Source organism: Nostoc sp. UIC 10607 (assembly GCF_047228265.1).
GTDB classification, from domain to species: domain Bacteria; phylum Cyanobacteriota; class Cyanobacteriia; order Cyanobacteriales; family Nostocaceae; genus Nostoc; species Nostoc foliaceum_A.
This window is the reverse complement of sequence record NZ_JBIQNW010000012.1, coordinates 102282-159952: the sequence shown is the minus strand read 5'-3', so window position 1 is coordinate 159952 and position 57671 is coordinate 102282. Positions and strand designations below refer to the sequence as shown.

The 57671-nt window shown below is 42.1% G+C and carries 45 protein-coding genes and 1 pseudogene (2 of these 46 cut by a window edge); 18 read left to right on the top strand and 28 right to left on the bottom strand.

From position 1 onward, the window contains the following. The 4 genes from ACEYW6_RS14225 to ACEYW6_RS14210 form a co-directional block, all read right to left on the bottom strand. Nucleotides 1-62, bottom strand: partial view of a pentapeptide repeat-containing protein gene (locus ACEYW6_RS14225; protein WP_412980193.1) — the beginning only. Its footprint begins 2158 nt before the window's first position; only the first 62 of its 2220 coding nucleotides appear in the window; the start codon lies at nt 60-62; the stop codon falls past the left edge of the window. Nucleotides 63-146: 84 nt separating this feature from the next. Beyond that, the gene (locus ACEYW6_RS14220; protein ID WP_412980192.1) at nt 147-1154 is read right to left on the bottom strand and encodes a zinc-dependent alcohol dehydrogenase family protein; all 1008 of its coding nucleotides are present in this window, start codon (nt 1152-1154) and stop codon (nt 147-149) included. A 289-nt stretch (nt 1155-1443) separates the two neighbouring features. Beyond that, on the bottom strand, nt 1444-3729 hold the full coding sequence (locus tag ACEYW6_RS14215) for a PhoD-like phosphatase (protein ID WP_412980191.1): 2286 nt from the start codon (nt 3727-3729) through the stop codon (nt 1444-1446). Nucleotides 3730-3924: 195 nt separating this feature from the next. Then, a complete protein-coding gene (locus ACEYW6_RS14210) occupies nt 3925-5316 on the bottom strand; it encodes a malic enzyme-like NAD(P)-binding protein (protein WP_412980190.1) in 1392 nt (463 codons plus the stop codon). A gap of 302 nt (nt 5317-5618) precedes the next feature. Between ACEYW6_RS14210 and ACEYW6_RS14205 the strand changes: the two genes are divergently transcribed. After that, nucleotides 5619-7040 carry a protein kinase domain-containing protein gene (locus tag ACEYW6_RS14205; RefSeq protein WP_412980189.1) on the top strand — a complete coding sequence of 474 codons (1422 nt, stop codon included), beginning with the start codon at nt 5619-5621 and terminating at the stop codon, nt 7038-7040. A 119-nt stretch (nt 7041-7159) separates the two neighbouring features. Here ACEYW6_RS14205 and ACEYW6_RS14200 read toward each other — a convergent pair whose 3' ends face one another. The 8 genes from ACEYW6_RS14200 to ACEYW6_RS14165 form a co-directional block, all read right to left on the bottom strand. Then, complete coding sequence (locus ACEYW6_RS14200; RefSeq protein ID WP_412980188.1) at nt 7160-9844, bottom strand: tetratricopeptide repeat protein; 2685 nt, start codon at nt 9842-9844, stop codon at nt 7160-7162. Further along, nucleotides 9841-10668 (bottom strand): S1 family peptidase, encoded by an 828-nt coding sequence (locus ACEYW6_RS14195; RefSeq protein WP_412980187.1) that lies wholly within the window; start codon nt 10666-10668, stop codon nt 9841-9843. Before ACEYW6_RS14195 ends, ACEYW6_RS14200 begins: the two co-directional genes overlap by 4 nt. A gap of 22 nt (nt 10669-10690) precedes the next feature. Continuing rightward, complete coding sequence (locus ACEYW6_RS14190; protein ID WP_196512057.1) at nt 10691-11278, bottom strand: COP23 domain-containing protein; 588 nt, start codon at nt 11276-11278, stop codon at nt 10691-10693. Between the two features lie 311 nt (nt 11279-11589). Beyond that, nucleotides 11590-12672, bottom strand: coding sequence for a photosystem II q(b) protein (gene psbA / locus ACEYW6_RS14185; protein WP_412980186.1), 1083 nt, complete (start codon nt 12670-12672; stop codon nt 11590-11592). Between the two features lie 255 nt (nt 12673-12927). After that, on the bottom strand, nt 12928-13617 hold the full coding sequence (locus ACEYW6_RS14180) for a Uma2 family endonuclease (protein ID WP_412980185.1): 690 nt from the start codon (nt 13615-13617) through the stop codon (nt 12928-12930). Nucleotides 13618-13871: 254 nt separating this feature from the next. Further along, a complete protein-coding gene (psbA, locus tag ACEYW6_RS14175; protein ID WP_190895360.1) occupies nt 13872-14954 on the bottom strand; it encodes a photosystem II q(b) protein in 1083 nt (360 codons plus the stop codon). A gap of 371 nt (nt 14955-15325) precedes the next feature. Continuing rightward, nucleotides 15326-16825, bottom strand: a complete 1500-nt coding sequence (locus tag ACEYW6_RS14170) for an MBOAT family O-acyltransferase (RefSeq protein ID WP_412980184.1) — start codon at nt 16823-16825, stop codon at nt 15326-15328. A 98-nt stretch (nt 16826-16923) separates the two neighbouring features. After that, entirely contained in the window at nt 16924-19935 is a 3012-nt protein-coding gene (locus ACEYW6_RS14165) for a DUF1574 family protein (protein WP_412980183.1), read from the bottom strand. A gap of 432 nt (nt 19936-20367) precedes the next feature. Here ACEYW6_RS14165 and ACEYW6_RS14160 point away from each other — a divergent pair, with 432 nt between their 5' ends. The 6 genes from ACEYW6_RS14160 to dxs all read left to right on the top strand — a co-directional run bounded on the left by ACEYW6_RS14160 (nt 20368) and on the right by dxs (nt 28651). After that, nucleotides 20368-20604 (top strand): hypothetical protein, encoded by a 237-nt coding sequence (locus tag ACEYW6_RS14160; protein WP_190895357.1) that lies wholly within the window; start codon nt 20368-20370, stop codon nt 20602-20604. A gap of 102 nt (nt 20605-20706) precedes the next feature. Continuing rightward, nucleotides 20707-23760 (top strand): phosphoenolpyruvate carboxylase, encoded by a 3054-nt coding sequence (ppc, locus tag ACEYW6_RS14155; RefSeq protein WP_412980182.1) that lies wholly within the window; start codon nt 20707-20709, stop codon nt 23758-23760. A gap of 28 nt (nt 23761-23788) precedes the next feature. Continuing rightward, nucleotides 23789-24043 (top strand): hypothetical protein, encoded by a 255-nt coding sequence (locus ACEYW6_RS14150; RefSeq protein WP_190895355.1) that lies wholly within the window; start codon nt 23789-23791, stop codon nt 24041-24043. 358 nt (nt 24044-24401) lie between these two features. After that, nucleotides 24402-24707, top strand: coding sequence for a DUF4090 family protein (locus ACEYW6_RS14145; RefSeq protein ID WP_100898458.1), 306 nt, complete (start codon nt 24402-24404; stop codon nt 24705-24707). A 722-nt stretch (nt 24708-25429) separates the two neighbouring features. Next, entirely contained in the window at nt 25430-25876 is a 447-nt protein-coding gene (locus ACEYW6_RS14140; protein ID WP_412980181.1) for a hypothetical protein, read from the top strand. A gap of 867 nt (nt 25877-26743) precedes the next feature. Continuing rightward, on the top strand, nt 26744-28651 hold the full coding sequence (gene dxs / locus ACEYW6_RS14135; protein WP_190895353.1) for a 1-deoxy-D-xylulose-5-phosphate synthase: 1908 nt from the start codon (nt 26744-26746) through the stop codon (nt 28649-28651). Nucleotides 28652-28842: 191 nt separating this feature from the next. Here the strand turns inward: dxs and ACEYW6_RS14130 are convergent, their stop codons facing one another. The 3 genes from ACEYW6_RS14130 to ACEYW6_RS14120 all read right to left on the bottom strand — a co-directional run bounded on the left by ACEYW6_RS14130 (nt 28843) and on the right by ACEYW6_RS14120 (nt 32859). Then, entirely contained in the window at nt 28843-30024 is a 1182-nt protein-coding gene (locus ACEYW6_RS14130) for a catalase (protein WP_412980180.1), read from the bottom strand. Nucleotides 30025-30139: 115 nt separating this feature from the next. Beyond that, nucleotides 30140-31768 (bottom strand): peroxidase family protein, encoded by a 1629-nt coding sequence (locus ACEYW6_RS14125; RefSeq protein ID WP_412980179.1) that lies wholly within the window; start codon nt 31766-31768, stop codon nt 30140-30142. A gap of 83 nt (nt 31769-31851) precedes the next feature. Further along, nucleotides 31852-32859 carry a DUF2235 domain-containing protein gene (locus tag ACEYW6_RS14120; RefSeq protein WP_412980178.1) on the bottom strand — a complete coding sequence of 336 codons (1008 nt, stop codon included), beginning with the start codon at nt 32857-32859 and terminating at the stop codon, nt 31852-31854. A gap of 662 nt (nt 32860-33521) precedes the next feature. Between ACEYW6_RS14120 and ACEYW6_RS14115 the strand changes: the two are divergent. The 3 genes and pseudogenes from ACEYW6_RS14115 to mtnA all read left to right on the top strand — a co-directional run. Next, a pseudogene (locus ACEYW6_RS14115) lies at nt 33522-33611 on the top strand (hypothetical protein); the annotation flags it as partial. A gap of 235 nt (nt 33612-33846) precedes the next feature. Then, nucleotides 33847-35856, top strand: coding sequence for a cation:proton antiporter (locus tag ACEYW6_RS14110; RefSeq protein ID WP_412980177.1), 2010 nt, complete (start codon nt 33847-33849; stop codon nt 35854-35856). Between the two features lie 111 nt (nt 35857-35967). After that, entirely contained in the window at nt 35968-37047 is a 1080-nt protein-coding gene (gene mtnA / locus ACEYW6_RS14105; protein ID WP_412980176.1) for an S-methyl-5-thioribose-1-phosphate isomerase, read from the top strand. A gap of 641 nt (nt 37048-37688) precedes the next feature. Here mtnA and ACEYW6_RS14100 read toward each other — a convergent pair. Further along, a complete protein-coding gene (locus tag ACEYW6_RS14100; RefSeq protein ID WP_412980175.1) occupies nt 37689-39110 on the bottom strand; it encodes an NADP-dependent isocitrate dehydrogenase in 1422 nt (473 codons plus the stop codon). Between the two features lie 276 nt (nt 39111-39386). Here ACEYW6_RS14100 and ACEYW6_RS14095 point away from each other — a divergent pair, with 276 nt between their 5' ends. The 4 genes from ACEYW6_RS14095 (at nt 39387) to ACEYW6_RS14080 (ending at nt 42824) form a co-directional block, all read left to right on the top strand. Further along, a complete protein-coding gene (locus ACEYW6_RS14095) occupies nt 39387-40115 on the top strand; it encodes a GUN4 N-terminal ARM-like repeat domain-containing protein (protein ID WP_412980174.1) in 729 nt (242 codons plus the stop codon). A 25-nt stretch (nt 40116-40140) separates the two neighbouring features. Beyond that, nucleotides 40141-40311, top strand: a complete 171-nt coding sequence (locus tag ACEYW6_RS14090) for a type II toxin-antitoxin system HicB family antitoxin (protein ID WP_412980173.1) — start codon at nt 40141-40143, stop codon at nt 40309-40311. Nucleotides 40312-40620: 309 nt separating this feature from the next. After that, nucleotides 40621-41751 (top strand): ABC transporter ATP-binding protein, encoded by a 1131-nt coding sequence (locus tag ACEYW6_RS14085; protein WP_412980172.1) that lies wholly within the window; start codon nt 40621-40623, stop codon nt 41749-41751. Between the two features lie 305 nt (nt 41752-42056). Next, nucleotides 42057-42824 carry a superoxide dismutase gene (locus ACEYW6_RS14080; RefSeq protein WP_412980171.1) on the top strand — a complete coding sequence of 256 codons (768 nt, stop codon included), beginning with the start codon at nt 42057-42059 and terminating at the stop codon, nt 42822-42824. Between the two features lie 132 nt (nt 42825-42956). On the opposite strand, the gene rsmG is transcribed toward ACEYW6_RS14080, so the two are convergent. After that, complete coding sequence (rsmG, locus tag ACEYW6_RS14075; RefSeq protein WP_412980170.1) at nt 42957-43691, bottom strand: 16S rRNA (guanine(527)-N(7))-methyltransferase RsmG; 735 nt, start codon at nt 43689-43691, stop codon at nt 42957-42959. Nucleotides 43692-43786: 95 nt separating this feature from the next. Further along, nucleotides 43787-44461 carry an ABC transporter ATP-binding protein gene (locus tag ACEYW6_RS14070; protein ID WP_190897345.1) on the bottom strand — a complete coding sequence of 225 codons (675 nt, stop codon included), beginning with the start codon at nt 44459-44461 and terminating at the stop codon, nt 43787-43789. 300 nt (nt 44462-44761) lie between these two features. On the opposite strand from ACEYW6_RS14070, the gene ACEYW6_RS14065 reads away from it, so the two are divergent. The 4 genes from ACEYW6_RS14065 (at nt 44762) to ACEYW6_RS14050 (ending at nt 49004) form a co-directional block, all read left to right on the top strand. Next, nucleotides 44762-45718, top strand: coding sequence for a Sll0314/Alr1548 family TPR repeat-containing protein (locus ACEYW6_RS14065; protein WP_412980169.1), 957 nt, complete (start codon nt 44762-44764; stop codon nt 45716-45718). An 81-nt stretch (nt 45719-45799) separates the two neighbouring features. Beyond that, complete coding sequence (locus tag ACEYW6_RS14060; RefSeq protein ID WP_412980168.1) at nt 45800-46252, top strand: DUF3531 family protein; 453 nt, start codon at nt 45800-45802, stop codon at nt 46250-46252. Nucleotides 46253-46260: 8 nt separating this feature from the next. Further along, nucleotides 46261-46692: an NUDIX hydrolase gene (locus ACEYW6_RS14055; protein ID WP_190897351.1), complete on the top strand. Its 432-nt coding sequence runs from the start codon at nt 46261-46263 to the stop codon at nt 46690-46692. A gap of 668 nt (nt 46693-47360) precedes the next feature. Then, complete coding sequence (locus ACEYW6_RS14050) at nt 47361-49004, top strand: hypothetical protein (RefSeq protein WP_412980167.1); 1644 nt, start codon at nt 47361-47363, stop codon at nt 49002-49004. A gap of 124 nt (nt 49005-49128) precedes the next feature. Here the strand turns inward: ACEYW6_RS14050 and ACEYW6_RS14045 are convergent, their stop codons facing one another. From ACEYW6_RS14045 to ACEYW6_RS14000, 10 genes are all read right to left on the bottom strand, one after another. Then, nucleotides 49129-49668, bottom strand: a complete 540-nt coding sequence (locus tag ACEYW6_RS14045) for a WcaF family extracellular polysaccharide biosynthesis acetyltransferase (RefSeq protein ID WP_412980166.1) — start codon at nt 49666-49668, stop codon at nt 49129-49131. Nucleotide 49669: 1 nt separating this feature from the next. After that, a complete protein-coding gene (locus ACEYW6_RS14040) occupies nt 49670-50260 on the bottom strand; it encodes a YdcF family protein (protein ID WP_190897357.1) in 591 nt (196 codons plus the stop codon). Continuing rightward, nucleotides 50257-51048, bottom strand: coding sequence for a glycosyltransferase family 2 protein (locus ACEYW6_RS14035; protein WP_412980165.1), 792 nt, complete (start codon nt 51046-51048; stop codon nt 50257-50259). The genes ACEYW6_RS14040 and ACEYW6_RS14035 overlap by 4 nt, the downstream gene beginning before the upstream one ends. Nucleotides 51049-51067: 19 nt before the next feature. Continuing rightward, nucleotides 51068-51715 (bottom strand): class I SAM-dependent methyltransferase, encoded by a 648-nt coding sequence (locus tag ACEYW6_RS14030; RefSeq protein WP_412980164.1) that lies wholly within the window; start codon nt 51713-51715, stop codon nt 51068-51070. Nucleotides 51716-51793: 78 nt separating this feature from the next. Further along, a complete protein-coding gene (locus ACEYW6_RS14025) occupies nt 51794-52978 on the bottom strand; it encodes a glycosyltransferase (RefSeq protein WP_412980163.1) in 1185 nt (394 codons plus the stop codon). A gap of 78 nt (nt 52979-53056) precedes the next feature. After that, nucleotides 53057-54379 (bottom strand): O-antigen ligase family protein, encoded by a 1323-nt coding sequence (locus tag ACEYW6_RS14020; RefSeq protein ID WP_412980162.1) that lies wholly within the window; start codon nt 54377-54379, stop codon nt 53057-53059. A gap of 10 nt (nt 54380-54389) precedes the next feature. Next, nucleotides 54390-55505 carry a glycosyltransferase family 4 protein gene (locus tag ACEYW6_RS14015; protein WP_412980161.1) on the bottom strand — a complete coding sequence of 372 codons (1116 nt, stop codon included), beginning with the start codon at nt 55503-55505 and terminating at the stop codon, nt 54390-54392. Nucleotides 55506-55507: 2 nt separating this feature from the next. Next, nucleotides 55508-56173 carry a class I SAM-dependent methyltransferase gene (locus tag ACEYW6_RS14010; protein ID WP_412980160.1) on the bottom strand — a complete coding sequence of 222 codons (666 nt, stop codon included), beginning with the start codon at nt 56171-56173 and terminating at the stop codon, nt 55508-55510. Beyond that, nucleotides 56173-57300 (bottom strand): glycosyltransferase family 4 protein, encoded by a 1128-nt coding sequence (locus ACEYW6_RS14005; RefSeq protein WP_412980159.1) that lies wholly within the window; start codon nt 57298-57300, stop codon nt 56173-56175. The genes ACEYW6_RS14010 and ACEYW6_RS14005 overlap by 1 nt, the downstream gene beginning before the upstream one ends. 24 nt (nt 57301-57324) lie before the next feature. Further along, a protein-coding gene (locus ACEYW6_RS14000; protein WP_412980158.1) for a glycosyltransferase crosses the window boundary here: on the bottom strand, nt 57325-57671 show its 3' end. The gene runs 622 nt beyond the window's last position; 347 of the gene's 969 nt are visible here — the last part of the coding sequence; its start codon lies beyond the right edge, outside the window — the gene reads right to left on this strand; its stop codon occupies nt 57325-57327.

Below are 57671 nucleotides of genomic sequence, written 5' to 3'. Positions count from 1 at the left end.
AAGGAAAGCGTAGAGTAGCACCAAGAAACACCTTTGCGTACCTTTGCGTTTAACCTCTGCATACCTACCCTGCGGGAAGGCGTTCGCGTAGCGTCTCGTAGAGAAGCGCCTATGCGTTTAAAAAATAAATTATGCAAATTGTTCGATCAATCGTCACTAATCAGTAGAACAATTTTACCCGTCACAGAACCGCTTTCAATTAGTTGGTGCGCCTTAGCCGCTTCTTTCAAGGAAAATTTGTGACTAACATGGATTTTTAATTTACCTTCATCAATCCAGGTAGCACATTGTTCGAGAATTTTTGCATGGTGCTGGAGGCTTTCTTCTAATCCTAGCAATGCTGGTGTCAGCATTAATTCTAACCCAATGCGGAGATTGCGTAGTCTAGCAGTTTTCCACACAGTATTGGCATCTGGTTCGAGAATCGTCACAATATCGCCATATACTCGCACTGCGGGGAAGGTTTTATGAAAGGTTTCGCCGCCTACGGTATCAAAAGCCAAGTCTACGCCTTCGCCGCCTGTCCAATCTAATACCGCTTGCACAAAGTCTGTTTGTTTGTAAAAAATTACATGATCGGCACCTAGTTGTTTGACGAAATTAGCTTTTTCTTCAGAACTGACTGTGGTGGAAACAGTAGCACCTTTGAGTTTCGCCAATTGAATTGCTACATGACCGACACCACCAGCACCCGCATGAATGAAAACCCGTTCCCCAGGTTCCAATCGTCCCCGTTCGTATAAAGCTTCCCAGGCAGTGATTAACACTAAGGGCGCTGCTGCTGCTTCGGCAAAGGAGATAGACGCGGGTTTACGTGCCACAAACCGCTCATCCACAACAGTATATTCAGCATAATTACCCTGGTGTGCGCCCAAGCCGCCATAGCAAAAATATACCTCATCGCCTGGGCGAAAACGCTGAACACTAGCACCCACCGCTTCGACTACACCTGCACCATCACATCCTAAAATTGTCGGCGTGCGATCGGGGTAGAAAGTGCCCCGGCTACGAAGTTTAGTGTCAATGGGGTTAACGCCAGCCGCCACCAAACGCACTAAAAGTTCAGTATTACCTACGGGGACAGCAGGGTTTGGCACTTCCTGTACTTGCAGAACTTCTGGACTGCCAGCTGCTGTCATCAAGACTGCTTTCACAACTCTTTCCTCCTGGCTTTAGATGCACGTTCATTTGCAACTTTAGCGCAAGAGTGTGGACACAAAGTTATGTCTGAAGGAAAACTGCGTAGGCGTAGCCCGTCTTAGACATCGCGTTAACGTCCCTATCTCATTCTTGAAAAGGGAAAAACCGCAAAACATGATGTTTTACGGCTTTCAGTGTGGTGTGAGGAGTTTAACTATATATCATGATAAATTAGCTACCCAACAACAACACACTCGTAACAATTTTGGTAACAGAGTTTTTTTTCGATGATCGCAAAGCTTGTCATCGTAACAATGACTGATTGGGCGTTAACTGGCTCTCAAAACGGCTATAAACAACTTGGGTTGGATACCAAGAAGAAAACCAGTACAAATCTTGAATAACTTTGCCAGAACTACTCCCATCTGCTAACTCAAAGTGAACCAGAGCTAAATTATTAAATCCAACTACTTCTCGCCCCTCCTGAATACAACGAGATTTCCAAAACATCAGGGGTTGTAACCATTTCCATTTGGCGTTATCGGCTCGTTTCCAGGGAGCTATCAACGATAATATATCTGCTGTGTAGGCAGAAGTCTGAACACTATTTCGAGGTATCCACTCCAGTACACAATGCCAGTCAGAATTAGTCAGCATCTGGCGATTATGGTGTAATTGTTTCTCTGAAATTTCTACCATATTGGGTGGATTACTCCACCCTATCCAATGTCGCACCTTTTCTGGTAGTAGCCAATCTTTCAATCGTGTATGAATAAGCCGCGTCAAAATCTCTTCATTCTTCAATGCACTAGCGGTTAACTGCACCAAGACAGATTGTAATTTGGAATGAGTGCGTGCATAAGATAAGTGAGCAACAGAACTGTAGTGAATATCCCCGGATAGAATAACGACTTGTTGACGTTCCTCAAACAAGGTGGTTAGGAATTTCGCCAGTGCTTCAACATTGATGTTCCAAGCATCTCCAACATCGGTTGAAAAAACTTTTTCGCGTTGCAAATGCCAGTGATGAATCCAATCTATCACTTGTAATCCAAATACATTTGTGGGCGCAATCACAAACGTAGTTTGAATCTGAGTTTGTTCCGTTATTTCTTGTAAAGGTAAAACTAGTTGTTGCTCAAAAGCTTTTGGACACAGCAGCATCGGCGGTGCGATCGCTTTTTGATCGGCTGGATAACCCCGCCAAGTGCGTGTATCCAACACGATTACTTCATGGCAATTGCTCCGAACTATGTAGTGCCAAGTGATTGCTTCAGGATGTCGATCCAAAATGAATACTGAACCGTCTCGCACTAAAATAGGTAAATCTGTGTGGGGATCGTTGGCTGGCATCCCTACATAACGAGCGATCGCCTGATCAGCCTTTGCATCCTTCCCTTGGGAAGCTGACCAAGCTTGGGCAGCCGCCAACAGCTTTTCACCGGATTGACCTTCTGTAAATTGCTTTGGCGTATTACCCCACCCTTGAAAAACCGTGTAGGCTAATAATGCATTTTGGACTATTCTTCGCCCCAAGGGACGCCCCAGCACTCGCAAACACCAAGCTTGGTTTAAGTTCCAGTCATCACTAACATCATGGTCATCAAAGATGGTGTACATGGGAATATTGGCAAGGGCGCGGCGCACTTTCCAAAGCGTATAAATGAATTGGCGCAAATGCCGCACTGCTCGATTCCAGTCCTTGATAGCATGGCGATCGCGCATTACTTGGTGTCCTTTGGGAAATGCAACCGGCCAGCACACTGGTGACCAAGCTAGTAAATAAGTAGCGTAGTACTCACCCAGGCTGAAAAGATGACTGTTAACTTTCTCAGATTTATTATGTAATCCTGCGGTCAAACCTGCTTGATTTGTCGCAACATCAGCCCGCTCTCCGGGGGGTAGCTGCTGGGGAGTACAGTACACTCCATTCACAGGAAGTTGTTCTTCCCAACCCAAGAGGGCATCACCAAGAGTACTGGCAACCCACAAGGATGGTTCTGCTACATCGTCGCCGTAAATTTGATCTCCGGTAAGGAATAGCTGGTGGGGGCGGTGTTGGGGTTGATTAGCTGAAGCCTCAATCAAACTGTCAAGAATCGGCAGTGCATCAAACCCATGACCATGAGGTTTACGGCAGGAAGCATGGATAATTTGCAAATCTTGAAGATGGTTTGGCGGCAGAACAAAGGTTGGTTTTTGATGCTCAAAGTAGCTGATGCTGACTGTAGGAAAGGAGTTTGAGCATAATGCTTGTTGCAGAGTTTGCCTTTGGTCAGCAACAGTAAATTGGAGGTCGTATGCATAGATGCAATGGCTAGTTAGGTGATGTCCAACTGTAGACCAAGCCGTGATCGCAACTACATGAAGATACTTACCCAGAGCAACGGTAGAGCGTTTCCCCTCTAATAAACAATTTCCTAGGGCTTTACCATCATTTGTTGTGTCATAAATCTTAAGTTCTACCTGACAAGACTGTTTCAGTGCCATCCATACCGTCACTGAATCTGGCTCAGTATGTTTGAGGATTGGCCCCCCTAAAATCAGTGGCAGTTCTTGTAAAAACTCGTCCCCAACTTGATACTTCATTGCAAACAGTTGACAAAGTAGTGGTGTTTTAGATGTGTGTCTTTGCTCCTAAATTGGTAGCCCCAACTCATCTAATCACCAATCATGCATCAATTCTTATCTGTTTAACATCAGTTCATAGCGCAAATTGATTGCAGCCTAAAAGTTCAGGGACGGGTGAGATGCCCATCCCGTAAGAGTAATTCTTTTAGGTAATTAATTCCGAGCGATACCTTCTTGACGTGCGGCTTGTTGTACAGCAGCAGCAACAGCAGTGACGACACGCTCATCAAAGACAGAAGGAATAATGTGTTCCCGATTCAAGTCTGAAGGCTTGACTAAAGAAGCGATCGCACTTGCAGCTTCTAGGTACATTGTGGTGGTAATTGTCTGGGCCCGACAATCTAAAGCACCACGGAATACCCCAGGAAAAGCTAAAACGTTATTGATTTGATTCGGGTAATCACTGCGACCGGTAGCAATCACAGCCACATCTTTACTGATTAATTCTGGCTGAATCTCTGGAATGGGATTCGCCATTGCAAACACAATTGCGTCTTTCGCCATCGAATGTACCATTTCTGGTGTCAAAACTCCCGGTGCGCTGACTCCAATAAACACATCTGCCCCTTGCATTGCACCCGCTAAGGTACCCTGAGCTTTCACGGCAAATTCGAGTTTTTCTTCTGTCAAATCGGTGCGACTGGTAGAGATAATTCCTTTAGAGTCGCACATCCAGATTTTTTCTGCGCCAGCTTTCCGCAGTAACCGAGCGATCGCTACTCCAGCCGCCCCAGCACCATTAATCACGATGCGGATTTCCGCCATTGACTTATGTACCAGTTTTAGGGAATTAAACAATGCTGCCAAGGTGACAATTGCTGTACCATGCTGGTCATCATGAAAAACGGGGATATCTAACTCTTGGCGTAATCTCTTTTCAATCTCAAAGCAGCGAGGTGCAGCGATATCCTCTAAATTCACACCCCCAAAAACTGGAGCGATATTCTTGACTGTCTGGATAATTTCTTCTGTATCTTGAGTGGCCAGACAAATCGGAAAAGCATCTAGCCCCGCAAATTCCTTGAACAGCATTGCTTTGCCTTCCATGACTGGGAGAGCAGCCGCTGGGCCGAGATTTCCCAAGCCCAAAACGGCACTACCATCGGTAACAATGGCAACAGTATTTTGTTTGATGGTTAACTTGTAAACTTCCTCTGGATCTTGAGCGATCGCAGTACAAATTCGACCAACTCCGGGTGTGTAAGCCATTGCTAAATCAGACACACTTTTTAAGGGAATTCTGCTAGTAATGCTGATTTTGCCACCACGATGCAAATTAAAGGTGCGATCGTAGACGCTGAGTAACTTGATGTCTGGCAATGCTTTTACTGCTTGCACAATGGTTTCAGCATGTTCGGTACTAGCAGCATCAACGGTAATATCGCGGGTAGATTCTTTGCGGCTTTGCTCGATTAAATCAATTTGACCAAGATTACCACCAGTGGTTGCGATCGCCTGGGTTACTGACGCTAACATCCCTACACGATTGGGAATCTGCAAGCGCAGTGTCAAACTAAAACTAGAATTCGGAGTTAGGTCTGCCATGTTTATTTTGGATTTTAAGTTTTAGATTTTATATTGAATTGCTTAGTAAAAACCCGCTGGAAATCTAAAATCAATATTTTACTCATATATAACGAGTAACAATTGATTAAATGTAATCAAAAGCACACAATATTTTTAGAAAATAACCTCTCACAACTCCAACCCAGAACCTATTTTCGTTCCTGATCATACACCCTTGAACTGACTAAAGCTTGTAGTTTTGGACTCTATGTTAAATTCTGTGAGAAAATCAGTATCAATCATTCGATGAGTGGTACATGACAAGAGCCTAGGTGAATTTAATGCTAGGAACAATGCTCCGAGGGCGCTACAAAATCGTCAGAAAATTAGGACAGGGAGGGTTTGGGGAGACTTATCTGGCTGAAGATATGGATTTACCTCGCAATCCTCATTGCGTAGTCAAGCAGTTCAAGCCTCAATTTACTAACCCGCAAGCTTTGCAACAAGCAATGCGGTTATTCGATACGGAAGCGGATGTTCTTTATCGGTTAGGCAACCACGAGCAAATACCGCGACTGTTGGCTCACTTTGAAGAAAATCAAGAATTTTATTTAGTTCAAGAATACGTACAGGGTGATGACCTCAGCACAGAATTAAAACCTGGTCAACAATGGAGTCAAGAGAAAGTAATTGCTTTTTTATGGGACATATTGAAAATATTAGAGTTTGTCCATCAACAGAACGTTATTCACCGCGATATCAAACCTGCCAATTTAATCAGACGTACTGCTGATGGCAAGCTTTTTTTAATTGACTTTGGGGCAGTAAAAGAAATCAGCACCTTAATGGCTAATAATCAGGGAAGAACAGTGGCCGTTGGCACTCCTGGTTATATGCCTAGCGAACAATATAACGGACAGCCACAACTTTGCAGCGATATTTACGCTGTGGGAATGATTGGAATTCAAGCACTGACTGGTATTTTCCCTCTCAAACTACCAATTGACCCGAAAACATTAGAATTTATTTGGCGTAACCAAGCCCAAGTCAGTCCTCAACTAGCAGACATTTTAGATCGGATGGTGAAATACCATTTTGGTCAACGCTACCAGTCAGCACCTACAGCTTTACAAGCACTGACAAACTTAACTATAAATAATAAACAGTGGTCAAAAACTAAAAAAATCACCCTAGCTTTGACAGTGTTAGCGATCATCTTTTCTATGACTGTACTGGTGATTCCAAAATTACAACAAATATTTAGCTCAACCTCACAAGAGCCATCACTTGTAACAAATTCCTTGATTTACGAAAATCTTGCTTATGGAATTAAAATAAAATATCCTCAAACTTGGTCAATCGAAAAAATAGAACAAAACAACACAACTACAACAGATGTAGCTAGATTTTGGTCACCTCAAAAAAATGTAGACAAGCCTTATCAAAGCAACCTGACTGTAGAAATTGAAGATTTAAAACAACCTATTTCATTGGATGAATATACTAGCTCAAGAGTTAATGAAATAACGCAGTTTCTGGCGGATGCAAAAATTGATAAATCACGTTTAACTCAGCTAGCAAATCGCCCAGCGCATGAAGTAGTTTATTCCGGTAAAGAAGATAAATATACTATAAAACGGAAAGCAGTTTGGACTTTAAGCAATAACAAAGCCTACATAATTACTTATGCAGCCGAAGAAAGTCAATATGATGATTTATTAAAAACTGCTGAACAAATGATTGATTTATTAGAAATTTACTAATTTGCTAAAACGGCACAGAGCGGGAGCAGGGAGAGAAAATTTTAACTCCCAACTCCTAATTTCTAACTCCTAACTCCCAACTCCTAATTTCTAACTCCTAACTCAGTAATCAGCACTATTTAGCGACGAGATGGTAACGCTCGAATTTGTGGATTCTGTAGGAGCTTTTGTACGTCTGCTAAGATGCGATCGCCCCAAAGATTTTTCTTGAGAACGTCTAAATCAGCAAACCTTTTGTCTAAGCGCAGAGCGGCTTGTGCTAATTCTAGAGCTTGTTCGCGTAAGCGTAGCTCGCCGGAGGCATCGCCTTTAACATATAATGCTGTTGCCAAGGCTAGTTGAGGTTCTGCGGATTTGCTGTCAATCTTAATAGAAGCCTGAAACTGACGGATGGCTCCTTCAATATCTTGGAGTTCATATTTGATTAGCCCCAGGTTGTTAACAGCTGCTATTAATTTAGCATCCTGGACAGTTGCTTTTTCATAAGCAGCAAGTGCCCCCTGATAGTCTCCCTGGAAATGGTAGCTAATACCCCGTGCGAAGTAAGCAACAGCATTATTAGGGTCGATCTGAACTGCGGAGTTAAAATCCTTGATTGCTGCTTGATTGTCTCCCCGACGCTGGTGATTCAAACCTCGTAAGGCATAGGCTACAGCATTTTTGGGATTCAGGCGAAGTACTTGGTTATAATCTGCGATCGCTCGTCGATAGTCTCCGCGATCGGAGTAAAGATTTGCTCGGCTGAAATACACATCAGCAACGTTGGCCTTACCCCATTCACTGTTAGCTTCAATTGCCCGGTTATAGGAAGTAACCGCCTCTTCGTTTCGTCCCAATTCTTGTAACACGCCACCGCGAAAAAACCAAGCTAGGGAATGTTTGGGATTGAAGCGAGTGGCTTGGTTTAAATCCTCTAATGCTTTTTGTTTGTCTCCTTGCTGATAGCGCCCAGATGCCCTTCTAGTGTAGGCATTGGCATCTTTAGGATTTCGTACAATTGCCTCGTTGGCAGTGGCAATAATTGTCTGAGGCTCTGCTTGATTTGATGGGGTAGGTGGTTGTGAAGTTGATGGAATATTTTGTAGTTCTCTGAGAGAGTTGAGTACAGTTTGGGATTCTGCTGTTTTTCCTTGCCTCTGATATAAATCTGCGGCTTTTTGCAAATCCGCGATCGCTCCTTGTTTATCTTCCAACCCAGCGCGGGCAATAGCCCGGTTTTTGTATATTTCCGCAGCTTTGGGATCGCTAATCAATATCCGGTTTACCTTGAGGTCAAAGTCACTTCTACCTTGGCGTTTAATTCGCAAGGTAATTGTACTACCCTCCTCACCGCGAATCAGCTTAGTAGCATCTTCCACTTTCATCTTGATAGTGGGTTTACCATCAATTGCCAAAATCCGATCGCCAACTTTCACGCCCACTTTTGAGGCCGGAGAGTTGTCGTTAACCTGTTGAATTATTAGCCCCTGATTTTGTTCGTCATTGAGCCGAATCCCAATCCCGGAGAACTCTAAAAAACTCAGTGCTTGATTATAATCGGCGATCGCTAGTTTATAGTCTTTCAGCACCGTGCGTACTATACCCCGTAAACCGTAAGGTTCGGGTTGGTTAGGTAGTCGCTGTATTACTTGGTCGATATCGGCGATCGCTTGTTGATAGTCATTTAAACCTAAATTAGCTGTACCCCGGACAGCGTAGCTAAGAGCAGAAGTACGAGATTTGGGATCGTTGTTGAGGCTAATGGCTTTGTCAGCATCGGCAAGCGAACCCTGATAGTCTTTTAGTTGAGCGCGGACAAAACCTCGGTAGGCATAAGCAATTGCATTTTTGGGAGTGAGGCGAATTACCTGTTCAAAGTCTTTAAAAGCTGCTGGGTAATCTTTTAGTTCATTGTGAGCTGCACCCCGTCGATAGTAAGCATCAGGATTGTTGGGGTTAATCTGCAAGGCTTGGTTGTAATTAGCGATCGCTCCTTTATAATCTCCTTTATCGGCTTTAGCCCCCCCCAAGCTGATGAAGTCTTCAGCATTTTGTTGTCGTTTAGGGGCTGGTTTTTCTGTAGTATTTGATTGTCCAGCTGTAGCTATATTGGGTTTACCACCTGGTTTTGGTGCCGGAGTTGGTGAACTCGCTGTTACTGGTTGTACATTATTTCTGGCTGCCAAAAAGGTATTAATCGGAATTCCCAACCTTAAAACAGTACCTGTCTTCTCTTCTGGTTGTGTAGCTCGCCCATTAATCCCTACTAAACGTCCATTCTCGTCTAACACTGGGCCACCACTCATCCCAGGAAGCGCCTCGTTATTGTAAACCAAGGCATAGCCTTCATCTGGGTTTTTCAGGCGACTGCGAATGTTGCCATTAGTAAATTGATAGCTGCGTTCATCAATACCTGGTAAACGGTCGGCCCAACCCACCACATAAACCGTCATTCCTTCTCTAATTTGGTCAGAGTTGCCTAAATTAGCGATCGGATAACTTTTATTACTGTTGAATTGCAACACGGCCAAATCTAATCCCGGCAATTCTTTGCTGTAGTAAACGGGATACTTACCACCATCTTGGGTATGAATCTCATATCTTCCGTCTCTGGACACTACATGTCGATTGGTGAGGACGAAGTAAGTTTCACCTTTGCGTTCAAAAATTACTCCAGAACCGACACCATCTCCATCAATGCGAACAGTAACTGTTTGAGCAATATTGTTAACCTCTACCGGAGTTAAGGATAAGGCAACTTGAGGTTTCAGCAATACCACAGCTGCACCAACAAGTATTGCCGAAAGACTACGAGTAAAATTCATCGCCTTACCTCTGCCTGAATATCTGTATCAGAATAATTATTTGTAAATGATGGTGATACCATCTGCATAAACTCTTCAATTGGAATACCCCAGCTATACTTGCTCATCTGTTTGAGCAGGGGTGGTTCGGGTTGTGTTCCATCTTGATATATATATGGCTCACCCCATAGAGGTTCAGCATGTCTCCCGTTAATAGCCACAAGCTGACCTGCACGATTTAGCAGTGGGCCTCCACTCATACCTTTGACAATATCATTGGTATACCCAATCCGATACCCGCCCTCCAAGGCTTTGTCTAGCACTAGAGAAACTTGACCTCTGCGGAAAACAAACCCCGTATCTTGGATGCCTTGGCTGTCAAACGGAAACCCAGCAGCAAAAACTTCATTTCCTACACTCAAAGTTGATGCATGGCCGAGAGATGCAACTGTATAGCTAGTTTTGGGACTGCGAAACTGTAATACAGCTAAATCGTTACCCTTAAAATAGAAAGGAACAGAGCGATTGCTCATCTTGGACAAATCAGCCGCATAGATTAAGCCATCAGGAGTTTGAATCTGATAAGGTGGGTTACCCGACCTGAGTACGTGGGCATTGGTAAGCACATGATAAACCGACCCTTTTTTGTGAATCAGAATCCCCGATCCCAAAAAGTCTTTTGATAGGACTTTAACAGCGATCAACTCAGCTAGTTGTTGCACTTGCTTGGCGGAGCCTTGGGTTGAACTTTTTGTATCTAAAGCCCTAACATTTGGTTTTGAGCCTAGCGGTGAAATAGATAAACTGCCAATACAGGCAATCAGCATCATTAAGCGCCAATCCATGTTCGTTCAGATTGCGATTTACTCAACATTCCCAAGCCGGTTTTCCTGCTGGACAGGATTCGCGTTGCCCTGAACTTTCTACCTGAGAGATGAACTTGGTTACATCCAGGTAAGCCGCCTCTTGGTAGTAGGAGAACAATTCTTTACTATCGCCACCGCTCAGGTTAATTGGTCTGCCGCCACCCGAACCTTGACGATCTAATAACCTTTGTAGTGTCAGCGGGGCATTAGTACCGACTTTCAATGTTACTAGCACTCCGTTAGGCAGACAAGAACCACCTTTGTAACTGGCAACACACAATACAGGTTGATTGCTGAGTTTTCCTGCCCTGACGAAATTTAGAGTCCCATTGCCGTAGAAACGTTGGAATCTGGCAGATATTTCTTCACAGCGCTGTTGGGGAGTCCAAGGTGGGGGAAAAGAATCGTCAACCCAGCGAATTACTGGAATGTTTCCTCTGGAAGTCCGAACTAGTGTTGCTGGAACACCTCCACTCATCCCACAGTAAAACTTATTATCCTGCGTATAGCCAGGTTGAATTAGAGTGGCAGTAGAACCAAGTGCGATCGCAATGGTACTCAGTATATGAGCAAAGAAACCGAGTTTCATAGTAATCTTCACGCTTCCTGAAGTTTTTAAGATATGTGGCGTAATTAAAAATATTTTTGAGTATAGAGGATATCCCGTACCAAAAGAGCAGAAATTTAAGTAAATATAAGTTCACTGAAGCACCTGTTTAGACATCAATACAGTTCAGATAAAACCAAAAAACTTGTAGAGACGGCGATTTATCGCGTCTCAAAAACTCAAAAACCCAAAATTTTTGCTAGTAGCCCTTAACCCAAGCGTATTGGTTTAGACACACGAAAAATCGCCCTCTGTTTCCAGAGAGCGGTTTTGATTTCGCTAAGACTTAAGTATTAGCTATAAATTACAGGCGCTTGCAAAGCCACAGGTACTGCCTCACCAGCAGCCAAATCCAGGGGGAAGTTGTGAGCATTTCGCTCGTGCATCACTTCTATACCTAAATTGGCGCGGTTTAGCACATCTGCCCATGTATTAATTACACGACCTTTGGAGTCAAGAATTGATTGGTTAAAGTTGAACCCGTTGAGGTTGAACGCCATCGTACTGATGCCCAATGCCGTCAACCAGATACCAACTACAGGCCAAGCAGCCAAGAAAAAGTGCAAAGAACGCGAGTTGTTAAAGCTGGCATATTGCCAGATTAACCGCCCAAAGTAACCGTGAGCCGCCACAATGCTATAGGTTTCTTGTTCTTGTCCAAACTTGTATCCGTAGTTTTGAGATTCACTTTCAGTGGTCTCCCTAACTAAAGAAGAAGTCACCAAAGAACCATGCATCGCACAGAACAGCGCACCACCGAACACCGCAGCTACACCCAGTTGATGGAATGGGTGCATGAGGATGTTATGCTCGGCTTGGAACACGAACATGAAGTTAAACGTGCCGCTAATTCCCAGAGGCATCCCGTCAGAAAAGCTACCTTGACCAATTGGGTAAATTAAAAAAACCGAAGTCGCAGCAGCTACGGGAGCAGAGTAAGCCACACAAATCCAAGGACGCATTCCCAGACGATAGCTTAACTCCCATTGCCGACCGAGCCAGCAGAAGATACCAATCAAAAAGTGCAAGACAATGAGCTGATAAGGACCGCCGTTGTAGAGCCATTCATCCATTGAAGCAGCTTCCCAAATTGGGTAAAAGTGCAAACCAATGGCATTAGATGTGGGTACAACAGCACCAGTGATAATGTTATTGCCGTATAATAAAGAACCAGAAACTGGCTCCCGAATGCCGTCAATATCGACAGGTGGTGCAGCAATAAAGGCAATAATGAAACAGATGGTAGCGGTCAATAGGGTAGGAATCATTAAAACGCCGAACCAGCCGATATAAAGCCGATTGTCGGTGCTAGTAATCCATTGACAAAAACGATCCCACAGGTTGCCGCTTTCTCTTCTTCCTAGAGTTGTGGTCATAACTGTGTTGTTTATAAATCGCTGACAACAAACTTTCCTAATTTTCAGGAATTGAGAATCAAGCTGTTTTCAAAAGCTTTCGCCAAATACCTTCTCCCTAATAGCCGGGACTCTCTGGAATTACATCACACCACAAATGCTGTTAGCTAACTTCCTCAGGGAGACTGTATGAAAAAAAGGAAAACTTTCCCGGCTCCTAATATCAGGTTTTACATTAATAATTTGTATTTTTCAAGATATTATTTTTAAGTTTTGCTAAGTTAAACTCTCAACAAACTCAGCATGTTCTGTTGAATTTAACCCTTGTTGCAGTACTGCTAAAACTTTCGTCATGTCTCCTGTAATTAGTGAGGTGAGAGCTAACCACAAACCTGGAAATACCCTACTTTTAATCACACCATCTGCATCAGCCACGAGTGGCAAATATTCACCATTTTGCAAACAGAACCAGTCGAGTTTATTCTCTAAAGTCTGCCAAACTATATATTCCTGCACTCCGTTGCGCCGATAGGCGCGTTTTTTGTCGTACAAATCAATAGATGCACTACTGGCTGCTACTTCTGCTACTAATTCTGGTGCGCCTTCTACGTAATCATCTTCACTGATGTGTGCCTGTCCCCTGGCTGGTTTATTTATCAACAGCAAAACATCAGGCTGTGGTTCATTGTCTAAATCCAAGCGCACGGTAGCATTGTCACCTAGCGCTACCCCTGGAGTGGAAACTTGATAAACTCCCAACCAGGTAATTAACTGTCCATGAGGTTGGCCATGACTTCTAAAACGCAGGGGTGATGCCACGTAAACGACTCCTTCGATTAATTCTGCTTTTTTATCGGGCATTGCTGTATAACGACGCTCGAATTCGTGGCGGGTTAAGCGATCGCCACTTTCTAAGGGAGGGATAAAAGCGCTATTATTGAAGCCATGTTCCACAGAAGCCGCCATTACCTAATTCCTCATCGGCAGGAGTTGTAGCTTGAATCTAACATAGTGAAGCGCCATGTTTTCTCGTGTGGTAGCTGCTGCACATAGCTTGCTTTCTCGTATGAGTACGACAAGCTTCAAAAATCTTTCTTATTTAATACGCTATAGAACAAAATCTACTACAGGATTTATTAAACGCTCCGTTTTAAAATAATTACAATTAAAAAGCGCCTTCCAGAAATGGAAGGCGCTTTTTATTTAGCTAATCTTCAGAATTAACCGTTAATAGCAGGAGCAGTCATTGCTACAGGAGTAACTTCACCAGCAGCTAAGTCTAGGGGGAAGTTGTGAGCGTTACGCTCGTGCATTACTTCCATACCCAAGTTAGCGCGGTTAATTACGTCTGCCCAAGTGCTAATAACGCGACCTTGAGAATCAATTACTGATTGGTTGAAGTTGAAACCGTTCAGGTTGAATGCCATCGTGCTGATACCTAAAGCGGTGAACCAGATACCGACGACAGGCCAAGCTGCTAGAAAGAAGTGCAGTGAACGGCTGTTGTTGAAGGAAGCGTATTGGAAGATTAGACGACCGAAGTAACCGTGGGCTGCAACGATGTTGTAGGTTTCTTCTTCTTGACCGAATTTGTAACCGTAGTTTTGTGATTCGGTTTCGGTGGTTTCACGCACCAAAGAAGAGGTTACTAGTGAACCGTGCATTGCAGAGAACAATGAACCGCCGAATACACCAGCCACACCTAACATGTGGAAGGGGTGCATCAAGATGTTGTGTTCTGCTTGGAACACAATCATGAAGTTGAAGGTTCCAGAGATACCCAAAGGCATACCATCTGAGAATGAACCTTGACCGATTGGGTAGATCAAGAATACTGCGGTAGCGGAAGCCAAAGGTGCGCTGTAAGCGACGCAGATCCAAGGACGCATACCTAAGCGGTAAGAAAGTTCCCACTGACGACCGAGGTAGCAAGCGCAACCGATCAAGAAGTGGAAAACTACCAACTGGTAAGGGCCACCGTTGTACAACCACTCATCTAAGGAAGCTGCTTCCCAAATTGGGTAGAAGTGCAAGCCGATGGCGTTGGAGGAAGGAACAACTGCACCAGAGATGATGTTGTTTCCGTAGATCAAGGAACCTGCAACTGGTTCGCGGATACCATCTATGTCTACTGGAGGTGCTGCGATAAAGGCGATTACGAAGCAAGCAGTAGCAGCTAGCAGGGTTGGGATCATCAGTACACCAAACCAACCAACATATATACGGTTGTCAGTGCTGGTGATCCACTCGCAAAAGCGATCCCATACGTTAGCGCCGGAGCGCCGTTGTAAGGTTGTGGTCATTGTTTTATAAGTGCTATGGGTTGTTAAATATGGAACAAGCAGATTTATTTTTTGCCTGTTGAAACACAGTCTACATGAATTTACTTTGAGGCGATCTTTGACTTAATATTCTGTAACAGAATACTTTAAAAAGCTCATCGAACTGTAAAGTTTTCATACTATAAACAATAGTGATAAAAGTAATGAATTGAAGCTTTGTAAGCCCTTTCAATACGAAACTAGATATAAGTTTCAATGACGCGATCGCCTAGTTCTTTCTCTTTACATTCCTTTACAAATAGCCTGCTGGAAAAATTTTAACTTTTGTTGATTTGTAACGAAATAATAAGTTGTAAGTTGTCTTATGTTTCTGTTTAATTGTTTGTAGAAACTTAAAAATCAAAGTAGATGTAGGGCAAACTGCCTTCAGGAGCTAATAACCAAACAGCGTAGAAACATAGGGGGACGAAGACAAGCTTAAGAGGCCAGTTAAACTCTAACTTCAGCATTCGGTTGAAGGCATAGACTACAGCCATCAGGGCAGCTAAAGCTAGAAGTATCCAAGTGAGTTGGTATTGGCTGATATTTAAAGCATCCACATAAACCTTTTGAGCAAACTGCGCGTCAGCAGGGTAACCCCAAAGATGCCGAATTACCAAAGAAGAATCTTGGAGATTAGGTAGGCGGAACCAAATCCAAGAGGTAAAAACCATCAGTTGGGTCAATAACCAAGCGACAAAGATACCCAGAGGATTTTGCCAGAATTGTTCTAGATTTTCAAAGCGATCGCTCATAGTATCTGTAAGTCGATGAACCACCAAGGCTAACCCGTGGAATATTCCCCAAACTACATAGCCCAAGGCAGCACCGTGCCAGATACCAGCGATTAGCATCACAAGAAATAAATTCCAGCAGGTACGGACTAAACCCCGACGGGAACCACCTAAAGGAAAGTAGACATAATTACGTAGCCAATCTCCTAGAGTCATGTGCCAGCGCCGCCAAAATTCTGAAATATTGGTGCTGAAGTAAGGAAAGTCGAAATTCTCAGGTAGAACCAAGCCGAACAGCATAGCACTACCACGGGCAATGTCTACGTAACCGTTGAAATCTAGATATAACTGCAAGCCGTAGGCGAATGTAGCTAACCACAGATCGGTACTACCTGCCCGTTGTAAGTTACCAAAACATAAATCGACAAAAATACCAAGGTGGTCTGCCAAAATACCTTTTTTGACTGCGCCCCTAGCAATTAACCACAGCGCCTCAGCTACTCTATCGCTACTGGGGAAGTCTAGTGTATTAAATTGATTTGCTAAGTTGTGGTAGCGCGTAATTGGGCCTGAAATAAGTTTGACGAAGAATAATTTATAGGTGGCAAATTTGAGAAACTGCTCAGTAGCAGGAGCACCACGATAGACATCTATTAAATAGGCAATGCATTCAAAGGTAAAAAATGAAATTCCTAAGGGTGCAATCAACTTAAAAGAGCTATCTGGTGAGTTTGTTTGCACATGAAAAACAAACTTGATTAAAGGGGTAAAATACTTAAAACCTAATAACAGTAAAACATTTATAATTATCCCCAACCACAAAAGTTTTAGACGACGACGATTCCAGTCACCTTGGGCAAATTGCCACTCTTCATTAGAAATTTGCCAGTCAAGAGAATGTTTTCCCGGTGATGTATTTTTACCAATCTCTAGCCCCACACGGAAATTAATAAACGTCAATGCTAATAGTAAGGGTATGTACTGGATATGCAAAGATGCGTAGAAAACCAAGCTGGCAATTAGCAACGTCCACAATCGCAATTTCTGTTGTGCTAAAGACCAATAAATTCCTAGCACACTCAACAAGAACAGCCCATAGAAAATTGATATAAAGTTCATTTTTTAGTCATTAGTTATTAGTCATTAGTGATGGAGCATGGGGCATGGTTATTTCCCTTGTCCCCTTGTCTCCTTGTCTCCTTCTCCTCCCCTGCTTCCTATTTCACTGGCCAGGGAATCATCGGGTCATGTGCCAGCTTTTTCGAGACTTCGTATGCCCCAAAGCGGTTGAGGTGGCTGGGGTCAGAAAAGTAGTCATTTGCTTTTGGCCACTGTTGACTCAAATCTCGATAAACAAAGTTGGGACTAGTCGCTAGACGCAACATATATTCCTGAAATTCTTGCTCATGTTGTTTACGCACTGGATCTAGATAATCTCCCGTGAGAGGCATGTTGACAAACACTAAGGAAATTTTCTGAGACTGGGCAAACTGAAGCACTTCTTGAAAGGCAGCATCTTGCTGTCCTTCTACTTGGAAAGATTTATAGTCGTTGTCGTAATTTCCGGGAACTCTAGAATGTTTTTGATAGTATCTAGCAGGATTGAAGCGAATAGACAAAGGTAGAAAGCCATCAAAATCAACTGCTTGTTGAGAAGTAATCTCATCTGAAGTACCATCTGTTAGCTGTCTCTGTGATGCAACTGTCTGATTATGACCAAGTATCAGCAGTTGTTTTTGCAGTAAGCTTTTAATTTGGTCGCGGTTTGGGTAGCTAGCAGAAAGAGATGCTAGAGCCTGATTTAATGACTGATTAACAGCTTCATAGGTGCTAATTTCCTGTTTTTCTTCCTTTGTCTTTTGTTGTCCCGAATTTACCGTATTTTCGGTTGAATCAGTGCTATTGGCAGTTGTTGGGGTTTTTTGGAATGCTTGTTTATAACCAGCTGATGCCGCAATGGATTTAAAGGTAATATCCTCCCGTCCACCGTTGAAAGCACGAGCACCATCTGCCCAGAGAATTATTTTAGGCAGTTCTGATGGTTCCAGTACGTGGCGAATCACAAACTCTACAACTTGTGCGGTAGCACCGTTGATCCCAAAGTTAAACACGTCAATATTTGGATAGCCTTGAGTCGCTAAAGCTTTAGAAAGCGCTGCTGGATCTACTCCCCTGAGGGCGCGGGAGGAGCCAATAATTAACACATCTGGAGGACTACCAGTTGTAGCTAAACGCTGTTTATATAATGCTAGTTGCTCGTCTAACTGCCTAACATTGAAACTTGGCATTTGCGATCGCGCTGCTAAAAGAATAGCAGTAGCGGTTGCTTTTTCTTTCAGTGGTGCGGCTGCCAAATTATTTGTCGGAGTATCATCACTTTGGGTGAACTCCGAAGCATTAAATACAGAACTCTGATTTGGAGGAGATTTTGTCTTGGAAGCGCTGCTAAAGAATGTCGTTTTCTCTTGCTGAGTTTTCCCAGATGTCAAAGATGCCTTTTGCCCAGAAGATGATGGGAGCGATATCTTACCGACTTTTGGTGAATTTGGCGTACTCCGTGCAATAATTCGACCCAACACCCAATCAGTTTGGAGGGTAAGCAATAATCCCAGTGTCCCCCAGACTAAAGCAATCTTAAGTCCTTGAACATCAGGGTTTTGTTCTGCTGACTGGTGGCTTTCGGTAAATAGCTGGCTTTTCAACAGGAATTTTTTCGCGGTTGCACTCGCCGTTGCCGTCCAATCTCGCGCTACTTCTGTTACAAAACTTTGAACTTCTTCTGTCGTTAAGTCTGGGCGCAAAATTGGCTCACTAGTCTCAGAGGTTACTAAATCGTTAACGTATTTAGAAGTAGCAGCAAATTCTGGGGTTGCTTCTGGTACTAAACGTTGGCGATGTTCAAGATCAACGCCATAATGCCAAAAAGGTTCTTTATTCCCAGCCCGGCGACCGTAGACACGTACTCCCATAATACCGGGAATTTTTAAATGGCGGATAAACTGCGTAATTTTACTTGCTACTTGTTGACGCGCTGGACAAACAGGTGCATCACACATGATGTGCAATAAACCATTTTTGTTTAGTAGCAGTATGCGAATTCCACCTGTCAATAAACGCCAATCTAAGTCAGGATTGAGTAAGCGCTCCAGTAAAAATACGATGGCTGGTTCATCGCCAGTATTTGCCAAATCTAAGGGTGATATGGCAAAGGCGGGATACTTGGCAGCCGGTAAAGCCAGCCAATCAATCCAAGTGGGTTGCTCGCCTGCTTTTTGCCCGTATACGGTGGCGGCGAGAATGCCTTGAGGAGCGATCGCTTCTAGCTGGGGTAAAATCGCTTCTAAGCACACTACCTTGTCGGGGATTGGCGCATTTCCTAAGGGATCAAAAGCTGGGATACAAAAGATATGTAGTGTTGATTCTTTCAGAGAAACTTGGACACCAACTTTTAACCCTGACAATACCTCAGTTAATAATCGAGCGATCGCTTGGACATCTCCCCAACGCGCCCACTCCTTCAGCATTACCTCTGGTGGCGTTAAATCTACCCTTAGCAGCCAATCAGGTGCAGTTTCGCCACTCACCTGGGAAACAATTACTGCATCTTGGTAACCAGAAAGTTTGAGATAACGCAATTTTTGTGCTATCGGTTCAGCAAGCAATGATGCATCAGGGCTATAGCTCGAATGGCAAAATATCCACAGGCGATTTTCTTCCGGCTGAGAGTTCTTTGGCTTATATGGCTTAATTTTTGCCTGTACCGATACACCTAACGTACTCAGAGTTTCGCTGAGATATCGAGCGATCGCCTCTGGGTTACCTTGGCGTGCCAAACTTTCGTTAGAGACAATCAGCGCCCCACCCGATTGTTTTGATTTTTCCGAATCTGCTAGCAAGGCTTGCTCCACCTGCTCCAGATGCTTATCTATTTGATTCAAGTAAACCCGATGGCACCATTTGGGGCGCTGTTCCCCTTTTCTTCGGCCATAGACAAATACTTGATATATTGAGGGTTGTTCGTTGCTTGTAAGGATATCTAAGTTTGTTTGCTGTAGTGCTTGTAGCAAGTCAGACAAAGTATGCCAACGCTGCGGACATTCTGTACCTTCACAAAGAATATGAAGGTCATTTCCCCGTAACCGGACTTTCACCCCAAAAGTGTTGATCCCTGTTGCTTGGCTTACCCACTGCACTAAGGATTGCTGGCGATCTGGTAATACTGTTTTCATGGGAAGTTAACTTTACAGGAAGCGATTGTTGGGGGATAGTGCCTGCACTTGTAAACTAGAACCATAGGTCTATCACACTCTGACGTTTTTTTTTAACAATTTTGTTACCTTCGTAGCTCACAAAATCGGCCAAGATAGTCTTGTACAGGTTGCAAGTCTGACTAATGTTGAGTTTTGCGTTTATTTTACTAATAGGGAGTCATAAATTAGAAGTTAGGAGCCAGGAGTCAGAATAATTCTATATGACTGGCTGATGACTTGTCGTTTAAAGCTGGACTCGCGTCCCACTAAGCGAACGGCCCTAATGGGCGAAACAAACAACAAGCTTATCTCATTAAAACTCCATCCCTTTATTGTTGGAGTTATCTTAACTCCTGTACAGACACGATTAATCGCGTCTCTACTCTTAATTCCCATAACCAAGAATTAGCAATGCCTCCTGCCAACCAAGAACCTTCAACTAACCCCGCATCCAATCTGGATTTGTTTAGCATTCCCCAATCTTTCCTTTTACAAATAGGTACAGCGTCTATATTACTGCTGCTCATTACAGGAAAAACCACAGTAAGAGCACTAGAAGCTATAGGGGAAGCCAGTGAAGAATTATTTCGAGGCGATCGCCTACCGATTCTCGACTTCCCAGAGGATCACGAAACTAATCAAACTTAGAAAATATACAGCAAATAATTATTTGCTCAGGAACAACTCGGTGAGCATTCAGTAGAAAACCTAGAAGCGTAAACAGTAATTAGCTTTACAACAATAGAGAATATGGGTTCCCTTTTATACTCTTCGTCTCAAACTGCGGATATATACCCGGTGTCGGAATTATTTTTGCGTCATCGTCTCCAGGTAGTGGAAGAATTGTGGGAGTCAGTTCTCCGGCAAGAATGCGGTCAAAACATGGTAGATTTGTTGCGGCAGTTGCGCGATTTGTGTTCACCAGAAGGACAAGCAACAAATGACCAAGCATCCTCAGCCGTAAAATTGATTGAACAACTAAATATCAACGAAGCAATTCGCGCGGCTCGTGCTTTCGCTCTATATTTTCAGTTGATTAACATCATAGAGCAGGAATACGAACAACGGCAGCAATTGAGTCGCTATGAGGCAGAAACAGAGGCAATAGGCCCAGAAACAGCTTCCAATGTCAATTATTCGTCCAATCAAAGAGAAGATGACGCGCCTGTTAGCAGGGGAATAGCAGCAGACTTGCTGAGAAAGAGTTATCTAGAAAAAGCTCAAGTCAAACCAAAAGGTACTTTCGCTGCCTTATTTCCCTATTTATTCAAACAGAATGTCCCACCCCAGCAAATTCAACGTTTAATTGCACATCTAGATGTGCGTTTAGTTTTCACAGCGCACCCGACAGAAATTGTTCGTCATACCATCCGGGATAAGCAGCGACAGGTGGTACAACTATTGCAAAAACTGGATACCTTAGAAAACCATTTTGGTGCTACAACCGGGGGATATGCTTGGGAAGCAGCAGATGTCCGCGAACAATTGCTCGAAGAAATTCGCCTGTGGTGGCGTACGGATGAACTTCACCAGTTCAAACCCACTGTGCTAGATGAAGTAGATTATGCGCTCCACTACTTCCAAGAAGTTTTATTTGATGGCATTCCTCAACTTTATAAACGTTTCAAACACACCCTGTCCAACACCTTTCCTTGGCTAGAACCACCGAGTAAAAACTTTTGCTCTTTCGGTTCCTGGGTAGGTTCAGACAGGGATGGAAACCCATCAGTCACACCAGAAATCACCTGGCAAACAGCTTGCTATCAGCGCAAAATGGTGCTGGGGAGATATATTCAATCAGTGAAAAATCTGATTGAATTATTGAGTGTGTCGATGCATTGGAGTGATGTCTTACCAGATTTGCTGGAATCTCTAGAATTGGATCAGTCCCAGTTGAGTGAGGTATACGATGCACTGGCGCTGCGTTATCGACAAGAACCATATCGCCTCAAACTGGCTTATGTGCTGAAACGGCTAGAAAATACTCGCGATCGCAATCTAGCTTTGTACAATCGGGAAACGCCAAAAAATCAAGACAGTCCCCTGTATCGTTCGGGAGCCGATTTTTTAGCAGAACTGCGGATGATTCAGCGCAACTTAACAGAAACAGGTTTAAGTTGTCGAGAACTAGAAAATCTGATCTGTCAGGTAGAAATTTTTGGTTTTAACTTGACACAGCTAGATATTCGCCAAGAATCATCCCGCCACGCCGATGCGCTGAATGAAATACTCGAATACCTGCAAATATTACCTCAACCTTACAACGACCTATCTGAGGAGCAAAGAGTCGCTTGGCTCACAGGAGAACTGCAAACCCGTCGGCCATTAATTCCAGCAGAATTGCCATTTTCGGAAAAAACCAACGATGTAATTGAAACCTTTCGCGTCGTGCGATCGCTGCAACAAGAATTTGGTCTTAATATCTGCCAAACTTACATTATCAGCATGTGCCGCGATGTGAGCGACGTGCTAGAAGTCTTGCTGTTAGCCAAAGAAGCCAGACTTTTTGACCCCGCAATTGCTGTCGGAACTATTCAAGTTGTCCCCCTATTTGAAACAGTAGAAGATTTACAACGCTCCAGAAGCGTCATGCGGAAACTGTTTGAACTCCCGTTATATCGCGCTTTGTTAGCCGGTGGCTACGAACAGACAAAAGCAGAGGATACCGATGAAAATTCATCCTCCCCCCTCACCCCTAACTTGCAAGAAGTTATGCTGGGGTATTCTGACAGCAACAAAGACTCTGGTTTTTTAAGCAGCAACTGGGAAATTCATAAAGCCCAAAAATCACTGCAACAAATAGCAGAAAACTATGATTTAAATTTGCGGATTTTCCACGGACGCGGCGGTTCTGTAGGGCGGGGTGGCGGCCCTGCTTACGAAGCGATTTTGGCTCAACCGGGTCATAGTATTAATGGGCGAATCAAGATTACCGAACAAGGAGAAGTTTTAGCTTCCAAATATTCCTTGTTGGACTTGGCTTTGTACCACATGGAAACCATCACCACTGCTGTGATTCAAGCTAGTCTGCTGCGGACAGGGTTTGATGATATTGAACCCTGGAATGAGATTATGGAAGAATTAGCAGCGCGATCGCGTCAACATTATCGTGCTTTAATCTATGAACAACCTGATTTTGTTGACTTCTTCCACCAAGTAACTCCAATTGAAGAAATTAGCCAACTGCAAATCAGTTCCCGTCCAGCCCGCCGTCCATCTGGTAAGAAAGATTTAAGCAGTTTGCGAGCTATTCCTTGGGTATTTAGCTGGACACAAACCCGCTTTTTGCTGCCTTCCTGGTACGGCGTTGGCACAGCTTTACAAGAATTCTTGAACGCAGAACCAGAAGAACACTTGAAATTGCTACGCTACTTTTACGTTAAGTGGCCCTTTTTCAAAATGGTGATTTCTAAGGCCGAAATGACCTTAGCAAAAGTAGATATGCAAATGGCACATCACTACGTCCAGGAATTATCAAAACCAGAAGATCAACTTCGTTTTGCCAAGGTTTTTGACCAAATTGCTAGCGAGTTCTATCTCACGAGAGATTTGGTATTAAAAATCACCGATCACAATCAATTGTTAGATGGTGATCCTGTATTGCAACGATCTGTGCAGTTACGCAATGGCACAATTGTACCCTTGGGATTTATCCAAGTTTCACTACTTAAGCGCCTACGGCAGTCCCTAAATACTAATGCTACTTCTGGAGTCATCCACTCTCGTTACAGCAAAGGCGAGTTATTACGAGGGGCATTATTAACTATTAATGGTATTGCAGCTGGGATGAGAAATACAGGATGATTGAGAATGGGGCATTGGTTTTTGACTAATGACTAAAAACAGAATTTTAATTTGCACTTTTTTGGCACTATCGTCAGGTTTTTTTGGTGCTTACACCAGTGGGCAAATCACCATAATGTTGCATAGCCAAAAGTGTCAAAATCAACCTTGGGGTTTAAAAGAGATGTGCAACGCTTGGATGACACCAGGAGCAATATGGCAAGGTAGCACAACAGGGCTATGGACAGGAACAGTTTTAGGGGCGTTTGTTGGTGGTTTGGTGACGCGACAAGTTCGTGATTAGTCTAGTGTGAGTTCGACGAACTTCTCCCTGCTTGAACTTCAGTTCAAGTCTGTCCCTCTCCGACTCGGAAAGGGACGGTTTTGCGTAGTAAAATCAGGGAGAGGTTTTTTGATTCAGATCATTAGACAGAGTTAATCAAGATAAATTTCTCATACCAATTCAAATAATGTTTGCGACACATCAATTATTCGTAAGGGCACAAACATTGTTGTGCCCCTACCCATCTGTCGCATTCTTTTTTCAAATTGGTATCACCTAAAGAATTGCAAATAATCTTCGGCAGCAAAAAAGCTAGTAGGCAAGTTTGGTATCAGCAAGGCTGGTAAAATCTACCCATAGCGAACAAGAGTAAATCACCATGCCTACCGAAACTAACCCAGGAAACCAAACCACCACAGGTGCTGATGCTATTGATGAAGCGATCGCACAGGGAATTGATTTTGATGGTTCTCCCATTCCACCTGCCAAGCTAGAACTTTATGGTAAAGTTATGGCCCTAGAAGGCAATAGACAGCGCAGTGGCGTATCTAATACGATGCGATCGCGCATTGTGCGAATTGGCGCAAAACATATTCCTCAAGCAGAACTCGACCAATTACTTGTAGATGCTGGTTTCGCACCCTTAAAAGAGAAAGAAATTGCCTTCTTCTATAGTGGCAAATAATTGTTAATGTTTTACAACAGTTTTCATTTTTTGAACCAAATATGTTATGAGGGCACAGCAATGCTGTGCCCTCAATTCTTTACCTCAAACATCCCAAATTGCCATCGGTATTTTGGCTTCTTCAGTAATTTCCTGATCGGATTGAAAAGTGTATCTTCAGTAAGATATTGTCAATTTTCCCTTGTGTTTGAATTGGCACACAGCTATATGTACTTAAGTAATAGCTGAAAGACTTGGAGAACAGATGTCAGGAACTACGTCAAATTCAGAAATGCTATATCGAGTGGCAGTACAGGAGAGAAAGTTTCCGCGATTGGATTAGGTGGTTGGCACATCGGCTTGAAACACGTTGATGAGCAATTGGCGATCCGAATTCTTTTACGCTCAAATACTGTAACGGCGTAACCGCCCGCCCGAAGCGATGGTCTCCGACCGACCGGAGGTCATCGCAAGTTAATTAACTGAAAAGCGATCGCTAACTTTTCTCTAGGTGCGATGTCTAACGACAAGCCGCTACGCGTCTACGCCTATGCCTAAAATCTCTGAACTGTTTAATTCGCTGCTTAATTACCAGCAAAAAAATCTTTATTCAAAATTCAATCTATCAAAATAGTGAATTCATTAAATAACTAATGACGCAAGAACTTCTATCTAGAGATCGATATGGCTTATAAGCTAAATGAAGTAGAAATAGTATACTAAGTCACATGAGATTGTATTCTATGAAATTGAATTATGTTACAAAACAGCTTTCTACGGTAAAACGCTGGATGGCTACAACACTGTTTTGTATGTTAGCGATCGCTTTTGTTTGGCAAGGTGCATTTTTATCGAACACTTCAGCAATGGCTGCTCCTAGTGCAACCTTGATTGCATCGTCAGATGTAGGCGATAAAGTTCAAGAAAAAACCAGTAAAGATGCTGGACGAGCTAAAAATTTCATCGAAGATACAAAAGATAAAGTTAAGGAAGCTGCCAAAAGTAACGCCAGTAAAGTTGATCAAGCAACAGACAATGGTAGTTTTGCTGAACGCAAAGCAAAGAGAGATGCGGCTACAATTCAGAGAAGAGCAGACGAAGATTCGGCTCGGACTAAAGAAGCAGTAGACAACACAAAGAATGTTGTTGAGCGCACTGTTGATAACATCAAGGATGCTTTTGGTAAATAGCAATCCTATTTGATTTCGTTCAAATAGAAAGATTTAGATTCCCGACTTTTCTAATCAGTCGGGAATCTTGTTATTTACAAACAATTTAGGATAGTCTAAATTTATTGCACAGATTAATTTATCCACTCTGTGATATCAATACGGTTCGGATAAGGTTTTTTGATGAAAGTTATAGATCACAAAGACGCGATAAATTGCCGTCTTTACAATAATCAGTCCTTTGTAGAGACGGCGATTTATCGCGTCTCTTCCCTTAACCGAACCGTATTGTCTGTGATATGATCCTTGCAATCATGTTATTTGCTAGTTATGTAAGAAGTAAGACAAAATTTTATAATTAATTTAGAAAGATTATTTTACTAAAAAAATACTGAGTTTAGCTAAAAAAGTTGGGTACTTTTATATACATATTTTTTGCACCCAGATGAACTGGCGATCGCTGAAAAAATTAGCTGCTATTAACTAATAAGAGAAGAAATAATTGCTAAATATTTGCCAGAAAATATGCTGAACATATAGTTAAAATGAGATATTGAGGTTTCTTTCGTAGTAGCTTGAAATGGTAAAAGTAAGTGATCTACTTAAGAAATTTCAGCAAGCTGCTTCGGATAGTTTAATTTTTTTATACGGGCTATTGAGTATTTTTAAGTAACATTACTTATTGACAAATCTGTTGTTGCTTTAGCTGATTAGAACTTAGTTTTGACGAATTGTTAATGGGTAACAAATTTTTCATGATTATCAATTACGAAGTTATACTTTCCGCTACAACTTAGTAACAATGTAAGAGTCTGATTATGTGAACAACCCGACCGTGGGAAAATCAAAATACCGAAAACCTGAAATTAGAGAGGAAAACCCTATAATATGCATCTGAGCGAAATCACCCATCCTAATCAGTTGCACGGTTTATCTGTTCGCCAACTGCAACAGATTGCCCGTCAGATTCGAGATAAGCATCTCCAAACCGTAGCAGTTAATGGTGGACACTTAGGGCCAGGGTTGGGTGTTGTCGAATTAACACTAGGACTTTACCAGACACTGGACTTAGATCGGGATAAAGTTATTTGGGATGTAGGACACCAAGCTTATCCCCACAAACTCCTTACCGGACGTTATGATCGCTTCCACACCCTCAGACAAAAAGACGGAGTTGCAGGTTATCTCAAACTCTGTGAAAACAAGTTTGATCACTTTGGGGCTGGACATGCTTCTACAAGTATTTCAGCAGCATTGGGTATGGCTTTAGCACGAGACTTGAAAGGTGAAAAATTTAAAGCCGTTGCTGTTATTGGAGATGGAGCGCTGACTGGGGGTATGGCTTTAGAAGCCATCAATCATGCCGGACACATGCCGAAAACTAACTTGTTGGTTGTTCTCAACGACAACGACATGTCTATATCTCGCAACGTCGGCGCGATTCCCCGCTATCTGAACAAAATGCGCCTCAGCCAACCGGTGCAATTTATTAAAGATAATCTTGAGGAACAATTTAAGCAAATTCCCTTCGTGGGTGAATCTTTGTCTCCTGAACTCGGACGCATCAAAGAAGGTATGAAACGTTTGGCTGTTCCCAAGGTAGGTGCAGTTTTTGAAGAACTCGGCTTTACCTACATTGGGCCAGTAGATGGGCATAATCTCGAAGAATTGATTGCCACCTTCCAACAGGCACATCAGATAACAGGCCCAGTTTTGGTACATGTAGCAACAGTCAAAGGTAAAGGCTATGAAATTGCCGAATTAGATCAAGTTGGCTACCACGCCCAAAGCCCCTTTAACGTCGCAACTGGCAAAGCTATTCCTTCCAGTAAACCCAAACCCCCGGCTTATGCCAAAGTCTTTTCTCACACTCTAGTGAAACTTGCCGAACAAAACCCGAAAATTGTCGGTATTACTGCGGCTATGGCAACGGGGACAGGCTTAGATAAACTTCAAGCCAAACTGCCCAATCAATATGTTGATGTCGGTATTGCTGAACAACACGCTATCACCCTAGCAGCAGGACTTGCAACTCAGGGTATGCGCCCCGTTGCCGCCATTTATTCTACCTTCCTGCAACGGGCTTATGACCAGATAATTCACGATGTCTGCATCCAAAACCTGCCAGTATTCTTCTGCTTAGATAGAGCAGGAATTGTCGGATCTGATGGCCCCACCCACCAAGGTATGTATGACATTGCCTATCTGCGTTGCATTCCCAACATAGCAATAATGGCACCTAAAGACGAAGCAGAATTGCAACGCATGGTAGTAACTGGCGTTAACCATACCAGTGGCCCGATCGCTATGCGCTATCCTCGTGGCAATGGCTACGGCGTTCCCCTGATGGAGGAAGGTTGGGAACCTTTGGAAATCGGCAAAGGAGAAATTTTGCGTACAGGCGATGACGTGTTAATTGTCGCTTATGGCACAATGGTTTATCCAGGAATGCAAGCTGCTGAAATTCTCAGCGAACACGGCATTGAAGCAACTGTAATCAATGCGCGTTTTGTTAAGCCTTTGGATACCGAGTTGATTTTGCCTTTGGCTAAGAAAATTGGCCGCGTCATCACCTTGGAAGAAGGTTGTATTATGGGTGGCTTTGGTTCTGCGATCGCTGAAGCCTTAATGGATGCAGATATTCTCGTTCCTGTCAAACGATTTGGTGTGCCAGATGTCTTAGTAGATCATGCTGAACCCAATGAATCTAAAACAGAACTAGGTTTAACTAGCCATCAAATAGCAGAGAGAGTCTTGCAAGCTTTCTTTAAGCAGCAAGTATCTGCTGTTGTTTAGTTAATTCTTTGTAGAATGAATCGCCCACACTTGTTACTCAGGTGTGGGCGATCGCATCAAAAGTTAGGAAAACTTTCCTACTTAACTGTTAACCGTCATCAGTCATCAGTCATCAGTCTTTCGTTTTATCCCATCCCCTTTTAGAGGTGGGATGAGCTTAACTATTTATAGTTAATAATTATTGCGAAAAATCAAACAGTTGGTTCCTGGTATTTGACTCCTCGTTTTTGATGACGGTCATTAGCAACGATAGGATAAACAATGTTGCGTAACCGATTGATCGCACCGACAGGACGATGCACTGCTAGACCATTTCCAGGAGAAAAACTGAGATTTTCTCCAAAGTCATCTTCTTTGTCAGAATTAACCTTCTGATGCTTAACTGTTAGGCGACCAACTGTAATGAAGGGTGATTCCTCTTCATTCCAAACAATGGTGCTATCATCAATGGACATTTCTGGGCTAGTTTGAAATTGAATTTGAAAGTCCCAACTATATTCAGCATCAGGCTTTGCTAAAGCTTGAATGATATCCTCTCGGTAGTAGTTGTCCTCTGAACCTGAGGCTTTGGCACGCTGAAGCTCACTTTGTGGTCTGGATTCGAGAGGAAGTTGTTGATGAGGTGGTTGACTGGAAACTGGAGTAAATGCATATTTAATCACAACCGGATATTCCACAGGAATTCGACCTGGTTGGGATGGGTCAAAATCAGATTTGAGTCCCAAAGAATACGCTGAAGCACTCCAATAACGTTCTGTGAGCAAACTCTTGGGAAACCGTTTGAAACTGGTTTGTAAAAGAGTGGATTCGTAGGGATGCAACTTTAGCCATAAAAGTACCAACAGCTTAAAAAGCGGAAACAGCCCTGCTCGATAAACCGCCAAAAAAAAGCTGTAGAAGTCTTTGATGTTTCTAACAAAAAAGAGTTCGGTATTGTGGACAATAATATCTTGGGTTTTTAACTCGTGACTTTGCGGTAGTCGTTCTCCTTCTACCTCCATCACTTTTACGGACATGGAACGCGTATCTCCTTCATAATCATTCTTTACTGAAAACGCACCACTTGCAAATCGTAGCCAAACCGGATATTGTTTCGGTTTGGCAAGTAAACCTTGTTTTAGGGAAATAGCTCTAAATTGAGCTTCAGTTAATGAGGTGCGTTTGCTCAATTCCTGCTTAATTGCTGCTTCATCAAAATCAAAGATTTCTAAAGTTCCTCGAACAGCAGCATGGGTTTTAGCGTGAGTATCTCTCTTTGCAGTTTTTTTCTTCTTACCTCCGTAAAGATTTTCCATATTCTTTTTGACTAGCTCACTCATGAGAGCGCAATATTTGGCTTCGTCTTTTTCTGGATATTCGGTAAATAGCTTCATTTTTGAAAAGATAGGATTAACTAATCAATTGAGTTTATTTTTAGCTGCATCGCTATTCGTAGGGTGCGTTAAAATTTGCTATAACTTACCCTACAAAATACGATATTAAAATCTCTTAAAGGTCAAAAGTAACTTTGTACTTTTTGTCTGATGGAGGAACATTACGATTAACTAAATCAGAGACTGTGTTGGTATTCTGAAGAATTTCCCAGCCCACAGGAGAAAAAGTCTCCTTATTGAAGATATTGGGTGATAGTAAAGGATTAGTTAGTGCTTGAGAAAAAGCATCAATTCCAATTAAGCGTGCTACTAGAGGAGGGATAGTTGAATTTTTTCGTCCATCCTCGGCGTAAAGCCCTACAAAAAACTCAATATTATCAACATGACCATATAATTCTTTGAGTTTCTTTTGAGCAAATTCATCGCCGGTAACTTGTTCAAATGTAGTCACTCTGGGAAAACCACACATTTCACGATAATCGTTGTAGCTTGCTAATTGTAGTTGTCGTCCCAGCCTGATTGAGGGTAATTCAGTTAACTCAACCAATATATCAGGGGTGTTAAATAAACCAATTTTTGTACCTGCTTGAGAACAAGTTTCTTCCATCAATGCCCCTAAACCTTTGTCAATAAACATTTTATTGTTCCAAAGAGATGCAGCAATATGGGTTGGTTTACCGTTATATTTAAAGGTTTCTGGAATCGCACTATGCCAGCGATAAACAAAGTCAAACTCAATTGCCATAAAATTGGGACGATGCCAACTTTCTTTTGTAAAAGCTTCAGGATCAGCAAACAACTTAAAGTGATAAGGAGTTATGTGGTTAATGTACTCCTCCATAATGATTTTCAGAATAATCGCCATGAGAATATTTCTCGATGTTTGGAAGAGGCGTTCATCATCCCAATCTGGATAATTGCTTGCTAATTCATCACAAAGACGATTATGTTCCCGAAGACATAGAGTATTGAGCATCACATAGCCAATTTGTACATTTGCTCGTTCTACTCCCATCGCAAACATATATTGTTTTTTATCTACGGGCTGTCTTTTTTCATCATTAAGTGGTTGATAAAGACCCTCAAATTCAGGCTTAACTTGATCCTGTGCTGCATCAGCATAATAAAATAAGGGGTATTCTTCCTCTACACCATCTTGTCGTTTGAGTTTTTGAGTCTTTAGTTTACCTCCTTGAAAGGTTCTTAAAAGATGTGTTTGTTTTCTGGTTAAACCATAAACATTACACAAATCAATTTCATGGTTGGAAGTATTTTTGAGTTTATTGTAGTGGTCAAGGCGAAGAAAGCTATCTGTAAACCACTGTACCCAATAGGGAAACAGCATGGTTGATTTACTAGAATAAATGGTTTTACCATCTCTTTTACGGAAGAGAATAGCTAGGTCTTCAACTTTGGGTAGATTCCCCTCAGCGTTTAACTTGGGATCGGGTGGTAGATGTCGTCCTGTATAAGTGCGATCGTTGAGTGATTCCCAGGAAGTATAAGTATCAGTTTTCTTAGGAATTTTAGTATCAGGAATATACTCATCTAGAGTCATCATACTATAGGGATTAGGACGAGTGGGAATTTTATAGATGAGACTATTAAGCAAAGTTTTATTAACTTTGCGTGCAACAGATTTGTTACTTTGCAGAAGTTTCCAAATTGGTTTAAAGTTTGTTAAAACTAATGTTTGAAGTTTGTTACCCAACCCGTCTTTGGATGTATCTCTTTTTCCAGCCATAATTATTTTTACCTTCTTTATTTGCAATTCTCTATTCAATGCACCCGAAATTTCTCTGCTTCAATTATCCAAATTTGTCCAGGTTATTTCAGTTTGGAAATAATCTTTTGTAGATTCTTGGGTCGATAGTCCTTGCGACTTTTCAAACGGTAGATTGCGCTTTCATGAAGGTCTTCAATAACATCGCTGACATCACGAAACTTGATTCCTGCCAATTTAAAGAATCCAACATTGTTCTTAAAGTCACATTCATAATTGGGATTAATGCCTGTTGGAATCACACTTGTATCGAAGTCAAGCCCTAATCCTAGTACACCGATAGAATCAATCATCCACTGTAAGGCAGCATCTGATAACCCACTGTGTTCTTCGGTTCCACCGCCAACGCAACCATGTACACCTGGAAACCACTTTTGAATTACTTTCTGGTTTTCAGCCTCAGGATGCTTTTTCATGGGGGTGACATCAAAGATTTCGCGGATTTCATCGATCGCCATCGCGTGCAATGCATTCTGAATACATTTGTTTAAAGTAGTGTCATGGAATCTGTACCGCTTATTTAGCTGTTCGCTCAACTTGCTGAAGGCGGGTATCCCAGGAATACCAAGAGCACCAACGGTATCAAAACAACCTAGTAAGGTGATTGGGACGCGATCGCCATAAGTTTGACGGTATTCCACAGCTTCCTTATCTTTGGGTTTAATACCTCGTTTACGGTAAAGCTCATAAGCATCATGTGCTTTGGTGATATGGGGGCGGTTTAGAAGACCGGAGCAATAGATCATCCCTGCTAGACTTCTAACTGTGTAAGCACCGCGACTGAAGCCGAACATATAGATTTCGTCACCAGGAACATAATTGAGACTTAGAAATCGGTAACCATCTTCTATATTTCTATCGATTCCTAGTCCGGTAGCTCCGCCTAAAACCTTTTGACCCTCGGTTCCAACACCCTCGTCATAAAATACGATCTGTGTAACCCCGTCACTGGCTATCGGTTTCACGGATTGAGCTAACTTAACCACATTGCTTGGGTAAAGACTTGTTAATTGTTGCCAAGTTCCATCACAGCAAATGACAAGACGTTTCATAGTTCTATTTCAAAGCCTTTGAGTAATTCGTTCAACTTTTTATCAAGGTGTGAGTTTGGTATGGAGTTAGAGCAAACGCATTTAATATGTCTATTTTTATAAATGCTTTAGCGAAGCATCCTCTCATCTTTTTTATGAGAATGCAAGGACAGTTAAGACAGTTAAGCAGGAATTCGTTAAATAAATATTAAGTTATTAAGTAAACATCCGCGCTGCGTCTCTCTACGTTGCCTGCAGGAAGCTTACGCGAACGCACAGGGAACGTAGAGAGCGTCTTGTTCGCACTTGGAAAGACTACCAAATCATTATCTTGTGTGGGTCTTAACCCTTTTTTTCACCCATTTATCACATAGAATTCATTGTGAATTTTGACTTTTAACTCCTGAATTCCGTTTTAATAAAAATCTAAAAATATTTAATTAAATCTTGGTTTTTAAAATTAAATTATCAAGATACATTCAAATAAAAATATTGCCTATTCACAAAGGCAGCGGGAAGCCCACTTGCTTTTTGGGATGTCCGCGATAGCCGCCCCGCCGTTGATGACTGTTGACTGTTAACGTTAAATCCCATCCTCTTTTTAAGGGAGATTTAGAGGCATCTAAAAAGTTAGGAGGCTAAACGAGTAGTTTGAAAACACGCCCTAGCGATCGCCACGAATTTTGCAACATTTAGATAAAGTAGCCCAGCTGTTGCGCTCTACTCGTCCAACGGCGGTAAATTTATTTTGGGCAATTAGCCGGATGATGAAAGCCGAGCCATCAAATACGCAGAGGTGGATTGCACACAACCAAGAAGCGGTATAGAGTTAAGTCGCCAGCTTTTTCCAACATTGAGTAGAAATGTTTATGCTGATTGTGCAACATGGCTATATAAAACAATAGTCCATTAAATCTCTAAGTAAAAATCTGAAAGCGCCCACACTGGGCTTCGCCCTGCTAAAGCTAACAGATGGAACCAGATGTTAACGCAACTCTAGGGCAGAGTATGACTAATCTTTTACTAGCTTCCGTATTATCTACACCCATTAAAGACCCAGTACCAGTTTTTCTGATGATTTTGGGGATTATGCTGATTGCACCCCTGCTATTTGAGAGAATCCGACTACCAGGTATTGTGGGATTAATTCTGGCGGGGGTGATAGTCGGCCCGAATGGACTGGGATTATTGGCACGGGATAACACGATTGTGCTTTTAGGCACAGTTGGTTTGCTGTTTCTCATGTTCATGGCAGGACTAGAAACTAGCTTGGATGACCTAAAGTATAACGCTGATAAGGCAGTCATATTTGGACTAGCTACCTTTGGTGTACCGATGGTATTAGGTACTGTAGCTATGATGTCTATCGGCTATGGCGTATTACCTGCCATCCTAGTAGCATCTTGTTTTGCTTCCCATACGCTACTAGCACTACCGATTGTTAGTAAATTGGGAATTATGCGCTCTCAAACATTGACTACCACTCTCGGAGGCACATTAATCACCAATGTTTTGGCACTTTTGGTTTTAGCGGTGGTAGTCAGAGCGCATGAAGGGAGTTTAAGCCTACAGTTTTGGTTATTTCTGATTCCTTCACTGATTATCTACACATTTCTAACGTTATGGGGTGTACCTCGTCTCGGTCGCTGGTTCTTTCAACGGTTTGGACATGATGAAGGGGCAGAGTTTACCTTTGTTCTAGCTACCCTGTTTGTAGTTTCCTATGGGGCAGAATTAATCCAAATTGAGCCAATTATTGGCGCTTTTTTAGCTGGAGTTGCTATTACCCAGCTAATTCCGCAACTTAGCCCTTTGATGAATCGGATTCAATTTATCGGGAATACGTTGTTTGTACCCTTTTTCTTGATTTCTGTGGGAATGTTGGTTAATCCCCTGATTCTGATTCAAGAACCGCGATCGCTCCTAGTATCTGGTGTCATGGTAACTGTTGCCATTATCGCCAAGTTCATTCCTGCATGGGGTTCGGGCAAGTTATTTGGATTCAACTTTGACAATATCATGTTGATGTTTGGGCTATCAGTAGCTCAGGCAGCCTCTACCCTGGCTGCAATCACAGTTGCTTACAAAATCGAGTTGGTCGATCAGTTAACAGTGAATGGCACGATCGCCATGATTTTAGTTACCTGCATTGCTTCTCCTTGGGTAACAGATCGGTGGGGGAAAAAAATCAAGCCAGGAGAGGCTAGTAGTTCAAGTCATCAGCTAGGAAGTCTGGGCGATCGCGTTTTAGTCCCAGTTGCCAACCCCAGCACTGAAGATAACCTGCTCAAGTTGGCAATACTCCTAGCAAAATCAGCGACAGGTACTTTATTACCACTCCACATTTTAATTGAGCAAAATTCCCCCATTCCTCTAGAGGACAAAACCAGACAAAGCCAATTACTATCAACAGCAGAAATGATTGCCCATGCTGCGGTTGCTAATGTTATTCCCATTGGTCGGATTGACGAATCAATTGATAAGGGAATTGCTCGTGTGGCAGAAGAAAAGCAGGCCAGTGTGATTGTCTGCGGCTGGAAAGGTTACTCTACTTATCAGGAAAATCTCTTTGGTGGTGTGATTGACAAGATTGTAAATCGCAGTGCAGTGCCTGTTTTGGTAACTCGATTCCCATTGCCAATTGAGCATACAACACGAGTCTTTTTGGCTTTTACCACCCAACAAACTTATGCTAGTTCTTTTGGAGAGAGTATCCAATTAGCCAAAAGTCTGGCAACGGAACTCAAAGCATCGCTGCAACTTTTACAAGTTGTAACAACACGAGGAGTAGCTATCGATTTGACTAATACCGGATTGCCAGAAGATACACCGATTCAAAAAGTGCGAGGCAATTTTGTGCAGCAAGTTTCTCGTTTACTCAAAACCAACGATCTGCTAGTGTTAAACGGGTCTGTTGAAAAGAAAACTCAACTAGTTTCGCTTTTAGGTCGGATACCAGAAGCGATCGCTCGCAATCATCCTGAAGTTGCTATGATTATTGCCTACTTTCCCAAATAGCCTCAAGATTGGAAATAAGTAGGGGAGCAAAGGTGAGAATGCCCAATCCTCAATAGCCAATACCTTCCTATGACTTTTTAATTTTTAATTTTCAATTCGGAGCGAAGCGACGTGACACCTTCTATAAACCAGGTTTATCCCGTTATTTGGCACAACAACTCAGTGTCACTAATTGATCAAACCCGCTTACCAAACGAATATATATTTGTGGAAATTCACCGCAGTGAAGATATGGCGCGGGCAATTAAAACGATGATTGTGCGAGGTGCGCCAGCAATTGGTGTGGCTGCGGCTTATGGAATGTATCTTGGTGCCAGGGAAATTGAAACAAGCGATCGCCACGAATTTCTGCAAAACTTAGATAAAGTAGCCCAGTTGTTGCGTTCTACTCGTCCCACGGCGGTAAATTTATTTTGGGCAATTAGCCGGATGATTAAAGCCGCCTACGAAACACTAGGAACGGTAGAAGACATCAAGCAAACCCTTTTCCAAACAGCCCAAGCGATTAATCTTGAAGATTTACAAACCTGTCAAGCGATCGGTGATCATGGTTTGGCTGTTTTACCGTCTACCCCAGCAAAACTGACGCTGCTTACTCACTGTAACGCTGGGGCGCTAGCTACTGCTGGTTATGGTACAGCTTTGGGTGTTGTGCGTTCCGCTTGGAGGGAAGGACGTTTAGAACGTTTATTTGCCGACGAAACCCGTCCTCGCTTACAAGGCGCAAAACTCACCACTTGGGAATGTGTGCAAGAAGGGATTCCAGTGACATTAATTACTGATAATATGGCAGCCCATTGCATGAAACAGGGTTTGATTCATGCTGTAGTTGTGGGTGCTGACCGAATTGCTGCTAATGGTGACACTGCTAATAAAATTGGTACGTATAGTGTTGCGATCGCAGCTAAAGCACATAATATCCCCTTCTTTGTAGCTGCGCCCCTTTCCACCGTTGATTTTGAATTAGCCGATGGCAGCCAGATTCCCATTGAAGAACGCGAACCAACAGAAATCTATCAAGTTGGCGATACTATTCTCACACCTGAAGGTGTCGATTTTTACAACCCAGCTTTTGATGTGACTCCGGCTGAGTTGATTACAGCCATCATTACAGAGAATGGAGCGATCGCACCTGATAAATTAGCGAAATCACAGTTAAAGCAATTACCGATTGGATTAAATCCGAATTAATGAAGAACTTGCGCCGAGTTATCGAGAACTCTACCAATCGCTTTAAAGGCGAATAACGGAAACTTGATAGGAAATTGCCCCAAAAAAATCTCCGACTTTTTAGAAAAGCCGGAGACTTTGTTTTTTGACTATTTTAAAATCTGACGGATCAAAATTTATCAGCAATTTTTTCAATAATTTTATCTAAACTTCATATTTTCACTAAATTCAATAAGTAAAATCCGCAATTACTTTCTCAAAAGAAGCTTTGACTTACTCAAACCCCAGTTTGCTTTCTCATTTTGGTGTTTTCCGCAAGTAAAAGAAGCTTTTGCTTTCTCAAACTCCAGTTTGCTTTCTCATTTTGGTGTTTTCCGCAAGTAAAAGAAGCTTTTGCTTTCTCAAAAGAAGCTTTGACTTACTCAAACCTCAGTTTGCTTTCTGATTTTGGTGTTTTTTGCAAAGAAAATGCCAAAGTTAAATTACCCCCCTTAATCCACCTTGTAAAGGGGGGAAACAAGAAATCCAGTTCCTTCCCCTTTACAAGCAACTCGGACTAAATCGCCAAGAAGTGGAAACAAGAAATCCAGTTCCCTCCCCAATACATACGGGGAGGGTTAGGGTGGGGTAATTCGACTTGTAACTAATTAACCCTAATAGAATTAACCAAAATGCTGAATAATTGCGTCGGCAAATTCAGAACATTTTAAGGGTTCAACAGGCGGTTCTAACAACCGGGCTAAATCGTAGGTGACTTGACTACTCGCGATCGCATCGCTTAAACCTTTCTTAATTAGGTCTGCGGCTTCTTGCCAACCCATAAATTCCAGCATCATCACACCAGACAAAATCACTGAACCAGGATTAATCCGATCTAAGCCGGCGTGTTTGGGTGCAGTGCCGTGGGTAGCTTCAAATATGGCACTAGAATCACCAATATTTGCCCCTGGGCCCATTCCCAATCCCCCAACAATGGCGGCGGCGGCATCAGACAAGTAATCGCCGTTCAAGTTCATCGTCGCCAAAATCGAATACTCATCCGGTCTGGTTTGGATTTGTTGAAAAATACTGTCAGCAATCCGGTCATTTACCAAAACTTTCTCTTTCCATTTGCCCTCGCCGTGGGTTGCCCAAATTGAGTTAAGAACAGTTTCAACTTCCTTGACAATTTGCGCTTTTTTCTCTTCGGTGAGACTATCAAACCCAGGATCAATCTCGCGGGCGTTTTCTTCCAAGGAAATATTCGGATTTTTTTCCTTGTTACTCAAAATCCAAGATTCTCGTTCGGTGACAGTTTCTTGGCGAAATTCACTGGTTGCTAATTCATAACCCCAATCACGGAAAGCGCCTTCGGTGTACTTCATGATGTTGCCCTTATGCACCAAAGTCACTTGTTGCTTGTTTTTGGGCAATAGCAAAGCGTGTTTGATGGCACGTCTGACTAGGCGCTGAGAGCCAGTTTTGCTGATGGGTTTGATGCCAATACCAGAATCAAGAGGAATGCGTTTTTTCCCATGTTCTGGGGTAGCGGGGATAAGTTCTTCATTGAGAATTTTAATTAAGCGATCGCCGATTTCGCTACCTTGTCGCCACTCAATGCCTAAATAAATATCTTCTGTATTCTCCCGATAAACAATTACATCCAGCTTTTCAGGATTTTTGTGGGGTGAGGGCGTACCCGCATAGTAACGGCAAGGACGCACACAGGCATACAAGTCAAAAATTTGCCGTAATGCCACATTTAAAGAACGAATTCCTCCCCCAACAGGAGTAGTCAAAGGCCCTTTAATAGCTACACCATATTCTTCAATTGCTGTTAGAGTATCTTGAGGTAAATACTGGTAAGTTCCGTATAAATCGCAAGCTTCGTCACCAGCGTAAACCTTAAACCAGCTAATTTGACGCTGACCCTTATATGCTTTGGCTACCGCAGCATCGAGAACTTTTTGGGTAGCAGGCCAGATGTCTATACCTGTACCATCGCCACGAATAAAGGGGATAATTGGATTGTCCGGTACGATTGGTTCACCATTTTTGAAGGTGATTTTTGCTCCGGCTGCGGGGGGGGTAATCTTTTCGTACATCGTTCACACACTCCTAATCGATACGCTGCTATTCAAAAAATCTTTATGTGGCAGGCTTGTATATTTTGCTATGTCTTTTGTTCACCAAGCCAGAAGGCACAGATTTTCCCCCTATTCCCCTTGTACATTATTTGGGGATTAAGTGTGGGATTTCAGTGAAGCGATCGCAATTTTGTACGATCAAAAATAGTAAACTACTTTTCGCTATCAGTGTTTCACTTTAGAAAATGCCCGATAGCTTACTGCTCTTTCACTGACCGTTAACACAAGAATGGCATGACAGACCCAATGATTTTATCAGGCCCTGCAAATGACATCGACTCCCTCCGACAACCGTTAATCGCTGGGTCTGAAAAAGTCCAACAACAGATAATCCCACAGTTAGCTGAGTTGGGTAATGAGGGATTAGACGTGTTGATGGAATTTTTACTGAAACGACGTGAAAACCCAGCGACTTGGATTGATGGCAAAGCTTACCAAGTCCTTTACAGTTCTGATGCACCTCAAGCCAAAGAATTTTTGCGCTCCTGTTTTCCTGAAGGAATTGTACCTCTAAAATCAGAGTGCGGGATTAACTACAATTCTTTGCAACAGCTACTTGCTGTTCAAGACTTCCAAGCAGCCGATCGCGTCACCATCGAAAAAATGTGTGAACTGTCAGGGCCAACGGCTGTACAACGAAAATGGTTGTACTTTACTGAGGTAGAAAATACCTCGGCTGTTGACTTGCAAACCATTAACAACCTCTGGTTAGTCCACTCTGAAGGTAAATTTGGCTTTTCAGTGCAGCGAGAAATTTGGTTAAGTTTGGGTAAAAATTGGGAGAATTTCTGGCCGAAAATTGGCTGGAAAGAAGGTAATAACTGGACGCGATACCCTAACGGGTTTACTTGGGATTTAAATGCACCAAGAGGTCACTTACCCCTCTCTAATCAACTCCGGGGAGTACGAGTCTTTGCTTCTTTACTCTCTCACCCAGCTTGGTCAAAGAATCCAGAAAAATGATTTTGAGCCTACGGACAAACAGATTATGATCAATTCCACCAACCGAGAATTCTACGTCATCATTGAACGGGATGAAGATGGCTACTATGTTGGGGAAGTCCCTCAGCTAAAAGCCTGTTACAGTCAAGGAGAAACAATTGATGAGTTGATGGCTAATATCAAAGAAGTAATTGAACTTTGTATAGAGGATGTGTGAGAAGTCAAAAATATCATGCTGTCGTCTGCGATCGGAGTATAACTTAAAAAGTCTAAAAGTCAGAAAATTCGGCCCTGAACGAAAAAGCTTTGGGAAAACAACAATTCGTTTAGAACCTGATGTTGCAGAGGTTTTTCCCAATGCTGATGCCGTCAATGAGGCTCTAAGATTTCTGATTAGAGTTGTGCAGAACGACCAAGTTTCTGCACTTATAAAGCGGCCTCACAGTTCCTCGGAGGGAGCGGATTAAATCTCCTAATGCTTAGTTGGAGTGCCGCAGATCCCAAACTGAAAATACCAAATTTGATAATGGCAAACGTTCGTCTAGAAGATATTAAGCGTAGATTCAATAATGTCACTGCGATTGAGGACATTACCTTTGAAATTCCTGATGGCGAATTTTGGGTTTTAGTTGGGCCATCGGGTTGTGGTAAATCTACAATTTTGCGAACGATCGCAGGTTTAGAAACCGCTACATCTGGCAAACTCTATATTGGCGATCGCTTGGTGAATAATATCCCAGCCAGACAACGGGATGTGGCGATGGTGTTCCAAAACTACGCTCTCTATCCTCACATGAGCGTGGCGGAAAACATCGCCTTTGGCTTACAAATGCGAAAGGTTGACTCGAAAATCATTCAAGAACGAGTGATGAATGTGGCGCGATCGCTTTCTCTAGATCACCTGCTAGATCGTAAACCCAAACAACTTTCTGGGGGACAGCAACAACGGGTAGCATTAGGGAGAGCGATCGCTCGTGAACCACAAGTATTTTTACTTGATGAACCTTTATCTAATTTAGATGCCCAACTGCGCGATGATACCAGGGCAGAATTGAAACAGCTACATCAAGAATTAGGAATTACAACAATTTACGTTACCCACGATCAAGTTGAAGCGATGACTTTGGCTGATAAAATTGTTGTGCTAAATCGCGGGCGGATTCAACAAATTGGCGATCCCCAAACTATTTATGCAAGTCCTGCTAATCAGATGGTGGCAACTTTTTTAGGCAGTCCGCCAATGAATATTTTGCCTGCAATCTATGAAAATAACGGTTTCGATGTGAGTGGACAGTTATTAACAATCCCAGCAGTTGTGAAAGAAAAATTACATTTGCGTCACGGACACAGCTTTGATTTGGGGATTCGTCCAGAGCATATCAAAATCAACACTGACTCAGAACGGGCTGAACGCCTCGCTACCGCTAACAGTACTCAAAACTCAGGACTGTTGTTGGTTGAAGTTAAACTAGTGGAACCTTTGGGAAGGGAAACTTTGATTCGTGCTGGTTTACCTGGTTCGGCGGTAGTTTTGAATATTCAGGTGGGCGGGGATGTGCGTCCGCGTCCAGGCGATCGCCTTTCTCTACAACTCGATTTAAATAAATTGTTTGTGTTTGATCCCAAAACTGGGGATAGAATTTTACCTCATGAGTGACTCTGGCTTTAAGAAGATGTTTAAAAAGTATTGCATGAAACATCAAAAGCCTCAGATATAACCCCTTTACCTACAAGAGAATCCGGGTTTAAAAGATTATCAAAAGCACGAGACAGCAATAGAAGTGAGGTTTTGAGTATACTTATTGACTTTTAAAATAACTTTTAAGGTGGGTCTTTACTTTTATTTTATAAATACTTTCTTAAACTGCCAAAAATAATTGCCAATTCCCAATTTTTTGTAGCCAGAATCTAAGAAAATAAAAACTGCAATAGAGACTTAAGGGATTCGCTGCAAAAACTTATATGACTATTAATCGACGCAATTTCTTGTTTTTAGTAACAGTAGGTGCGGGTGCTTTTACATTACATGCTTGTGCATCGGTAGAGAAATCTCCTCAGGGAAACACTGCAACTCCCGATACAACACCAAATACAACACCAAATACAATAGGAGCTATCCAACTACCACCTTTAACTTACGCCTACGAAGCACTGGAACCACACATCGATGCCAAAACGATGCAGTTTCATCATGATAAACACCATGCAACTTATGTGAAAAACCTGAATGCGGCGTTAGAAAAACACCCAGAACTGAAAGGCAAAAGTATTGAAGAACTGTTACAGAGGCTTGACAACGTACCACAAGATATCCGTAGAACAGTACGCAATAATGGCGGTGGTCATGTCAACCACTCAATGTTCTGGGAAATTATGAAGCCGAAAGGTGGGGGAGAACCAACAGGAAATATAGCCTCCGCGATTAATCAAAATTTTGGCTCTTTTGCAGCTTTCAAAAAACAGTTTAACGAAGCTGGTGCTGGTCGTTTTGGTAGTGGTTGGGTTTGGCTAGTGCGTAACAAAGGTGGCAAGTTGGAAGTGACAACTACAGCTAACCAAGATAATCCCTTAAGTGCAGGTAAATATCCTATTTTGGGTAATGACGTATGGGAACATGCATATTATCTCAATTACCAGAATCGCCGCGCCGATTATTTAGATGCTTGGTGGAACGTGGTTAATTGGGATGAGATTAACAAGCGGTTTGCAGCAGCTAGTAAATTAGCTTAAAGATTGGGACAAGGAGATATAGAAAAAATAAAAAGTTAATCTTCCGCTCCTGTCAAAGTAATTCGTAATTACAATGAGTGGACACTTGTACCCTTTATAATTACGAATTACGAATTACGAATTACGAATTAATTAAAGGGGTTTTTGAGTAGGTACACCAACAGCACGGGGAAACTGAACTGGTGTTGTAGCTACCTTACGCAAATAGATACAGTGGCGAATGCTGTGACTCAGGGGCGTTGTAAATTGTTCAATTGATTCAATCACACCGCCCAACAACTTCACCGCATTCTGCAAAGCTGTTGTTTCATCCTCTGTCCAATTACCGCGATAAATTATGGCTAAACCTCCCTGTTTCAGCAATGGTAGGGAATATTCTGCACAAACAGAGGCTGCCCCTACAGCACGGATCAATGCAATATCGTAAGCTAGTCGATGCTGGGGGTGCTGACCGATTTCTTCTGCTCTACCAACAAGAGTTTTGGCATTGTTCAGGGCAAGTTCAGTTAAGATATTGTCGAGAAAAGTGATTTTTTTCCGAGTTGAATCGAGAAGAGTAATTGTGCAATTAGGTACAGTAATTGTGACTGGAATACCCGGAAAACCCGCACCTGTACCAATATCGATCAGAGTAGGAGAAGCAGGGGATAAATTACCTGATAACAGGGGTGCAATTCCTCGTAGAGAATCCCAGAGATGTTTTTCCCAAAACTCTTGAGGGTCAGTGATCCGAGTTAAATTTAGTTGGCGATTACCTTCTAGGATTAACTCATAAAGCCTTTGAAATTGTGCTTGCTGTTGGAAAGTTGGCTGCCAATTGAGGGTTTGCTGCCAGATTTCTGCCATCTCAGGCAATAAGTTTGTCATTAGTTATTAGTCATTAGTCATTAGTCATTATTCATGAGGCATTGGGCATAATTATTCTCCTTTTCCCCTTGTCCTCTTGTGCCCCTGTTCTTTTCTTACACTGATGGTAGAGGTTCTTTGACTTTGGATTCTAGTGTCTTTGGGTCTACTGATTGTAGTTCACCGTGGTTGAGTGTCCAGCAACGGTCTGCGATCGCTAACATATCCCCAGCATCATGTGTCACTACCAACAGCGTCCAATCTTGTTTCAGTTTCGCTAATAAATTTACCAGTTGCCGACGCATTGACCAATCTAATCCAGCTGTGGGTTCATCCAACAACAGTAAATTTGGCTGGCGAATCAATTGCACTGCTAAAGCTAAACGTCGTTGCTGACCACCACTCAAAGCATGAGGGGCAGCAGAAAGCGATAAATGCTCTAATCCCACCTCTGTCAGAGACTGTCTAACTCGTTCTGACCCTAACTCAGGATGTCCTAAACGCAATTCTTCTAAAATTGAACCACCACAAAAGTGCCGTTCTGGAAATTGAAATACCAACCCAGCTAACTGTTGTAACTGTTCGGCTATAAGTTCTTGTTCCCGCCAGAAGAGGGCGCCGCTAGTAGGTTCGGCTAGTCCCGACAAAATTTCTAGTAAGGTACTTTTTCCCGAACCACTTGGGCCAATAATCAGACCTAGCTGCTGGGGTGCTAATTCCAAGTTGATCGATTTGAGAATCGCTGTTGGGCAAGCTGTGGGATGATAAATTAGATTTCGGAGATAGAGCATTTGTTAAGATTACCAAAAAGTCAGCAAATTACTGATTAGCTACACTGAGAGCATCTGGAAAATTCAAAGAAAGGATTAACACCTTAATTTAGCAGCAAGAATCATCCACATTTTTCTCCATTGTGGCAGACTCACCCTTAAAACTTTGGCTATAACCAGCCTGGGAACATGGAAAAATTACCAAAGTCAACCTTTATATAGAAAATTTTGGTTGAAGCATAGGCAAGTTAAAATTAACCATTTTTTGCATTCTAAGTAACACATACAACTATTTCAACCGCAATTATTCTGAGGGTTAAAATGACTAAAAGGTTTTCTTTGCCTAGACTATTAGTGTATGCGAGACTCACTACCCTTGCTCAGACTGCTTTTGCCGCTGCGTTCGCCTTTGGCGTTGCCCCTTGGGCAATCGCACTTAATCTGTGGGTAAGTCCCTCCCTGGCTGGCGATCCATTTCGCAATAGCGAACCTCATCAAATTGGCGACCAAACAGAAGCAGCTTTCAAAGCGATTTTCCAACAGGGCAACTATCCAGCAGCAAAGCGTTATCTTGAACAAGCAGTATCCAAGGAGCCAAATGAACCTCTAGCTTATGCCATGAAGGCATCTTTAGCATACGGAAATCAAGATTGGGCTAAACTAAGTACTTACAGTCAGAAAACTCTAGAAACCGGACAAAAACTGATTTCTAGTGATCCATTGCGTGGTAATTTATATACTGCTGTTGGTCATTTTTTAGAGGGAGCAGTAGTTCTCACCCGTGAAGGAACGGTCAACGGTGTGCCGCAAGCCTTTAGTCGGTTGCGGCAAGTTTATGAATATTTGGACAAAGCCGAAGCAATTTCTGCCAACGATCCAGAACTGAATTTAATTAAGGGTTATATGGATTTACTGTTGGCGGTTAATTTGCCTTTTGCTAGCCCAGATCAGGCAATTGGACGGTTAGAACAAAATGCTTCTCCTCAGTATTTAGTGGATCGGGGTATTGCTCTTGCTTACCGGGATTTAAAACGTTACCCACAGGCACTAGAGTATGTCAACCGGGCGATCAAAACCACATCCGATAATCCAGAAATTTATTATCTCAAAGCCCAAATCCTGAAAGAACTGGGGCAAAAAGAAAAAAGCCAGCAGATGCTCAAGGAAGCGATCGCTAATTTTGACAAAGCATTGACTAAAAAATCCCAACTTCCAGGTGATTTAGTCAAACAAATTGAGCGTGAACGCAGCAGTGCTGCTAGCCTAAATAATCCTTAGCTCCCATTCCCTATTCTCCATTCCCCACTCCCTACTTTGATATGCTTATTTGCAGAAGAGTAATTGAGATATGAGACCAACATGGAGATTCAGTTCCGCGAAATTAATCCTTTTGATGTGTGGATTTGGCTGAAATTCAGCACAAATCCTTCTGCGCGTGAAAAGCAGTATGTAGAAGAAGTTTTCAATTCCTGGTTTTATCTGGGTAAATTGGGTGCATTTAATGCAGAAAATCTCCAGGTGCAGGACACTGGACTTGATATCAGCTACATGAATTATGATGAGCAAGGGTATGACAAAAGCTTGCTAGCACTGATGCACAACATCGGTGAGTTTGAATATGAGGGTCAGTGGGGGCGTTGTTGGTTTGACTTAGGAACCAGTGATGCGATCGCTCTGGATATTTTAATCAACGCCCTCAGCCAGCTAAGTCAGGAATATGTCACCATCGAAGAATTGTACATTGGTGGCGAAAATCCAGATTGGCCTATTGAGGATAGTGAAAGTCGTCCTCAGTCTATTTACGATAATTAGTTACAAAAATGAATAAAGCAGGCGAAATTCGAGTAATAGCCTTGGGGCTAATTCGGGATGGCGAACGCATATTTCTTTCTGAAGGCTACGATCCTGTAAAACAAGAAAGATTTTATCGTGCTTTGGGCGGTGGTGTTGAATTTGGCGAAACCAGCCGCAACGCTTTACAACGGGAGTTTCAAGAGGAAATTCAGGCAGACTTAACGAATATTAATTATCTAGGTTGTATAGAGAACCTGTTTACATTTAATGGTAGGCAAGGTCATGAAATCATTCAGCTTTATCAATGTGACTTTGCTGATTCAAAATTTTATCAACTGGAAAGTTTGGTTTTTTCAGAATCACAAAATCATAAACATAGAGCGTTATGGATAGATATCTCTCATTTGAAATCTGGTGAATTCAAATTAGTACCTGAAGTATTTTTTGAATATTTATAAATCATCTGAAAATTTAAATATAGCGATTCTCGTTTGCATAAAGTGCATTTTTTAACCTCACCCCTAACCCCTCTCCTTGCTAAGGCTACAGTGTACACACAAGTCTAGGTAAACTTCTAGAGGAAGGGGTTTGAGGGGGTAAACGAGAGTGGACAATCCAATCAGAATTCACGCTCACCTACATTGGCCGCCGTGACCAAGGTCCGCAAGACTAACCCCAAGGTATCAACGGTGATAAATCGCTTGCAGTAACTCTGATACTGACTTGTCACTCCAAACAAGCTTTTGCGTCATGTGTCATATTTTATGACATTGGTGTACCACGACGCTCACCTTATATTTCTCTGCTACCCCTGATTATTGAGCCGATACTGAGATTATATAAATCGAATCAGGCAATATACTGTGTAACTTTTGCAACTTATACTGCCGTGTATCCCTTCGCTAACAGCCAGATTATTTTGAAGCGTCTATGCATGCAGCTTAAATACCGATTAGCTGATCTCTATCTTTACATAATTGGGATAATTTTAAATTTTCAAATAAAACGCTCTAAGGTAGTCAGAGAGTAGTTTTGAACTTTTCGGAGATGTTTAGTAAGAGAAATTACCCTTGACTGATCAAGGAACAAAACAGATTATTACTACTGTAAGGTGTGAGGATACTTAATGAAAAAACTTCATCTACGCTCAATGCGCTCGACTATTTCTTCGGCGCTTAGCTTTGCCATGACTCTCGGTATGGTTGTTAGTACGCCACTACATGCTCAAACCATCACTTCACAATCGACTCCACTAGATCATCTTAAAGCTGCACCTCGACCGGTATTTAAAAAAGGCAATACTTTATTACCTTTGGGTCAAGCGCATTGTGGACTATCGAAAGAAACTTATATTGAATTAGCTAACTATTGGGGGTATGGACTACCAATAGAGAGGGCCGATTTGGCGCAACATGCCCAAGCTAATCCTGGTCGCTACCAACCTGTAGTCATGGTAGGAGAAGTTTATAAATTTTTTGATAACTACGATGGGCGTCACCCCAATCTGCCCAAACTACCTGCGAACACGTGGTTGCGTGACAACAGTGGAAAGATTATTCTCAAAGGTGGCCAACCAATAGTAAGTCCAGCTGCACCAAATGAGGCATTTCAAATCATCGGCGACTACTACGGAAGATCAATAGGTCAATTAGAGAGAACTGCTGGTCAGTCTATCAAGCTGATAATGAACCAAGGTGAGTCTGGGCTTTGGATTCCTGGTGACAACGATCCCGCACAGTTGTTCGGACAAGATCCTCAAGTAAAAGCTGACTTTAATAATTCTGGTTTGAATAACTGGTTCGCCTACATATCTCGCAACAAAGCACGACAGGAAGGAGTACTCAAAGAGAAGTTGTTTAGTAACTTGCAGTCTCGACCAACCTACTCATGGTATCAGGAACAATACGGTACTGAGCGTGGTCGCTGGGCTGGATGGGCATGGTATATGTTCAATTACGAACATTTTCTAGACTCTTCTCGCAAGCCAATAGTATCTGATTATACAGCACCAGAGATGTATTACAACTTTCATAACTCTGGCTGGACTGGTATAGAGTACAATAGCGCCGTGCCGTGGGATGCATTGACACAAGCATTGAATAATATTTCTGGGGCAATCAGTCTCGGACAGAAGTTAACATATCCTTGGGTAAATATGGGTTGGGAAGGTTACGCAGGTCAACCAATCTCTAGTCCAGATACCTTTATGGGTATGATGAAGACTTACTACACCGCAGGAGCTATCGGGTCTGTGGGCGGGTATTTCGTATGCAGCGGACCAATATGGGAAGCACTCAACTACAACAAGCCGATTGGTGCGACAACTCCCACACTGATTCGGCAATTAACAATCCAAGGTCATGCCCATGCGTTGTTCTCACATTTGGAAGAGTACTTGCGTAAGGGCGACCTTTTGCCAGGACCAAAACTGCATCCTTATCAAAGTTACACTAAGGTATTGCCAGCAATGGAGTTTACTGCCGAAGGTCAGACACAGCAATTACAAGGTAGATGGGGACCTGTGACCGTACCCACTGCTCGTGTGTTGGCACGCAAAATTAGCGGCGAAGACCGTTGGCTAGTTACTGCTTGGGCAAATGTGGGTAATGACCGCGACGTGAGGGTGAAAATTGATAACAAACTGGGAACTCTGACTTTACGCGCTAGAAAGGCAGGGTCTGTCTATGTTGTCAAACTTGTAAATGGTCTGGTTCAACAGACTCTGATAGATTCTGATGGTATGAACCCGACTAAGAACTTGTCTCCTTAATATCAAAATGGGGAGTAGGGAGATCAGGGGTACAGGGGAAGTTGCAGTAAGTCTTTCCCCCTGCCTCTTCTTATGCCCAATGCAGTGCGGCAGGATATCAATCCATAACACTCTCTATCTCTACTCATAATTTCCGTTGCTTTATGGCTTGAGCTGGATTACCCACATAAATTGTCATTGGCTCTAAAGAACTACTAGCTACTCCCCCTAAGGTAAGCACTGCTCCTCGACCAACAGTAACTCCTGGGCCAATTACTGCCTTGGCTGCAATCCAACTACTCTCTTGAATATAAATAGGTGCGGTAATCAGTTGAAATTCAGCATGGCTCCAATCATGATTACCAGTACAGAGATAAACGCCTTGAGATAGACATACATGACTTTCAATCGTGACTAGAGCCAAGTTATCAATCCAAGCATCTTCTCCAATCCATACATAATCGCCAACTATCAATCGCCAAGGGAATTTGATGCGAACTCCTGGCTTGATACGGACACCTTGACCAATTTTTGCTCCAAAAGTACGAAGTAGCAAAACTTTTAAGCCTGACATGGGAAGCAAGCGACTTTGTACTAACGATGAACCTAAAAAGTACCACAGAAGTTGCTTCCAGTAAGGTGCGCCAGGAATATAATTACTGACTGTGTAAGAATCTAGACGCATACTAAAGTAAATCAATAGCAGACTGAAGACTGGTTCCTGTACGACCTGTGACAATCCAAAGTAGGGAGCGCCCTAGATCGCGAATAATAGGAGAAATAGTTTCTTTTTTTGATTGATCTGGAGCTGATGGTACGGAAATTGGTGTAAAGGCGATACCTCTGCTACCAAGAATCATGATGGCGATCGCCTTGGCTCTGGGCATGTGAAAATCTGAGGTAATCAAATAAATATGTTGTATACGTTTATGCTCAAACTCAGGGACAATTGTAGTAAAGTTTGTCACGGTATCAACAGCACGATAATCTAAGTGAAGACGACTGTCTGAGATGCCAGCAGCTTCAAAAATCGGTCGCGCTATTTCAGGGGGAGTGCCAGAAGAAACCCAAACTTCCAAAGAGGGATACCAACGAGCAATTTCGGCAGCAACTTGTTCGCGATCTATCCAAGCACCAAGAGTGAGGATAGCTTGGGGTTGGGGTGCTTGGTAATAAGCTATAGTCAAACGCACAGGAATTATCAGCAGTAATGAGAGGAAAAAACTTGCTAAAGCTAAAATCAAATATTTTTTCCGTAGCCAATGAAACCTTCTCATGATGCTTTTTCTTTGAATTCCTCGGCTTCAATTAAACGAATTGCCAGAAGAATTTCCGCTAATACACGTTCTAATGCATAGTACCAACCGTGCCAGCCATCAAGAATCCCGCCTTTGAAAATTAGGCAGTAGAAAAGGATAATCAAAGGAGCAAAAAGTTTTTGTTTGCGGATGCGATCGCCCCAACTGAGTTCCCTCGTCGGAGTATCCAATAGCTTCTTGACTTCAATCACCATGTAGCGATCCTGTGCCCATAACCAACGACTCAGAGGTTTGCGATCGTCGTGGTATATATGACTAGAGAGCATTGCAGATTTACCCTCTATCGAAACTCGATGAGCATGTCCATCATCTTTGTAAGTTGCTTTTTCTTTTCTGTAAAGTACTTTTCGGGGTGGAAGTAGAGTACCACGCAGAGGCTTGCCAAACACACAATACTTGAAGCTAACGCTGTAACTATCTACATCAGATTCTGATGCCAGTGATTTAATTTCATTAATCAAAACATCAGTTAAAACGTAATCAGCATCTAATGAAAGTACCCATTCAGATTCTATTTTTTCTAAACCATAGTTACACTGACCAGCAAATGAATCAAATTTTCTTTGAAAGACTTGTACTTGAGGATAGAAGTACAAAACATTTAAAGTTTCATCTGTACTGTAGCTGTCAATAACTACAATTTTTTTAGCCCATTTTAATGCTTGGAGTGTACGGTCAATGTTGTTTATTTCATTAAATGTGAGGATCAGAGGTGTAACATTTTCTGCTATTGATATAAAAACCATTGCAATAGGTATAATAAAGTTAATTTTTTTCTAGAGCAGCAGAACACAAAACCGATTTCCAAAAGTAAGGCACTCTTCCTGCAAATTTAAAGTTAATATCGGTAAATCCTTCTTCTTCTAATAAATTAGTTAAGGTTGCAACTGAAAAAAACTTTATATGTCCTCCATCCCAGAGTGGATTTAAGTGTTGATCCATTTTACCAAGGAGTGCCATTGCCAGATTTTTCCAATAGCCATGAAATGGAGTTGTGAGGATAATATGCCCTTGTGGCTGTAAGTATTTTTTGGCAGATCTTAGTAATTCTCTGGGATAGAATAGGTGTTCAATGACTTCCGCAGCAATAACTATATCGAACCCTTTCTCTAACTCAGCGTCAGGTAAATTGTAGATACTTGCCTCAATAAATTTGCACTCAGGAATATTCTGACGAGCAAGCATAATTCCTGATGTAGAATTTTCTACTCCTACCACATCATGTCCTGCCTGAGCAATTTGTTGACTAAATCTACCGCTACCACAGCCTAAATCTAGTACTCGCAGTTTTTGTGTGGGATTAGTTACGGTTTGAGAGATTAGCTGCAATACTGGAGTAAGTAAATATGCGTGATGATGTTCATAATCACCATCTATGTAGGCATATTCGTACCCGTTCGTAGTATGTTGCATAGTAATTTTAATCCTTGATAAAAAAGTTCAGCTTCAGAATTAATTTATCATCAAAATAAATTAACTATCAAACTATTTTTAGTGAATATTAATTGGCTGAATAATTACCTTATATATTTCTATAAGCTCTTGGGCAATATGATTCCAGCTATATTTGTCTGAAACCAATTGACGAGCGCGATCGCCCATTTTTTTTGCCTGTTGAGGATTGCTGAAATAACTTTCTAGAGCATCAGCGATCGCTGCTATATCTAAGTCTGGAACGTAACCTAGTTGGTTTTGTTTGACAACAGAAGCTAAAGCGACACCAGGAGTTACGAGAACAGGAACGCCTACAGCTAGTGATTCTACAACTGAGACAGCAAAGTTTTCTGAATAAGAAGTCAGAACAAAAAGGTCAGAACCTTGCATCAATATATCTTTGGCTTCACCTTGGACAAATCCTACAACAAGGGTGCGATCGCGCAATCCACTCGAAACCAGCAAAGATTCTATTTCAGCTTCGTAATCTGGAGTGCCGTTGCCTGCAAGTATAAAAGTAAATCGGTGGTGAGTCAGTTTGCTCAAAGCCGGAATCAGATACTCTAAACCTTTTTTATAATGCAGCCGAGATAAAAACAAAATCACAGGCTCGTCTGGGGGAATGTTAAACTTTTGCCGCAGACGCTGACGAGCATCAACAATTTTGGTTGGTAAAGATATTCCCAGAGGTAAGACAACATTAGGTTTTTGCAGTCCCAGTAAGGATACTTCTTGCTGTTCCTTCTCGGAGGTAAAGTGAATTATTTGACTGCTGTCAAGATTTGCTTGTTCTATAAGTTTTAGGTAGGTTTGCTTTTTGTGCGTACTTTGTTGTAAAGACCACTCACATAGTAAACCATGTGTAGTGACTATGTAAGGAACATTTTTCAGACGGGCGATGGCCATTGCGATCGTTGATGCATAGGAAAAAAGAGCATGGACATGTACAAGCTCATACTGAGAAATATTTTGCCAAAGCCATTGTGTCAACTCGGCACTGAACGCATATTCTCTGACTGGTTTAATATTCGGTGAAAAGCGGTGGAAAAATCTAACTGGAACATCATTATATTTAATAAGTTTGCAAAGAGGAACATCAAGTAAATTATCGCCATCATCATTAGTTGTGGCAATTTCAGTATCGACATTAGTTATTTGCAATGCCTTTACCATATCTAAAACAGCTTGACTCGTACCACCACGAACTTTTGTAATAGAAGGAGTAACGTGAAGAATTTTCATTAACAATAAATGATAGGTGAAAAATAATTATATATAAAAATTAATCCTGTTTTCCAAAGCCGAAGTTTGTATTTTCTGCTACAATAAATACTTATTCTCCATCCGATCCAAATCAAGTAAATATTTTCCCAGTGATAAATACATCAGCAGTGAAAAGACAGGAAAAGACATATTACCTAAAAGAATAGCTTCTGAAAAGCTTCCTACCAAAAGACCGGCTAAACCAGCTATCACAGTACTACTATGCAAAAAATAAGCAGGTTTTGTATTACTTAATTTATGCAGTTCAAACATCATCTTCAAACAGCCTAACCCCATCATGACTATCGGTATAAATCCGATCAATCCTGTAGTGTCTCCAGCAGCTAACCAAGAGTTTTCTCCAAAAACCAAACGTCCTCCGTACAAAGGGGAACCAAAGAATGGATTACTCATAAAGCCATTCCACATCCCACTCCAAGCTCCTTCACGTGTATTTGCACCTGAAATGAATCGATTACTTGCTGGCGTGCTTTCGGTAATGGCTTCCGGACTTATGAACCAAAAGATGACACCTAATAAGACACCAACAAATAAGCCTAAGCGTAGTAAAGATCCAGCTCTATTACGATAGAAAAATAAAATCGAACTGATTCCCATAATTGCACCAGTCCGAGAACCTGTGAGAAATAAAAAGTATGCAACAACAAGTAAAAGAGCGATCCATAAAGCTTTTATCCAGTCCCATTTTTTCCGGCTTTCAATGAGAAACATGAAGCAGGGAACGGTACCTGCTAACAGCGCAGCGGCATGTTGTGAATTACCAGTAGTTCCTAAGAATCTACCTTGTACAAATGTCATTGCAGACATATTAAATCTTCCTTGATAAGCACAGCCGATCGCAAAAATGACACCGGCCATTGCCAGTGACCAAACACCTAAGCGGAAGTTGTGTTCATCCTGCAACCACCGGGAAGGGCCTAACTTAAACATCAGCACAATTGCCCCAAATGTAATTATTGCAAGTAAGGCAAAAGCTACGTCACCATAAATTAGAACTTTAAAAAAAACTGCCACTTGAAATGCGATCAGGTAATAAACTGGCTGGGGAATAATTATCCGCCGCCATCCATTCTGTGTTTGCATTCCCAGTATGATAAGTAAAATCAAGAGAACTATTGTTACGGGGCGACCCATATCGCGTAGCTGTTGCAAGGGAAAAACTAAAGATGGTGGTTCAGTTATCCATTCATCTTGATATTTTCCTAAGGAAGTTGCATAACAGCAAAATCCGAATAATAGCCAAGCTAAACGGCGGGAACGTGTAGCTTTATCTAATATGAAAAGACCGATGACAATACCCAATATCCCATAAGGGCTAAGGATGAGGTCAAGAAGTTTGCTAATAGGATCTGAATTCATGCTTGAAAATTCATGCCAAATTTTCAGTAACCAGATTACTTGTATTTTGCTTAATTGTTTTCATCTGATGTACATTGTGTAATAATTCTTGCCAACGAGTTGCCCAAATATCGGCAGCGTAAGGAGCTGCTAATTGTTGCGATCGCTTTCCCCAAGTTGGTAAATCAGCATAGTTCTGGTGTAAAGTCAACATTGCCTTAGCTAAAGTTTTTGGCTGTTCTTTAGGTACAGTTAAACCATTATACCAAGGTCGAATTACCTCAACCGCAGAACCACAAACATCAGTACAAATAATAGGTAATCCAGCCGCAGCAGCTTCTACTAAAGCTAGCGGCCAAGGATCGAATCGACTGGGCAAAATAAAAGCTCCTGCCGATCGCCATACGGCTTGCATTTGGGATGGTTGTAAAAATCCGCGATTTTCAATTCCTGGTTTTCCCTCAATATGTGATGCCAATGCTCCTTGTCCACAACATACCAAAGTCCAAGGATTAGATACTTGAGAACGATAAATTTGGTAAGCTTCTACAAGGACATCAATTGCTTTAACTGCAACGTAGCGACCAACAAATAAAAATGAACGCGGCCATTGGGACTTAAGGCGTTGTTCGTACAATGGAGACCAAACATCATAATCAATACCATAAACTCCATGCGCTATATTTGCTGGTTCAATTCCTAAACGTGAAGCATATTGCCAACTACGCTCTCCGGCAACAACAACACTATTTATACATTGCAAGTAGGAGTGAAGAAACCAAGGAGCTAAATGTTGTTTCCACGTACCCCACCAAGGGGTATCCATAGTCATAACTAAGGCTGTTTTACCTAATTCGGAAGCAAATGCCAACTTACGATAAGGTTTATGTAACCAACCGCAAAGAACAATTACATCTGGAGATTCTGCCAGCACTAAACGTTTGATGAAATTTGCATCTTGTCTTTCTTTGATATCCAAAAGTCGGCAAGAAATACCCTGCATCAATTCATCGGCAAATGCTGTTTCAGTACGAGCTTGAAAGGCAATGACAAATACATCAATTTCTGCTATTTGATGTAAAGTTCGCCAGCAGGCTGCCATATAACCAGAGATATCAGACCAGCAAAAAACAACCTTAAGACCCATATTTATTTACTACATTGAATGCCAAGTTCATTTTCCCAGCGTTGTGGATCTTCTACCTCAGAAAATACTGAAATACCAGAATCTCCTAAGTAAGCTCGACGTATTTCTTTAAACCCTACATTTTCGAGTTCAATTGATAGTGATTTATAATCCCACATCCATAAATGTTGAGTGCCACTCAACCATTCTTTCAGGAAGGCAATCAAGTCGTGTTGACGATTTTCTTTGCCTAACCAAGTGACGCGCATAAATTCTAATGCCGCATCAGCAGATGTTGAATTAACATACTGTCGAGCCATAAATTCGAGATCGGGTAAAACAAAACGAAATATCCCGCCTGGTTTCAAATATTGATAACAGTTTTGTAGAGATAAACGTAGTTCGTTCAACGTCAGATGTTCAAAGATGTGTGAACAATACAAATAATCAACACTTGCTTCTGGTATGGGTAAACCTTTGACAATATCCCCGTACTTGACATTTTGTGGGTATCTACCAAACGGGCCAGAGGGTATTAAGTTACCGATCATTGGTAATTTTTGTAAGCGCAGTGCCGGACTAGAATCAAAATTGATCCATTGGCTAGGAGCGCATAGACCACAACCAAATTGGACAGATTGTGGTTTTGTGATTAAGGGGGTGCTGTTTTTTTGGCCGATCGCTAACATTATGCAAACTCTTTAAATGCAGTTATCAATCTATTTACACAACGTGACCAAGTATATTGCGCTGCGTGTTTATGTCCTCGCTGAATGTATTCTTGGCGAAGAGACGAATTATTATTAATATTTAGCAAAATATCTACAATTTCATCTGTTGCCTCTGGGTTAACTATAATACCAGCATCTCCAACCACTTCTGGAAGCGAAGCTAGATTTGCAACAATGGCTGGAACACCAGCCGCCATCGCCTCAAGAGCAGGTATACCGAATCCTTCGTATGGAGATAGGAAAAGTAGAGATGATGCTCCACGTAGGAGGTGAGGCAAATCTCCATCTGGAACCATACCCAACAAAGTCACGTTGGAATATGCCTGAACCACATCGGCATATTCTGGTTCCGAATCTCCAGCAAATACAATATTTAAGTCGCTTTTGCGCCTTTGGAGTGATTCTGCAACTGCCAAAACATATTTAGCTCCTTTTTTCTGACGTAAACCACCGATTACGAGGACGTAAGGTTTTTTGACGGGGATCTCTGATTCTTTTGGGTTGACGGAGGCAACATCAAAGAAGGATTGCTCAACACCATTTCCAACCACTATAATTTTCTGCGGATTAGCACCTAATAGTTCTACCATCCGCTGTTTAGAAAATTCTGATACAGTAAACACTAGCCGACATTCCGACAAAGCCCGACGCAGCCAGCGTTCCCACTTGTAACGAAACCATCGATGTTGCCAAGTACCAGACCAGGGTAAATTTGGTTCTAATGCTTGGATATCATGAATAGTAACCGCGATCGGACATTTTGATACTGGAATATAAGTTTGCATTGGAGCATAAAGCCAGTCTGTTTTATCAGAAATGTAGCGATCCATACGAGGAAAACCAAAAAGTTTCCAGGTGCGCTCCGTTGAATTTTCTGGTGAAGGAAAGGTAAAAAAAGGAAGGTCTCGCAAAGGGCTACGTGGGTCAAGTTTCCTATCAGTATTTAGCCATTGCTGTGAAAAAAATAACTCTAGATCTATCTCCTCTTGGACTGCAAGACCTAATAACATTTGGTTAATATGACGACCGATTCCCGTACAAGGAAGGTAGGTGCTTATAGGATGAATATAGGAAGTAATTTGCATTTAATTCAGCTTAATTAAAAATAATTACATTGTTTTGGCGAACAATCGATCTAAGGTTCCCTGCAATCCTCCTACACCTACCATACATGTATATAAATTCTGCAAATATGCTGATTTATTTTTGCTATTTTGAGTTAATAACGTTGCTAATCCATATCTGAAAGCCAGATATGAAAATCCTAGTAAAGATTTTAAGAAAATAAATATAGTTAGTTTATCTTGGAGATAAATTCTAGAATTTCCAAATCCTAAACCTGCTATTTTAAAAAAGTTAGAGCTTAATTTGTTAGGAGATACCCAATGGTGAACTAAGGCTTTGGGAACATAAATAGCTTTAAAATCAGCCTTTTTAGCTCGATAGAGATATTCGA

Bases quoted from the DNA above. Each gene is read 5' to 3' on its own strand.
- ACEYW6_RS14210 (WP_412980190.1), bottom strand. From the start codon at position 5,316: ATGGCAGACCTAACTCCGAATTCTAGTTTTAGTTTGACACTGCGCTTG.
- ACEYW6_RS14205 (WP_412980189.1), top strand. From the start codon at position 5,619: ATGCTAGGAACAATGCTCCGAGGGCGCTACAAAATCGTCAGAAAATTA.
- ACEYW6_RS14195 (WP_412980187.1), bottom strand. From the start codon at position 10,668: ATGGATTGGCGCTTAATGATGCTGATTGCCTGTATTGGCAGTTTATCT.
- ACEYW6_RS14040 (WP_190897357.1), bottom strand. From the start codon at position 50,260: ATGAGAAGGTTTCATTGGCTACGGAAAAAATATTTGATTTTAGCTTTA.
- ACEYW6_RS14020 (WP_412980162.1), bottom strand. From the start codon at position 54,379: ATGAATTCAGATCCTATTAGCAAACTTCTTGACCTCATCCTTAGCCCT.
- ACEYW6_RS14035 (WP_412980165.1), bottom strand. From the start codon at position 51,048: ATGGTTTTTATATCAATAGCAGAAAATGTTACACCTCTGATCCTCACA.
- ACEYW6_RS14030 (WP_412980164.1), bottom strand. From the start codon at position 51,715: ATGCAACATACTACGAACGGGTACGAATATGCCTACATAGATGGTGAT.
- ACEYW6_RS14100 (WP_412980175.1), bottom strand. From the start codon at position 39,110: ATGTACGAAAAGATTACCCCCCCCGCAGCCGGAGCAAAAATCACCTTC.
- ACEYW6_RS14015 (WP_412980161.1), bottom strand. From the start codon at position 55,505: ATGGGTCTTAAGGTTGTTTTTTGCTGGTCTGATATCTCTGGTTATATG.
- ACEYW6_RS14180 (WP_412980185.1), bottom strand. From the start codon at position 13,617: ATGGCGGCTTCTGTGGAACATGGCTTCAATAATAGCGCTTTTATCCCT.
- ACEYW6_RS14045 (WP_412980166.1), bottom strand. From the start codon at position 49,668: ATGCGTCTAGATTCTTACACAGTCAGTAATTATATTCCTGGCGCACCT.
- ACEYW6_RS14165 (WP_412980183.1), bottom strand. From the start codon at position 19,935: ATGAAAACAGTATTACCAGATCGCCAGCAATCCTTAGTGCAGTGGGTA.
- ACEYW6_RS14190 (WP_196512057.1), bottom strand. From the start codon at position 11,278: ATGAAACTCGGTTTCTTTGCTCATATACTGAGTACCATTGCGATCGCA.
- ACEYW6_RS14055 (WP_190897351.1), top strand. From the start codon at position 46,261: ATGAATAAAGCAGGCGAAATTCGAGTAATAGCCTTGGGGCTAATTCGG.
- rsmG (WP_412980170.1), bottom strand. From the start codon at position 43,691: ATGACAAACTTATTGCCTGAGATGGCAGAAATCTGGCAGCAAACCCTC.
- dxs (WP_190895353.1), top strand. From the start codon at position 26,744: ATGCATCTGAGCGAAATCACCCATCCTAATCAGTTGCACGGTTTATCT.
- ACEYW6_RS14060 (WP_412980168.1), top strand. From the start codon at position 45,800: ATGGAGATTCAGTTCCGCGAAATTAATCCTTTTGATGTGTGGATTTGG.
- ACEYW6_RS14145 (WP_100898458.1), top strand. From the start codon at position 24,402: ATGCCTACCGAAACTAACCCAGGAAACCAAACCACCACAGGTGCTGAT.
- ACEYW6_RS14090 (WP_412980173.1), top strand. From the start codon at position 40,141: ATGATCAATTCCACCAACCGAGAATTCTACGTCATCATTGAACGGGAT.
- psbA (WP_412980186.1), bottom strand. From the start codon at position 12,672: ATGACCACAACTCTAGGAAGAAGAGAAAGCGGCAACCTGTGGGATCGT.
- ACEYW6_RS14130 (WP_412980180.1), bottom strand. From the start codon at position 30,024: ATGAAGCTATTTACCGAATATCCAGAAAAAGACGAAGCCAAATATTGC.
- ACEYW6_RS14095 (WP_412980174.1), top strand. From the start codon at position 39,387: ATGACAGACCCAATGATTTTATCAGGCCCTGCAAATGACATCGACTCC.
- ACEYW6_RS14120 (WP_412980178.1), bottom strand. From the start codon at position 32,859: ATGAAACGTCTTGTCATTTGCTGTGATGGAACTTGGCAACAATTAACA.
- ACEYW6_RS14005 (WP_412980159.1), bottom strand. From the start codon at position 57,300: ATGCAAATTACTTCCTATATTCATCCTATAAGCACCTACCTTCCTTGT.
- ACEYW6_RS14110 (WP_412980177.1), top strand. From the start codon at position 33,847: ATGACTAATCTTTTACTAGCTTCCGTATTATCTACACCCATTAAAGAC.
- ACEYW6_RS14160 (WP_190895357.1), top strand. From the start codon at position 20,368: ATGCCTCCTGCCAACCAAGAACCTTCAACTAACCCCGCATCCAATCTG.
- ACEYW6_RS14010 (WP_412980160.1), bottom strand. From the start codon at position 56,173: ATGTTAGCGATCGGCCAAAAAAACAGCACCCCCTTAATCACAAAACCA.
- ACEYW6_RS14080 (WP_412980171.1), top strand. From the start codon at position 42,057: ATGACTATTAATCGACGCAATTTCTTGTTTTTAGTAACAGTAGGTGCG.
- ACEYW6_RS14125 (WP_412980179.1), bottom strand. From the start codon at position 31,768: ATGGCTGGAAAAAGAGATACATCCAAAGACGGGTTGGGTAACAAACTT.
- ACEYW6_RS14070 (WP_190897345.1), bottom strand. From the start codon at position 44,461: ATGCTCTATCTCCGAAATCTAATTTATCATCCCACAGCTTGCCCAACA.
- ACEYW6_RS14065 (WP_412980169.1), top strand. From the start codon at position 44,762: ATGACTAAAAGGTTTTCTTTGCCTAGACTATTAGTGTATGCGAGACTC.
- ACEYW6_RS14215 (WP_412980191.1), bottom strand. From the start codon at position 3,729: ATGAAGTATCAAGTTGGGGACGAGTTTTTACAAGAACTGCCACTGATT.
- psbA (WP_190895360.1), bottom strand. From the start codon at position 14,954: ATGACCACAACCTTACAACGGCGCTCCGGCGCTAACGTATGGGATCGC.
- ACEYW6_RS14025 (WP_412980163.1), bottom strand. From the start codon at position 52,978: ATGAAAATTCTTCACGTTACTCCTTCTATTACAAAAGTTCGTGGTGGT.
- ACEYW6_RS14170 (WP_412980184.1), bottom strand. From the start codon at position 16,825: ATGAACTTTATATCAATTTTCTATGGGCTGTTCTTGTTGAGTGTGCTA.
- ACEYW6_RS14140 (WP_412980181.1), top strand. From the start codon at position 25,430: ATGAAATTGAATTATGTTACAAAACAGCTTTCTACGGTAAAACGCTGG.
- ACEYW6_RS14150 (WP_190895355.1), top strand. From the start codon at position 23,789: ATGACTAAAAACAGAATTTTAATTTGCACTTTTTTGGCACTATCGTCA.
- ppc (WP_412980182.1), top strand. From the start codon at position 20,707: ATGGGTTCCCTTTTATACTCTTCGTCTCAAACTGCGGATATATACCCG.
- ACEYW6_RS14050 (WP_412980167.1), top strand. From the start codon at position 47,361: ATGAAAAAACTTCATCTACGCTCAATGCGCTCGACTATTTCTTCGGCG.
- ACEYW6_RS14200 (WP_412980188.1), bottom strand. From the start codon at position 9,844: ATGAATTTTACTCGTAGTCTTTCGGCAATACTTGTTGGTGCAGCTGTG.
- ACEYW6_RS14085 (WP_412980172.1), top strand. From the start codon at position 40,621: ATGGCAAACGTTCGTCTAGAAGATATTAAGCGTAGATTCAATAATGTC.